Genomic DNA, 55,277 nt, shown 5'->3' on the forward strand with positions numbered 1-55,277 from the left:
TTCAGGTTGCGGGTGCTGCCCGTGTAACGCTTGTCGGCGTACACGGCGCGGCTTTCCTTTTCGGGCAGGGCAATCTGCGAGACCAGGGTCACGTTCCTGTCCACGTTGCCTTTCACGGCGGCGGCCAGGCTGGGGTAAATCTCGAAGTGAATGTGAGGCCAGCGCCCGGCGTAACAACCGGGGTAAATGGTCTTGAACGTGACCTTGCCATTGGCGTCGGTGACCTGCACGCCGCGCAGGTAATCCTCGGCAGTGATGCCCTGGCTGTAAAGGCTGTACTCGCCCGCAGCGGTGCAGTGCCAGATGTAAATGACGTGCCCGGCCAGCGGGGCGCAGTTGCCGTTCACGTTCACCAGTTGCAGCGTCAGGGTCAGGGGCACGCCTGCGGTGGAGTGGCCCGTTCCGGTGCTGCGTTTCACGTCACTGCGAACAATGCCGGAGTTCTCCAGGATGTTCTTCGTCTGCCCGGACGCGCTGCTGCCGTCGGCGGGGTAAGGCCCCTGCGTTTCGGTAGGAAGGGTGCTGCACTGCCCGTCTGCGCTCTTGATGGTGGCCGCGTCCCCCTGACCGCCAGGGCCACCACCGGGGCCGCCAGGGCCGCCTGGTGGCATTCCGCCGGGAGGCATGGGCGGGCGACCACCGCCACCCAGGATGCTGGCCGAGGCGGTTGCGCCGAGCAGTGTGCCGACACCAATGGCCCCGAGGCTCAGCAGACGGCGGCGATCCAGGACGCTGCGGCTCATCATGTTCGTGTCGGCAGCCAGGCCCAGGTGCGTGAAGTCATCGTCGGCGTGGTCATGATCACCAGGTTGTTCGGGCGTGACGAGAAGGATCTTGCTGTCCGGCTCATTCATGAAGGGCCTCCTGGTACGGGCGACCTGCCTTGCAGGTGCTCGTTCACCCAGCGTATCGCCGGGGTGAAGGGCAGCATCGACACAATCGGTTAAAGGAGAGTAAAAGAACGGCAGGTTGAGCATCAGCCAGTCGTAAGCTGCGCTTTACACTGGGGCATGCCTCTTGCTGGTGAATTTTCCTGATGCGCTGGTGGCCTGCCTTGCAGGTGCTGGCGCTGCACTTCGTGCTCCTGATGGGCCTGGAGCGCAAGGTGGCGCTGCCTGAGCGGGTGGCCTCGTATCCGGCGCAACTGCTGGGGCTGCTGCGGCCCGAGGTATTCACGCAGGTGGGGCCGCAGGCTTTGCTGACGGGCGCGTACCTGCTGGGCGGGCTGGGGCTGGCGTGGCTGCTGGTGACCCTCCTGTCGCGCTGGGCGCGTCCGTTGCTGTGGTTCATGGAGGGGATTCCGCCTTTTTTGCTGCTGGCACTGGGCGTGTGGGCAGGCGTGACATTCACGGTGGCCCGCGGCCTGGATTTCCCGCTGACCCCCTGGTCACCCGTGATGCTGGGCCTGTACACGGCTTCTCTGGCGCTGCCGGTGGCCGCGCGGGTGGCCCTGGCGACCGGGCAGGTGCGGCGCGAGGCGCTGGGTGCCGATTACACCCGCACGGCCCGCGCCATGGGGCTGCCGGAAGCGCGGATACAGGCCCAGGCGCGGCGGGTGGCCCTGCCGGAACGGGCCGCCGGACTGGGGGGGGACGCGCTGGGCCTGGCGCTGGCGCTGGTGATCATGGAGGGCCTCCTACAATTTCCCGGCCTGGGCAACAGCGTGTCCCTGGCCTTGCAAGGTGCCCTGAGCGGCGCCGGGGACACCGTGTCCAGCGCCGCTGACCCGCTGGCGCAGCAGACCCTCGCGGCGGCGCTGCTGCTGTGGCTGCTGCTGGGCGTCCTGGCCACGCTGTTTTATCAGGGGCTGGCGGCCCGCCTCGACCCGCGCCCGCGCAGTGGCGAGGAGGCCCACTAGTGCGCTGGCTACTGCTGCCCCTGTTGCTGTTCGCGCTGCTGGCCCCGCGCCAGGATTGCCCGCAGCGGGCCATGGTGCCCCGGAGCCCGGCGGTGCAGAACCCGGCCGTGCAGGTAGACGCCGTTTCTCTGGGCGGCGCAGACCTGCTGACGCCGCCGCTCCGTGCCGGGCAGCGGGCCGCCCCCCTGGGCACCGACCGCTTCGGGCGCGACGCGCTGTGCCTGAATCAGCGCGGCCTCTGGCGCTCCTTGCAGATCGCCCTGAGTGTGCTGGCTTTCGGGTGGCTGCCCGGCGTGCTGCTGGGCTTGTGGCTGGCCTGGCAGCGCCGCTTGCCGCCGCTGTCCAGCGAGATCATCGTGCTGCTGGCGCTGGTGCTGCTGCTGGGCAAGTCGGCTTTCCGGCTGGTGCTGGTGCTGGGCGCAGCGCTGCTCACGGCGCGGCTCGTGGCGGTGCGGGCCGCCACCATCCTGCGCCAGCCCTTCGTGGAGGGCGCCCTGGCCCTGGGCGGCGGCTCCTGGCAAATTCTGCGCCGCCACCTGCTGCCGCACCTGTGGCCCAGCTTTCCCGTCATCATCGCCACCGTGCTCAGCGCCCTGTTCCTGTGGCTGATGGAACTTGGTGCCCTGGGTTTCCACGACCAGCCTACCCTCACGGTGGCCTTTACCGACGGCCTCGACCTGGTGCAGGACATCCAGGCCCTGCCGCTGAACGCCGACCTGGGGCAACTGGTCAGTTTCTTCCGCTGGAGCTGGCTGGACACCCCCGAACAGCTGGTGTGGCCGGCGCTGTTCCTGACCCTGCTGACGCTGGCCCTGAAAGACTTCGCCCGCTGGGCTCTGCAAAAAGTAGAAAGGTCACGTTGACTTCAGCGCGGCCTGCTGAGGCGCCGCCTGCGCCGACCTGGCTTAAAGCCACTCTGCCGGAAAGCGGGCGGCGGGGAAGATGTCCTGCGCGGCCCGCAACATCCCGGCCCATTTGGCGGCGTCGTACCTGCGCGACAGGTGCAGCAGCACCAGGGCTTCGACGCCCGCCTGTTCGGCCAGCAGGGCACCTTGCTGCACGGTGGTGTGATGGTTTTTCAGGGCCAGTTCCTCGTCCTCCGGGGCATACTGCCCTTCCATGAACAGCGTCTTTACCCCAGACAGGATCAGGGCCAGCCGCTCCCGCTGCGCGCCGCTCAGCAGGAAATCCGTGAAGTAGGCGGCGCTGTCACCCGGCTCGACCTCCAGCAGATGCCGAAGGGTCTGTGCGCTGCACTGCACTCCGTTCACGTCCAGGTCACCCGCCACGCCGCTTTTCAATTGCGCCAGCCACGGCCCGCCCCGCAACCCCAGTTCCACCAGGCGCGCCGTATTCACGTTGACCCGCGGCGGCTCGCGCAGCACGTACCCCAGGCTCACGCCCTGGTGCAGCAGCGGCACGGCCTGCACGCTCACCTGTGGAGTGTCCAGCACGGTTCCCGCGTGGGGGCGCGTTCCCGCGCTGTGCATCACCTCGAAGGCCTCGTGCGCCTCGAAGCGCCAGGACTGCACCTGTTCCCCGTGAATCTCATGAACCCACCACGTCCCCCGGATGTCCGGCGCGTGATTCCACCAGTACCCCCGGAAGCGGTGGCCCATGATCCGCGCGGTGCCCGGCGGCCCCCACACGTGGTTCTCTCTGGCCGTGCGCTCGAAGTTCACGCGGAAAAAATCATCGAAGCCCGCCACGTGATCCATGTGCAGGTGGCTGAACAGCAGGTGATCCACCTGAGCGATTTCACTGACCGGCACGCCTTCCAGCGTCCGGCCGCCGCAATCCAGCAGCAGGCGCGTCAGGCCCTGCCCGCTGTCGGCCGTGACCCACAGGGCATTGTCCTGTCCCGGTTTTCCCAGCACCCGCGCCCGCAACATGCCCCCAGCCTAATACCCTGACGCGCCTGCCCCGCCTCTTCTGGCTCAACGCCTATACTCGCTGGCGTGTTCGGCCCGCTGCTTGCCGCCTTGACCTTCACATTCACTGACCCCATCGGGGACGCGCACGGGGACGGCAGTTACGTTCTGCCCACCCGCCCCGCCGTGTCCGCCGACGCCCTTGACCTGCGTGAATTCACGGCCCAGCGGCAGGGAAAAACCATGACCTTCCGCATCAGTTTCGGCTCGATGCAAAACCCCTGGAACCTGCCGGGCGGCTCCTCCGCCGGCGTCACGGACCTTTTCGTAAAAGCCGGCCTGGGCGGCGCGAACGACCTGCCGGATCTCAACCTCAGCGTGAACGAAGGCTGGCACTACCACATCCGCGTGGCCGGTGGGCACGCCAGCATGGAAAGTGCGGGGGCCGACGGCAAGGCCCTGACCCCGCAAGACCCGCCGCAGGTGTCGGTGGAAGGCACCACCCTGGTCATCAGCACCAGTATTCCTGCCGGAAAGTACGGCTACTGGCTGACCAGCAGCTTCTACACGCCCTTCAGCAAAACAGGTTTGCTGCTGCCCAGCGCGCAGGCCAGCCCCAGCGCCCTGAGCACCGCCCGCGCCAACCCGCCTGTTCCTGTGGACGTTCTGGCCCCGGAAGGCGACTACACTGTCTACACCACCCGCATTCTGGCGCCGGTGGGCCGCGCCCGCGACATCCGGCCCCTGCTGCTGTTCGGACTGGGTGGGCTGGGCGTCCTGTTGACCGTTGTGGCGACCTTGCGCCTGTGGCGCACTCCGCGCCCATGAGCCAGACCCCGCGCAATCAGACTACACGTGACCAGACCGCGCGCCCGCTGCTGCCCGCTCCCATTTACATCCTTATAGCCGCCGTGCTGTGGGGCCTGCTGGGCATCCTCGGCAAGAACGCCCAGACCGCCGGCGTCACGCCCCTGGAAGTCGCGTTCTGGCGCGCGGCCCTGGCTGGCCTGCTGTTCGGCCTGCACGCCGGCGTCACCCGCGCCCCCCTGCCCCGCGGCAAAGACCTATGGGTTACCGCCGGGTTCGGCCTGCTGGGTGTCAGCGTCTTTTACGGCGCTTACCAGCTTGCCGTGCGCTCCGGCGGGGCCAGCCTCGCCAGCGTCCTGCTGTACACTGCCCCCGCCTTTGTGGCCCTGCTGGGCTGGGCCTTCCTGCGCGAAAAACTGGGCCGCCGCGAAATGGTGGCCGTCGTGGGCACCCTCGGCGGCATCGCCCTGATCAGTCTCGGCGGCGGGCAGGGCGTCACCGTCAGCGCCCCTGCCCTCGCCTACGGCCTCACCGCCGGGTTCACGTACAGCCTGTATTACCTGTACGGCAAAACGTTCTTTGGCCGCTACACCCCCGCCGCCCTCTACGCCGTGGCCCTCTCCATCGGTGCCGTCGGCCTGCTGCCCTTCGTGCATTTCACGGCCAAAACCTCCGCCGCCTGGCTCAGCCTCGCGGGGCTGGCGCTGCTCTGCACCTATTTCGCTTACCTCGCGTACAGCGCCGGCCTGAAGCACCTGCCTGCCACCCGCGCCAGCGTCATCGCCAGTCTGGAACCCGTCGTCGCGGCCAGCCTCGCCGCCCTGCTGTTCGGAGAGCGCCTGGCGGCCCTGGCCCTGGTGGGCGCGGCCCTGGTCATCGGCGCCGCCCTCCTCCTGAGCACCGAAAAGCCCAGCGAAACTCATCCACCGATAGAATGAGAAGGACAACCTGCGCGCCGGCAGGCTGAGGCGCGGCCTTGCCGCCCTTACTTGCTCTCCAGATCGAAGTCCCACTCGAATGATCGGCCCCAAGGCAGGCTGGCGTCGGCAATGGTGTACGTGTCGCCCAGGCGCAGGGGAAAGTGGTCGCGGGCCAGGGACAGCAGTTTTGCCTGGGCGGCGGGCGTGTTCAGGTCTTTTTCGGGAATGGCTTTTCGCAGGGCGGCCCGCAGCTCGGCGCTGTAGATCACGTCGTTGGCGTACTCGCGGGCCAGCAGGGCGTCCTGGCGGATGGGGTTCGCGCCGTCCAGGGCAACTTTAGCGTGCGCCAGGGCGGTGCCCAGGTTGTTGCCGGGCGTGCCCCAGGCGGCCAACGCAAGCAGGTTGGCACTCTGGCGTAGGGTCGACAGGTCTTTCCACAAGCGGGTGTTGCCCAGGTTCACCTGCGCCACGTCGGCCACCGCCACGGGCCCCTGGCGTTGCAGGCCGCTGATCTGGATGGCGGCGCGGCGCGGGTCACCACCATTGAACACGAAGAGGGTCAGGTCAGGCGTCTCGCTGGCCTGCGCCACAGTAAAACCGCTGCCCAGCGCGTGGTTCTCGGCGCTGCGGGTCAGGGAAATGCCCTCGTATTTCATGACGGCCGTGGCGGCCTGCGGGTCGCTGTAGACCAGCTTCACTTTCTTTTCGCCTGGCGCGGTGGCGCGGGCGGTGAGCATGCTCAGCACCTCGTCCGCGCCGGGGTAGACGTGGACATTGGCGGGCGCGTCCTTTGCCAGCGCCGCGCCTTCCTGCGGGGCGGGACTGCCGGGCAGGGCGTCGTCCCAGGTGACGTGCAATTCCCTGAACACGCCTTCTCTGGCCCAGGTCATCATCTGGCGTATCACTTCCAGGTTGCGGGCGCGGTCGGTGGCTTCGGGTTCACGCGGCAGGGTAATGAACGCGAACACAGGCTGCCCGGTACGCTGCTGCCAGTCGCGTAGGGGTTGCAGGCGTGTTACGGCCTCGGCGGCGCTCAGGGGGCTGGTGCGCGACTGAACCAGGCCGCCGTAAGCGAGGGCGTCCAGCGCCACGATCAGGGGTTCGTTCGCGGGCTGCTGCGCCAACCAGGCCGTTAAAGCCGCCGGGTCAGCGCCCCTTTCCGCGTTTCCCAGCACTTTCGCCGCCGGAACCTGAACCGTGTCGCCCTTCAGGCCAGCTATCAGCGCCGGCAAGACCCGGGTGGCCGGGCGGGAATCCAGTGGCACAAGTGTCTGGGCCGAGGCCGCGCCGAGCGAAAAGAAAGTAAGAAGAGAAACCGCACGCATGTGCCGAGCCTACGGGCCGCACATGAGCGCACCCAGATAAAAACCTGACCGTGGGCCACGGGACGGTTTCAGCTTTATAAGGCTTCCGTTTGTTTCGTTCACCCACTGGAACGTCACCAGTTCGTTCACTCCACGTCTGGAACCTGTTTGCTCCTTCTCGCTTCGCCCGGATTGAACCGTTTTATCAACGCTTCCATCGGAGTTGGGCTTACCTGTCCAGCCGGAAAATGGCCATGTCCGGGTCGGTGTGGCCCTGAATGTGGGCCGTGAGCATCCGGGCCGCCTGCACGCTGTAGGTGATGCCGTTTCCGCCGTACCCCAGGGCAAAGAGGAGGTGGGCATTCTGATGTTTTGGCCCAATGAAGGCCAGGCCGTCCTTCGTTTCCCCGAAGGTGCCGGCCCAGGCGAAGGCTGTTTCCAGATGCAGGTGCGGCAGCAACTTCTCCAGTTTCCGTTCCAGTTTCCGGGCCTTGCCCGCCAGTGCCCGCTCGCGGCGGGCGGGGCTGTGGAAGTCGTCGTCCTCGCCGCCCACGATCACGCGCCCGTCGGCGGTGGTGCGGGCGTACAGGTACGGGCGGGCCGTTTCCCAGATCAGGCAGCCGCTGGGCCACAATTCGTCTTCGAGGGGTTCGCTGGCCAGCGCGTAACTGTTCTTCAGCTGCGCCAGGCGCTTGTCCAGGAACTGCTCAGCCTCGTAGCCGGTGGCGACCAGCACCCAGCGGGCACGCACCTTGAACCCGCGCTCGGTGTGGGCGCTCAGGCCGTGCCTGTCCTCGTCCAGCCGCATGACACGCGTGCGGTCATGCACCCTTGCGCCGCGCCTCTGCACGCGCCACAGCAGGTGCTGTGCCAGGCGGTACGGGTCGATCTCGGCCCCGGCCTCACTGAACAGCGCCGCCGGGGCCGCGAGACCAAACTGCTTTTTCACGTCCGCGCCCTCCAGCAGGTGCACCTCCAGCCCCGCCCGGCGGCGGGCTTCGCACTCGGCCTGCAACAGGCGGACGTCGCGGCGGTGGCTGGCGTAGTACAGGCTGCCGCGCTGCCGGAACCCGCAGTCGTCCGGCAATTCCGTGACCATGTGCCGAACGGTGTCGATGGACTTGCGGCAGAGCTGGTAGGCCCGCTCCGCCTGCGCCTGCCCGATCATGGGAATCAAGTCCACCAGGTTGGTGTCGATCTCGTACTGCAACAGGGCTGTGCTGGCACTGGTGCTGCCGAACGCGGCGTCGCGCGTGTCCAGCATCACCACGTCCAGGCCCGCTTTCGTCAGTTCGTCGGCGCACAGCGCCCCGGTAATGCCCGCGCCGATCACCAGCACGTCTGCCCGCTCGTCTTTTTGCAGGGGCGGGTAAGTGTGCATCAGTCCGTTGTGAATGGGCCAGTAAGCGCGACCGGTACGCAGATCCATCCCCTGAATTTATGGGGTGGGCCGGGCGCACAGGCGGAGTCTCAGGGAAGGGCCAAGGGGCATGGGGCCATGAGAGTTTTTCCGCGTGGCTCAGGGCGGGGGACGCCTGGCTGTTCGAGGCGTAAAAAAGCCCCGGCGCGCGGCCAGGGCAGCAGATTCAAAGCCGTATGACCCGTTTCAGAACCAGCGGCGTTTGGCGGGTTTTTTCTTGCCCATCAGGCGGTTGGCCTGATCCAGCGCAAAATCGAACGCCTTGTCGCGTTTGCGGGCCTTTGCATACTTGCCCTGCTTTGCCTTCTGGGTCTGGCGCATCAGGTTGGCGACTTCCAGCGCGATGGGGGCCATGACCAGGAGTTTGCCCAGTTTGCCTTTCTTGGCCAGTTGACGGAACAGAACGTTTCTCATGCCCCCATTACGACACATGAAGAAGAAAAGTTGCTGAAGCGTCACTCAAGGCCGTTCATCTGCGGCGTGGTTGTTTTTCGGCAGTCGTCGGCTGCGTGCCTCATAGCAAGGTCGTTCATAACCCGCTGGGCAGGCACCATGTGCCCTCGCGTGACAGGCAGGTGCGCGGCCTGGCGTGGAATTTCTGCGTCCCGCAAGCGCCTGGCGGCGGTACGAAGGTGTGCGGCGGCTCCCTCTCGTTCGCGGCCTGTTCACTCTTCAGCGCGGCCTGTTTTCTGGCACTCGTCGGCGGCACTGTGGCACGTTTCCCTGCCTATAAACCGTGGCGGCGCGAGCAGACCTGGCGAACCGAAAGGCGCTAACTTAGGGCATGACTGCAACTCAGGAAAGGGTCACGGCCCTGCGCGAACAACTGGTCGCCTGGCGACGTCACCTGCACATGCACCCCGAAGTGGGCTTCGCGGAAGTTCAGACGAGTCAGTACATCTTCGACGAACTGAACAAGATGCCGGGCCTGACGGTCACGCGCCCCACCAAAACGAGCGTTCTGGCCGTCTTGAAAGGTGGCAAGCCAGGGCGCACGGTGCTGCTGCGGGCCGATATCGACGCGCTGCCCATCACCGAGGAAAACGACTTCGAGTTCAAGTCGCAGAACGAGGGCGTCATGCACGCCTGCGGTCACGATGGGCACACCGCCATTCTGCTGGGCACCGCCAGAATGCTGAGTGAACAGGCGCAGGACGTTCCCGGCGAAATTCGCATGATCTTTCAGCACGCCGAGGAATTCGGCCCCGGCGGCGCCGAGGAACTCGTCATGGACACGCCCCTGATGGACGGTGTGGACGTGGTGACCGGCTTGCACCTGAACAGCCAGTTGCCTGCGGGGATGGTGGCTGTAAAACCCGGCGCGTTCATGGCCTCCCCGGACATGATCGAACTCACCATTCAGGGCAAAGGCGGCCACGGTGCCCACCCCGAGGAGACCGTCGACCCCATCGCCGTGGGGGCACAGGTCGTCACCAACCTTCAGCACATCGTCAGCCGCAACATCTCTGCGCTGGACTCGCTGGTCGTCACCATCGCCAAGTTCCAGGCCGGCACCACCCACAACGTCATCCCCGACAGCGCCGAACTGATGGGCACGGTGCGCACCTTCAGCCCGGAACTGCGCCAGCAGGCTCCTAAACTCATTGAGCGGGTCATCAAGGGCGTGTGCGACGCGCACGGGGCCAGCTACCACCTGCGTTACGAATTCGGCTACCGGCCCCTGATCAACACCGACTGGGTGGCCGATATCCTGCGCGATGTGGCCCTGGCCGAGGTGGGCCCCGAGCACTTCCAGGTGTCCAAACCTACCATGGGGGGCGAGGACTTCAGCGCCTACCTGGAAAAAGCCCCCGGCGCTTACTTCAACGTCGGCTCGGGCAGCGACACCTCCGACAGCCGCTGGCCGCATCACCACCCGCGTTTCACCATTGACGAGCAGAGCCTGGAAACGGGGGTACATATGATGCACGCCGCCGCCCTCAAACTCGCCGACCCGGCCACCGCAGTGCCCCAGCCGGGGTAAAGGGTTGGCTGGGTTCGGGTAACGGGAAAAACGACGTCCCGATCTTGTTTTTCCCATTACCCCTCACGACTGCCCCTGGCTTTCGCGCACACCCGGCAATCTTGCTACCTTGAGGGGCGTGCCTGACGCTTCCCTTCCCGATTACGACTGGTTGTTCTCGCGTACCCGCGCGGGCCGTGGGCGTGGCCCACAGGGAGCGCGGGCCCTGCTGGACAGTTTGGGCACACCGGACGGGAAGTTCCAGTCCATTCGCGTAATCGGCACGAACGGCAAGGGCAGCACCTGCGCCATGCTGGAGGCGGGTCTGCTGGCGACCGGCGTGCGCGTGGGGCGGTTCACCAGCCCGCACCTGCACGAGTACGAGGAGCGCATCCGCGTGAACGGCGTGAACCTCGACCCTTCCCGCACAGCGCACTTCATCGGGTGGGCCAAAGAGCATGCGCCGGACGCGGCTTTCTTCGACCTGACGCTGGCCCTCGCCAGCCAGGTGTTCGCGGAAGAAGGTGTGGACATAGCTGTCATGGAAGCCGGGGTGGGCGGCGTGTCGGACGCCACGCAGGCCCTCCGGAACGTGGTTGCAGTGAGCCTCACCAACGTCGACCTGGATCATATGGGCGTGCTGGGGCACACCGTCCAGGACATTGCCACCGACAAAGCCGGGGCTGCGTTACCCGGTGTGCCGTTCTTGACCACGGCCACGGGGGAGGGCCTGAGCGCCGTGCAGCGTGAAGCGCAGAGACGCGGCGTGACCGTGCTGACCCCCGCCACGCATCCGACGCTTTTTCAACTTCCTTACCTGCCCAGCCTGACCGGGCCGCACCAGCAGTCCAACGCCGCGCTGGCCGCCGCCACCCTCCGCACCCTGGGCTACGCCAGTGGAATCGAAGCGGCCCTGGGCGCCACGCACCCCGCCCGCCTTGAACGCTTTGAAATCGGTGGAAAAACTGTCCTGATCGACGGTGCCCATAACCCCCACGCGGCCCGCGCTCTGGCCGCAGCGGTGCCTCAGGCCGACGTACTGCTGTTCGGCAACCTGGCCCGCAAGGACACCGCTGCCACCCTGGCCCCCCTGCTGGCCCTGGCGGGTCAGTATGTGTTCACGGCCCCAGGTGACCTGGCCACACCTCCTGCCGACCTGGCCACCACGCATGGCGGACTGTGCGTTCCCCGGCCCGACGACGCCCTGAAGACCGCCCTGATGCTCACCCCGGCAGGCGGCACCCTGCTGGTGACCGGCAGCCTGTACCTGGCCGGAACCGTGCGGGCCGCCCTTCAGCACGGTTTGACAACGCCCCCCGCATAGCTTATTTTTATCCCTGCGCTTCCTGCTCACGCGAAAGTGCCGCCTGCAAAGGCCGATGTAGCTCAGTGGTAGAGCAACTGATTCGTAATCAGTAGGTCGTCAGTTCGACTCTGACCCTCGGCTCCAATAAAAACCCCCGCCCAGCGCGGGGGTTCTGTTTTGCCTCTCGACCATCTGACCCCAGCGCGGGGCGGGATTTGCAAACACTTTGCAAACCGCCCCCGCCCCGCCTCACTTTGCCCGCCTGGGTTTGCTAGGCAGCGCTGGGGGGGCAGCCTGGGCCGGTCGAGCGGTCGCCCGCCGCGCCTTGACCGTGACCCGCTTTACCTCGCGGGGGGCCTGGGGCACCGGGTCAAACGTCAGGCCCTCGCGCTCAACGTCGTACACGTGCCGGTAAACGTCACGGGTCACGCTCGCGTTACTGTGCCCTAACTGAGCGCTGAGCACCTCGACCGGCACACCCCGCGCTGCCATGAGTGAAGCGTAGGAGTGCCTGAGCTTATGCGGTGAGAGTTTAGTCACCCCCACCGCCTCGCACAGCCGCCCCATAGGTCGCCTGAGATTGTCAGGCCGCCAGCCCGTACCTGCCCGCGAGGTGAACACATAGTCAGTGACCGTGTACGCTCGCCCGTTGTGCCTGAGCCGCGCCTGACTCTCGCGCTCTTGCTGGGCCCTCGAATCCCTGAGCACCTGGGCAGCGCTGCCCGTCACCGTGACGGTGCGCTCACCGCTCGCGGTCTTAGGGGTGTCCTCGTAGACCGTGCCGCCCATCACGCCCCGCGTGCTCTCGATCTTCACCACCGCTGAGCCGTCAGGCTTAAAGGTCACACTCGACCATTTCAGGCCCAGGGCCTCACCGGGCCGCGTACCGGTCGCCAGCATGAACGCCAGAGGCCACCCCCAGCGGTCGAGCCGTGCCGCCTCATAAAACTTCACCGCCTCATCTGGGGTGAACGCCTTAGGTCGAGCGGGGCCCCGCGTGGTCAGGCGTTCCGGGCGACCGCTCAGCGTAGGGTCATACTCGACCCGGTTCTGTCTGAGCCCCCAGCGGTACGCGGCCCGCAGCAGGGCGTACACCTTGCCCCGCGTGCGCTCGCCGGTCGCGCCCTCGCCCAGCCCGTCGAAATACTCCCGCAGTCTCGCGGGGGTGACTTTCTGGGCCCTCAGGGGCCCCAGACTGGGCGCTATGTAATGCCCCAGCGAGTAGCGGTAATCAAACGCGGTGCGCTGCTTGATGCCGTTTGACCGCTCGCGGGCCTCGATGTACTCCGTAATGAGCTGCTCGACCGTCAGGGCCTCTTTAGGGGGCAGGTCGCCCCGCAGCGCGTACCGCCTCGCCTCAGTCACCGCAGCGCGGGCGGCGGTCATGTTCTGGGCGGTGCCGCTAAATGACCTGGGCTCACCCGCCTCTGACGTGACATGAACGCGCCACCTCACGCGACCGTCAGGCAGCCGCGTATAACTGCCCTCGCCCTGCCCCCTCTTTGCCCGTTTGCCCTGCCCAGTTGCCGCCATGCCCCCCAGCGTACCGCCTGAACTGGGCAGCGCTGGGGGTGAGGTGCTGGGTAGGTTGCTGAGTAGCGAGTAGGTTTCAGGGGGTTTTAGGGGGGTGTTTTCTATAAGGCATTTTTTAGATATATATATATATTTATATATGTAGTCCTAGACGGCGTTTTGACCATTTTACCCGCGAGGGTAAAAAGCACACACACACTAGGGCGAAATAAAACCCCTGAAACCTAACGGCTACTCAATCACCCCTCTGGGACGGCAAAAAACAGTAGAAGTTATGGGTAAAAACCGACTCGACCGCTACCCCCTAAAACCTAACGGCTACTCCTACTCACTCAGCGGGTCGAGGCACCCCCCAGCGCTGCCCCAGCATGAGCAGATCAGGGGGGCGGCGGCAGCAGGCAGAACGAAATTATTTCGTTGGTTTTCCCCCGTCAGCCCCGTGCGCACACGGGCGCAGTGTGCCCTCTGCAAATTTGCAGACCCCTCCTGTAGTCAGCCCCACGCGCACACGGGCGCAACCTGGGTTGACGTGCGGAAATTATTTCCGTACGTGGCAGCCCCACGCGCACACGGGCGCGACACGTTGGCGAAATTATTTCGCCAACGTTATGCCCCCAGCCCCACGCGCACGCGGGCGTGACCGGAATCAAACGGAAATTATTTCCACTTGTTCCGTCAGCCCCACGCGCACACGGGCGGCAGGCAAAACGAAATTATTTCGTTTAACCTCCCAGCGCTGCCCCAGCCTGAGCAGGTCAGGGGGGCGGGCCATGCCAGAAAATGCCAGAACAAAACGCCCAGCCCGCCCCGCACGGCGCGGGGTTCAGACTTCAAATCCAACCCCCGCCCCTGGGCACCTTTACCCCTGGGGGGCGTGTTCCTGTACCTGTAGCCTCTCGATTTTTCACCGCCCAGCCTGGGGCCGCGTGAGGGCCTGAAAGTTTCAGATTCTGAAACTCGCCCAGCTTTTCACCACTGCCGGTAGGAAGTCCCTTACACCTGGGCACGTCAGTCAGTGACGCGGCGGGGCGGGGCCCTGGGCGTCAGGCGGTGACGGGGGGGGCTAAGTCAGGCTTACCCCGTCACCGCCCAGGCGCTCGACGAAAACCCCTATAGAGCGGGGGGGGGTGTAAGCGTGCTGAGCCGCTTAGAGCCTCGCCCATACGCTAAAAACCTGGGCCAAACCTGACAACTTAGACACCTAAAAAAGAGGGGAAAACCTAACGAATCCTAACGCCCAGGTGCTCGCGGTCATTTTCGTAAGGTCACGAAAAACGCCCCCAGCCGGTCGAGGTGCTGGGGGTTCAGGTTTGCCGTTCACTTATAACGGCTTTAAGTGAAGTGCTGAGGGTTCAGGGCGTCAGGGGGCCGCGTTTAGAAGTCCACCCAGGCCCGCACAAACAGCACCGCCGCACTACCCGCGAGGCTCCACGCGGGCCAGCCTACCCAGTCGAGCAGCAGCACCGCCGCGAGCGCGAGCAGCACCGCCGCCCAGAATGAACGGGGCCGCCTCACCCCTGCCCCCCAGCGCTGCCCCCGTCACCCTGGGGCGTGGCCCCGCTGCCCGCCTGGGTGCTCAGGGCCTCGCGTACCGCCGCGCTCACCCGCTGGGTTATCTCGCGCTCTAACGCGCTGGGGTCACTGGGCAGCGTCACCGGCCCGCCCGTGACTGACTCGACCGGCACCGCGACCAACGCGAGGCCCAGCGCGTCGAGCATGGCGGCCCATGCTGGGGGAATAGTACCGCCGCCCTCAGCACCGTTTAGGGCCCGCGTGACCGCCTGGGGCCTTAAACCGGTCGCCCTCGCCAGATCAGCGCGGCTCATGTGTTTTTCGTGTAGTCGAGCGTTCACAGCCGCTCTCACCGCGTCATTCATAGCCATAACCTTAACACTTTTTGGGTTCTGAACTCTATTCATGTTGACAGTATACCCATAATCTGTTACTATTCAAACAGCAGAAAACGCGGCCCCCCTGAGAAAGTGACCGCGCTCTGACTCCCCCAGCTAGGAGAATCACCGTGCAAGATACCGCCCCCAGCAGCACCACCCCCCGCGCTCTGTTCCGTGCATGGCAGGCCCGCGTGACTTACCGCGAGTGCGGCACCGTCACCGACGTTCAGACCTACACCGTCACCATGAGCCGCACCGCCCAGGGGTTTACCGCGACTCTGAACGGTCGCCCCGCTGACGTGCTCGCCGCCGCCCGCATCCTCAGCAGCGCCCAGAGTGAAAACGCCCTGACCGTCACCGCTGAGATTCTCGACGACACCACCCCCGCCGCCCGCGTTATCGGTAAAGCTGCCGCCCATGACCTTCACCGCGAGCTGGGCCGCCTGGGGTACCGCGACCACTACACCACCGCCGCTGAGGTGCTGGGCGTGCCGGTCGCCAGCCTCGCCGCCCTCACCGCTGAGCAGGCTCAGACGGTGCGCTCCTACGCTTACGGCAACTGGGGCCTGAGCGCTTAAAGGTGCTGGGCGGGGCGTTTTCTGTGACAGAAACACCCCGCCGCACTTCTCACAATCTGAGAACCTGACCATGACCACACCCAGCGCTGCCCCGTACCGCCTGACGCACGGCTCACCCCTCAGTGACGCCCAGGCCGCCCAGCTCATCACCCGCACCGCCCAGGGCGAGGCCCTGAACTTTGCCCCGGTCAAGCACGGGCACCGCTGGGTGCTCGCGCACCTCGCGACCCTCACCGCCGCCCAGCGTGCCGACTTTGCCCGCCGCGTGCTGCTCGCCGGTCAGTTGCTCGACCTGGGCCGCGTGCCCGCCCAGATAAGTGCCTGACCCGCTGGGGGTCGCGTTTTAAACGGCACCCCCAGCACCGGAGAAAACACCATGAAACACACCGCCGCATTTACCGCCGCCCGTGACGCGCTCGCGCAAATCCTCGCCCGCCCTGAGGTGCTGAATAACCCTCAAGACCTTCAGACGGTCGAGCAGACTCTAGACGCCCTCGACCGGGCGGGGTGCCACGTTATCCAGGGCGAGCATACCGACCTGCCCGCCCCGCCTGACCCTGACCTGTTTCACATCCTGCCCGCCGCCCGTGACGTGCTGGGCACCTACGCACACCGCGAGCTGCCCGCCTGGGGCAGCGCTGAGTGTGCCCAGTTGCTCGCCCCGCTCTGCTACGCAACCCAGGCCCTAGAGCTGCTCGTTACCCTTCACGCCCTGGGTGCTGAGGGTGAGGGCCACCCGGCCCCGCTGGGCACCCTCGACCACACCCCCAGCAACTAACCCCGCTCGACCTGGGGGCACCGTTAGCAACACTAACAGCGCTGCCCCCCTCGACCACCGCCCAGAGGTCACACCATGAAATACACCCGCAAAGAGGCCCAGGACACCGCGACCGGGCTAGAAGGCATAAAGAAACTTCTCGACCTCAATGACCCGCACCTGAACGCCGCCATTCAGGAAGCTCAGCAGGCCGCGAAAACCCCCAGTAGCACCCTCAGGGATACCCACATGGCCCGCGTGGTCGAGCACGTGAGCGCCTGGGCAGACCGGCAGGGGGGCACCCCATGACCACGCAAGAAACGCCCGCCCTGACTGACCGCACCTTGCCCGCCCCCTGGGTCGCGTGCGAGGTGTGCAGCTCGACCGTGCCCGCCCTGCCTGACCTCGACGGCTCGCCCCGCTGCCCCAAATGCGCCCAGACTGAACGCCTGACCACCGCCGCTTATGACCACCTCGCCCAGTTGCTCGCCCCCGCGCTGGGGGCCTGGGGCAACCACTACGCGGCCCAGGGCATGACCCGCGCCCAGCTTTTCACCGCGCTCGACATCTGGGCAGGTCTGGGCCTGAGTGACCGCGCCCAGGGCGATCAGCTCGCCGCCCTACTTACTGACGCTATGCAGGAACACACCCCGCCCGTGTTCACCCCCGCCCCGCCTGACCGCGTGCAGCTCGACGCCCGCACCGTGCCCCAGGTGCTCAGTTTCACCCTCGACCACGCCCAGCCCCAGGCAGACGGGGCGGGCCGCATTGACCGCCGCTTATCCTTCACCGTGCGAGGCTCAGACGGCTCAGTGAGTAACTGGGGCGGCCTGTACCCAGGGTGTGACGTGCTGCTCATGCTGAACGCTGACCCCGCGACCGCTGACGCGCTGCTCATTTACACCGGTATCCACGGGCAGACTGACCCCGTAGGGCATGAGGCCCTGAGGGTGCCCGCTGAGCTCTTGCCCCAGGTGCGGGCCGCGCTGGGTTACACCTTCACCGCTGGGGGTGCCCAGTGAGCCGCAAACATCACGGCACACCGGGCCGCCGCTCGCCCCGCGCCCTCATTCCTGGGGCGGTCAGCCTCGCGGCGGTGCACGTCATCCCCGGCGACCTGACCGCGACCGGTCGCCCCGCCCTCACTCTGGCCTGCTACACCACCCGGCACACCGTCACCCTCGCTCATATCCCCAGCGGGGCGACCTGGGGCCTCACCTACCCCCCAGCGCTGCCCAATACCCAGGATGAGCGCGAGGGCCTCACGCTCGCCCGCCTGGGCGGTGCCCGCCTCACCATCGAGCATGACGGTAAACGCCAGGTGCTCGACGTGCCCGCCGTGCGAATCCTGAGAGAATTAGTCGAGGCCCTGGGCACGTATGACGGGCACCCCGTCGAGCTGGGGCGGCCCGCATGACCACCGCCTCACCCGTTCTTATCGCGGTCACGGTCGAGTCTGACCATGTGACCTTCACCCCCAGCAGCGGCCCAGAATTGAAATTACCTAAACCGGTGCGGTTCAGTCTCGACGCTGACACCCCCGCCCCCGCCGCCCTCACTCAGCCCATCACGCTCTCAATCTGGGCAGGTAAACCCCGCGAGTCTGCGCGACTCGCTTATATCGCGGTCGAGCCTTACACCCCAGAGGGTCAGGCCGCACTTATGGCCCTGGGATACGCGGGGCCGTTCCCGGTGCCTGACGGGGCAAACCTGGGCGGTTACAGTCACGGCACCGCCCTGACTGAGCATGAGGCCCTCACCCTCGCGGGGTTGCCTGACTTCCCTGAACACTGGGTTATCTGCCCGTGCGAGTCAGGCGGGGCACCGTTCACGCTGCTCTGGGGCAACGCTGCCAGTGATGAGCAACTAGAGCGGTCGAGCACCTGGGCGACCACCACCGCCGCGAGCCTCAGGGCCTCAGACACCCCCAGGGGGTCAGCGTGAAAGGCCCCAGCCGCCCCCGCCCGATCACTCGACCCTCACCGGCCCCCAGGCCAGCACCCCGCCCGCTCAAACTCTTGCCCTTCACCACCCGCAGAGGTTCACGCCATGACTGACCAACTCGACGCCCTGAAACAAATGACTGACGCCCAGGCCGCCCAGGTGCGAGCCGTCATGCTCGAATCTGGGCAACTGCCCCCGCCCGCTCACTTGCCCACCCTGAGCGCTGCCCAGATGCCCGCGAGCCTCGACGCCCTGAGGGACGCCCTGAGCGGTAACGCTATGGCCTGGGGGCAGCGTGCCCCGGACGGCTCAGCCCTCGCGCATTTCGCTCATGGCCTGCTCTACGCGGGGGTCATGCTGAACAGTTGCCGCACCCTCGACCCCGCACCACATAACGCCCTCGCGGTGTTCACCACCTGGGCCGCCGGGTTTGCCCGTGACGTGCTCGACCAGGCAGGGGTGAGTGAGGGCGTGATAGATGAGGCCCTAGAGTCGCCCGTACTCTCGCCCCAGTTGCTCGCGGCCCTGCCTGACAACATGGCACGCGGGGCGGCGGGGGCAGCGCTGGGTGTGTTCTGTGCCGCTGCTCACTCCTACACTTACCTTGACCCTGACCACGTGATGACCCTCTTGGCCCTCGCAGGGCGTGAGGTCGCGGGGCCTGACTTCATGCCCAGCAAGGGCGAGGGCCTGAGGGCCTGACCCCTCGACGAAAGGAGAAAATGCCATGACTGACCCGGAAAACACACCCTTCACCCAGAACACCGCCCAGCGGGTCGAGGCCGCCGCCATAAAGGGCGGTGTACTGAGCGTGAACCTGGGCACGCTCGACCACCCCCAGATGGTCGCGGTCATTATCCGACCGGACAAAATGCGCGAGGTGCTGGGCGTGCTGGGCATCGAGTCACCCGCGCACCTGACCGCCCAGGACGGTGAGCATGAAGTGATTCAGTTTCCCCGCATCCCAGACTTTGACCCGGCCCGCCGCCGCTGACCACACCCAGCGCTGCCAAACACTCGACGAAAACACCCCGCCTCGACCTGGGCGGGGTTTGTCATATCTGACATTTTTAGAGCCTCGACGTATTCCAGGCCCGCATAAGCCACCCCTCAGACAATCCCAGGGCCTCGCCCAGCGTGACCGGCTCAGGGGGCGTGAGCGCGTCCCGCTTGACCTTCCAGGGCGGTGTGAGCAGCCCAGCGACCTCAGGCAGACACCACACCCGCGAGCCGTAAGAATCGAACCCCAGGCAGAACACGCGGCCCTGGGCGTGTAACCGCCTGAGGGCCCGCCGCGTGCTGACCTCATCTGAGTGTGTCCAGTTGTGCGGCCCGTACACTTCCGCCGCGAGTTCTCGCGTGTTCAGCCTGACCCGCTGCCCCAGGGCCGCGAGCACCCCGCGCATAACTCGACCATCCCCCCTCGACATGCCTTTAAGTGTTTCACAAACTGGAAAACACGCCCAGCGGTGAAACACTTAAGGGCCCTGGGGGTAGGGGGCGGCCCCACCCCTTAAACGCCGTTTAACTGTCGCCGTGTACATTTCCCCGGCCTATGGCTCATTCACCGCTGCCCCCCGCTGGGCGGGCCGCTCGCTGCTCAGCACTCAGGGGGTAACGCGAGCTATTGAACAGCCGCACCATGCAGGCCAGCCGCCCGTGCCCGTACTGCTCGACGAACCACGCCGCGCCCTCACCGGTCGCCCAGGGTGCCGCGTACCGGTCGCGCTCAGCCGCGAGACACCACACCCGCTCATTCCCCAGCGTGAACCCCAGGCAGGCGACCACGCCCCGCCGCGTCAGCGCCCGGAGTGCTCGCCGGGTCGAGCCTAACGCCGCCTCACTGCTGCCCAGCACCGCCGCGCTGAGTTCTGGGGTGCTCGCCCGCCCATACCGCCCCAGTACCTCGATACATTCCCGCATGACCCGCCCCGGCCCCCGGCTCATACCCTGGGCCGCCTGAGACAGTCACCGCACCAAACCACCCGCAGCGCTGCCCAGGTGACAGAACACTTAACCGCGCTCAGCATGGCTTATTCCTCACTTCCCGGCATGGGTAAACCCAGGCCCTTAAATATGCGCGTGTAAGCGTTTATCAGCACCCGGTTAGCTTTGTGCCGCGTCAGCCATGACCGCGACCGGTAAAACCCTGAGGGGTTGCCCCTGAACCTACGCTCACCGGTTACAGCGGTCGCCCAGTCAGGCGTGCCCCGCCGCTGCCTGCTTTCATCGGTCAGGCCCAGGCAGTCACGGCACCCCATCACATACTGACCCCTGGGCAGAACGCCCCCCCTGCCATAAGGGGCCGCGTACAGCACCCCGCACCGCCGCGAGCACCTGGGGCACGTCAGCCACACCCGCACCCCGCGAGCGTCAGGGGCACCGGTCGCGCTCAGTTGCAGGCCAAACACCGCCCCCCGCCCCGGTGACGGCTCGACCGGTTCACGTTTGCTGAACAGGTTGACGGCACCGCTGGGGGCGTCCCAGTGAACACCACCCAGGGCCTTCACCACCTGGGGCACCGTGACCGGCTCAGGTTGCCCCGCGCTGAGGTGCTGGGCGTATTCCCTGAGGGCCTGGGCGACCTTCACCGCGTCGAGCCTCAGGCACTCGTGCACGCATACCCGCGTGAAGTAAGTCCGGCCCGTGTTCCGCTTCGTGTACTGATGCACGCAGGGCGGCCCCTCGCCCCTGAGTACCTTCAGGGTGAACGGGTCGCCTTTGCGCTCATATCCTCGACCGGTCGCCATATGCTCAGGATAAGGCCCCGCGCAACATTCCCCCAGGATGGCCAGACAGCCGCGCAACTTAAAACACTTTGGATCCAAGTCTGACCCTGCTACAGTTGCTCGAACAACGGCAGCGCTGCCCAGGCTCAGGCGACCATGACCGGGCCAATTACTCGCCCGTTTGCCGTCACTTTGGGGAAAAATGCGGAAAGTTCAGGGGAGAAAACAGGGGAAAACACACCCAGCGCTGCCCAGAATGTCACCAAACCGGCACCAAACCGGGCAAACTTTCAGGCAGGGCATAAAAAATGCACTCCCCTCTATCACCACCCTTAGAGCCGCACCCAGACAGCAGAAACACCCCGCGAGGGTGAGGCAGGGTATTTATATAGGCGGAATCTCCCAGCCTCTCGGCATTGTCTCAGGCCGCTCAGCGTTCAGTTATTACCATTCCCAGGGCGGGGCCTGAGTTTTTTCACCGCCCCGTGCTCGCGTGGTCGAGGTGCTGGGCAAGAGAAAACCCCAGGCGGTGAGGGCCTGGGGCAGCGCTGGGTGTACCAACTGACAGTTAAAGCGGCGTTTGGTTACTCGCTGGGCCCGTCGAGCACCACCCGCACCGGCCCCGGTGACTCTTTACCCTCACGCCCCAGGCGGGCCGCTTCCAGGTCATGCAGGGCCCGGTAAAGTACCCGTTCCAAATGGGCCTCGTAACGGGTAATTTTTTCGAGCTGCTCAGCAGGGGGCAGCGCTGCCAGCGCGAGCGCGTCACGTTCCGCCGCCTGAGCCTCGCGGTATGCCTCGCGCATCTGGGCCGCTTTCCTGCTTTCTTTCTCAGCGAGTAGTTCAAGCCGCACCCCTGCCCGGTCGCCCCAGAGGGCTCGCGCATAGTCGAGCATCCCCGGCAGGTCGCTGGGGGTAAATTCCCAGTCTGACTCTTGTAACTGCTCGACCTCTGAGCGTTTGGGCGTGCGGCCCAGCATGGCCCGCGCTAAGTTGCGCTCCGAATAGGCACGGTGCGTCTTATCGCCCAGGGCCGCAAAGAGAATCCACCCCAGGCCCGCCGCGTCGTTTTCGTCGAGCCCCCCAGCGCTGCCCCCCTGAGCCCAGCGGGTCAGGTGTGCCGCGTTCCGGTCGCGTTCCTGGGCCTCATCCTCGACTTGCTGGGCGTCCCTGAGCTGCTCAGGGGTCATGTACCCGATCAGGTCAGACAGGCGAGCATACGCGGCGGTGACGTACTGGGCGGGGCCATAGGTTGCCCCCTCGCTGATTTTCTCCAGGGCGGCCCGCCTGAGGTTGCCCGCCTGGGCCTGCTCATACCGCGCCACCCGGTCGAGTCGCCAGAGGGCGAGCGCGGCCCGGTCTGCTAGTCGCTGCTCTAGGTAATTCTGGGCACCGGTCGCGGCCCGTACTTGCTGGGCGTGCTGGGCGTACCCCTCGCGCTCACCCGGCGGGATATGTTCAGCAGTCAGGCCATGCGTCACCCCGTTCAGCGCTCGCCGGTCAGGCTCAGGGGGTAACACCTCGACCACCTGGGCCGCGTCAGTTTGCTTTGTAATTTCAGTATTCATACGCTGAGCCTCTCTTTTCCTGGGTGACTCGCTCTAGTTTCTTCACTGCCCGGTCGAGTTGCTGGGCGGTGTGTTGCATGGCGGCCCGCCTGAGTTGCTCGCGCCGCTCAGGGGTGCGGGCGTGTAAGGCCATGACTTCCAGGCGGCCCGCGTGCCCCAGCACCGCCCAGAGCACGGGGTCAAACTGGGCAGGGCGTTTAGTTTTCATGCTGGGCACCGTCGAGCACCTGGGCGAGCACCGCCCGCCCCGCGTCAGTCAGGCGGCCCGCTGGGGTGACGTACCCGGCAAGAATCAGCGCGTCAGTCTGGGGAGCGCTGGGGGGGCGGTTCTCCAGCCTGAGGGCCTGGGCGAGCAGGCCGCCCGCTGCCACCCCGTACCCCTGGGCCGCGAGCGCGAGCGCATACACCCGCAGCAGCGCCGCCGCGAGGTCATGGCCCCTCATGCCTGACCCCCAGCGCTGCCCAGGTGACGGGCGACCGCTGCCCGCGCCGCCTGCCAGCCGGTCGCGGTGAGCCTGCCCTGAGCGTCGAGACACCCCAGGCCCTCAGCGGTAATCCGGGCGGTGTTTTTCATGCGGCCCCTGGGGGCGTGCTCGCGTACAAATGCGTTCAGGTGCTCGACGGTCTGACCCTCGACCGTGCCCGCGTACACATCGAGCACCGCCCAGGTGACGGGGTTAATTCTGTTCATCAGTCCACCTCAGTACGTCATACGCCTGCCCCAGCCGGTCGAGAATGTGGGCAGGGTCGCGGGGCCAGCACTCGCCCCAGGCGAGCACATACCCGTTTAAGTCCATGACCAACCCGCCCGCCAGCAGGTGAACGCCGCCCGGTAGCTCGCCCCGCTGGGCGTGCTCGACCATGCGGGCGAGGTGCTGGGGCAACCCCGCGAGCGTCAGGGGCCTGGGGGCCTCGACCTCAGGCGGTGCGCTGGGTGTGGCCTGGGGTCTGGGCGGGGTGCTGGGCCTGGGTTTGGGGGGCACCCTCACGGGCCGCTCAGCAGGCGGTGAGCTGGGGGGCGGTACAGGTCGCGGCGGTCGAGGTGCGGGCAGCGGTGCCGGTGTGACCTCGACCACCTGGGCGACCTGGGCAGCGCTGGGTGTGGATGAATCTACCCCAGCCTGGGCACGGGCGGCCCTGAGGCGGTCGAGTGCCGGTGAGCTAAACGTCATGCGCTCACCTCATCCTCTGCCCCGTCGAGGGCCGTTAAAGCGTCAGGGTGTACCCGTAGGGTTTTGACCGGTCGCCCGCCTGACTTGCCGCCGCTGGGTGTGCTGACCTCGACCCGTACCGCGCCGCAGTCAGTGAGCACCTTTAGAGCCGCGTCGAGCCTGGGGCCGTTCATGCCCTCGCGCAGCTCAGCGAGCACGCGGCGGGCATCTGCGATTTTCTGACCGTCGAGCACGCGGCCCCGCTCAATGGCCCTGAGCACGGTGCGGGCGTCGAGCACGTCACGGCGGCGGCCCTCGCGCCAGAGTTTTTTAGCGTGCGTGGTCAGGTAATCACACCACGCCCAGGCGAGCGCGGCGGATTCCTCACCCACCTGGGCGGGGTGAGGGTGCGCCGCGACCCCCAGCGCTGCCACGTCGAGCGCGTGAAAGATCAGGGCGAGCCGCGCAAACGTGCCCGGTTGTTTGCCCAGGTGAGCGCGGTAAGCCTCGCCTTTACTGAGGTCGCGCACCTGGGCCGCGTGCTCGACTTCCCAGGCGTCGTACACCGCCTGGGCCTCTGGGGTGTACCTGAGCGGGGCGGGCGACCCGCTGGGGTACGTGCTGCCCAGCCCCTCAGGGGTCAGGGTGCCCAGGTCGCTCAGCAGGGCCGCCGCCGCCTCGCGTAAGTCTGGGCTGACCTGCTCGCGCTGGGCCGCCTGATTGAACGCGGGCAGGGTATCAGGCCAGATAAGCACCTGAAAGCGTTGTAAGAGCCCGTCACCGGCCCCGTGCTGGGCGTCGAGCACCTCAGCGAGCGGGCCCGGTTGGATGCTGCCCAGCACCCCGGCACACATCAGGGGAATGTGTACGGTGCCGCGTGTGAGCCGGTCAAACGTATATGACCCGGTGCCGTTTGCCGCTTCCAGGTAAAACGCCCGCTCCTGCTCGCGGCCCGCCTTCTCAAACCCGGCGAGCCACCCGCTCAGCTCATCACGTACCACCGTGACGCCCTGGGGGTTATCCCGCATGATCTCGCCCAGTTTCTCTACGGTTGGGTCATTCACCACATACCGCAGCGGTTTAAGGGCCTGCTCAGCCGCGCTCAGGGCCTCGCGTGCCTGGGTCAGTTCATCATCTGAGGGCATCTCAGGCGGTTTAGGGCCGCCCTTCAGGGCCCGTTTAAGTTGATTTTCCAGGGCGTCGAGCTGGGCCGCTGCTTTCACCCGGTCGGTTTCCAGGCCCGCCCGCTCAGCGTCGAGCCGTTCAAACTCGACCCGCTGGGCGTGGTTCAGGGGGGCGGCCCCGACTGTGACCGCGTGCGTTTTTCGGATGCTGGGCGGGCCGCACACCGCGCCCCAGAGGTTAGCGGGCAGCGCTGGGGCGTTCAGGGTGTTCCTGAGGTTGACGGTCGCGCTGAGCATCCCACCGGCCCCCACCAACACGGGGCCCGCGAGCATCTCTAAGGGCAACCCAGCGGCCCGCGCCTCTGCCTGTATCCACTCACTCAGCGGTGCCGGTAAGAGCTCGACGGGCAGCGGCGGCACCGGTTCAGTCAGGGCGGGCAGGGGCGTGACCTCGCCCCAGTTCACCGGGGGCAGGTCAGCAGCGGGGCGGGGCGTGCTGGGGGCCTGGGTGCCCTCAGCGCTGCCCCGCTGAGGTTCAGGCAACCCCAGCCGCCGCGCTGCTTTCTTCACCACCTCGCGGCGCTGCTCAGGGGTCGCGGTGTACAGGTCTACCTCGTGCTCTAGGAGTGCCCAGACCGCGAAAGCGTCACGGGGTAAACGGTCGCCCAGCGGGTCGGCGGTGTGCCAGCTCATGACCACCTCAGCCCCCCTGGGGGTACGCTCGCGCCTGAGTCTCACCCCCGCCTGCCCGCTGCTCGACCCTGGGTAAAGCCAGGGGCCGCGCTGGGGGCCCTTATACCCCGCCTCGCCCAGCACCTCAGCGAGTGAATAGGCCCCGTTGAACTGATCTATGACTGAGCCGCCCTCAGCGCTGCCACCGCCCAGCCGTTTCAGGTCGCGCTCGCTGGGGGCGGTCACTTCGTCGAGGTCTAAGGGTGCCCAGGGGCACGCGGCCCGCATAACCGGCTCTAGGGCCTGCCAGTGTTCCCAGAGTCTCAGCAGCTCAGGGGGCGGTTCTGGTAGGTCAGCGAGCGAGTCAGGCACCGGGCCTACCCAGGTGTAAGGCTTGCCGGTGTCTGGGTGGATGCTGGGCGGCATCACATCCTGAACGGGGCCGCCGCGCAGCTCGAAAATAGTCACGCCCTTGACTCGACCGCCTGGGCCTTTCTTGCCGCTGGGGTCAGGCCACGCAAGAGAGACGTTTTTCAGGCTCAGGCCATGCGGCACCCGGTAGAGCGGTTTTTCACCCCGCCGCCCCCTGACCTTGTAAGGGTTACTCGCCATGAGCTCGCCCAGGTCAATGCCCACCGCCTTAAACGCGAGCGCGGCCCCGTCATGGTCGAGGTCGAGCGCGGCGGTCTGACTTTCACTGTGCAGCAACCCCACACCGGCCCCAGGGTGAGCGGTCAGGTATTCACGGGCAGCGCTGGGTGAGGTTATCCACTGGGCGGGGTCAGAGTTCCAGCCGGTCGCCCTGGGGCCTTTGGTGCCTTTGGGTACACCTACCAGGGTTGCCCAGCTTGCGAGCTGCTCAGCCTGGGCGATACGGTCAAGGGTCGCGGCGGTCATGATTGACCCCCAGCGGTGCCGGTCAAGTGTGCGCCCTGGGCGTGTAGCTCGCTGATACGGTCGAGCATGGCGCTCAGCAGGCGGCCCAGTTCGTCGAGGGCCCGCCCTTCACCGGTCGCCCGCAGCGCTGCCCGCTCGCGCTCTAGGTACGCTTCCAGGCTCGCCGCGTACTCGCACAGCCCCGCGTACTCGCGCCCAGGGTCAGGCGTGAACGGGATAACGGGCAGCGGCCCGCCCTGACTGACCGAGCGGTCAATAGAAACCGTCCCTCCTAAAACCTCTGGGCTACTCGCCTCTACTCGCTGGGGCAGCGTGAGCGGTTTATGCCCGCTGGGTGCAGTTTTTCCCAGTTCAGGGGGTAGGGTGCTCGACTGAGTAGCGAGTAGAACTGAGGTTATAGGGGGGTTTTGGGGGGGTGCCGATTCTACTAAAACCTCCCCATTTTTTTCTACTGTTTTTGCCGTGCTAGACGGCGTTTTAGTAGAACCGGGTGAGTAGGAAATAGGTTTTAGGGGTTTTAGGGGACGTTTTAGGAATACGAAAATGCACGCGGCCCCGTTCGCGGTCACTTCGTTTAGACTCTGGGTAAGCCCGTCAGCCTGCCCCAGCCCCGCCGCCCAGCGGGGCCCTTTCATTTGCCCTCGCTGCTCTGGGCGGTGCGGGCCGCCGCTCGCCATGCGTCGAGGTTTGCGCGGGGGATACGGTACAGGGGCCGCGCTGGGGTGCCGTAATTCTCAGCGACCAACCGCCCCGCGTGAATCTCTGCCCTGATTTTTGCAGGGCTCACGCGCATATGTGCCGCCGCTTCTACCACGTCGTACACGGTGAGCGCGTCGAGTTGCTGGGGGGTGAGGTCTGTACGCTGACGTTTACCGACCCGCTGGGGGGGTGCGGTCAGGGGGTTAATGTTGCTCGCGGTCATGGGTTTACCTGCCTGTAAGTGCCGCCCAGGGTGCCCCGCGTGAAGTCAGCAGGGCAGCGCTAGGGGTAAGTGCCTGGGGGGTGCGCTCAAGCCAGAAGCGAGCGCTGCCAGCACTTACAGGGCAGGGGGGGCGAGGGGTGCCGCTGGGGGTATGGCTCGACTGTAGAGCGGCCTGGGGGCACGGCGGGGGGGCCGCTGACAGGTCGCCGAGCGCGATTCTTCGCGAGATAGCGAGGTCAGCAGAGGTAATGAGAGTTCTAGTGAACGCAGTTGTGAGCGTCTCGATAGTCTTCGAGGGTGCGAGTCACCACCTATAGAGCGCAAAAAACGCCTATATCTCAGCGCTATGAACTCGCGGTAACGGGCCGCCAAGTGTACCCCACTCCCTCGATAGGTACGCTTTTGACCGTTAACGTTATTCACCCCCAGCGCTGCCCCCTCGACCGCCTGGGCGGGGTCAGTCTGGGCACGTTTGCCCGCGAGCATGGCCCAGAGGCCAGCCTGATACACCCCGGCCCCGCGCATGACCGCCTGAGCGTAGTACACCGCTCGCTGACGCTGCCCCGCAAGTGTTAGGCCCTGCCCTGGGGCAACCCTGCCCACATCTACATGGGGCAGCTCAGGGGCCAGCACGTCAGGCCCTCGCACAATGACCCGGTGCGGCTGAACGTGCTCACCACTGGGCACACTGAACGGCAGCGGGGCCCCGGTTGCTCGACGGGCACCCAGGAACGCCCAGAGGCCCCAGCGGTACACCCCGGCCCCGCGCATCACAGCGCGGCGGTAATGCCTCAGTTCATAAGCGCGGGGGGTAATGCTCAGCGACCCGTCAGCGCTCACGGTGCCCTCTGCCACCTTGCACGGTCCCGCCCAGGGCGTGAGCCGCTCGACCCGTTTGCCGTTTGCATCTACCCCTATGTACTTAATTTGCCGCCGCTCATAGATGCTCACCGCCGCGCCATAACCCCCGGTATTTAACCGTGAGGTGACAGCAGGGGGGCGGGGGGTGCTCATGTGTGCAGTGTACTCGCCCAGACATTTTTAGTGAAGGGCGTATCATTCCGTTACAAACCGGTTGCAAACGCACCGCCTTAAATTACCGTCACCGCTTAGAACTGGGCGTAACGTAGAAAACGGAATCATGCCCGCTAGAGCGGTAAAACTGCGCTAAGTGAGTGCCCAGCGTTTACCCCGTGAAACTTCCGCGCATTGTGTTCGTAATCAGTAGGTCGTCAGTTCGACTCTGACCCTCGGCTCCAATAAAAAGCCCCGCCTGGTGCGGGGTTTTCGCCTTTCCGGAGTAACTGCCTGATTCATCAAGTCGTGAATCCACAGATGGCACATTCACCCCACCTCGTAAGTGTCTTAAATAGAACGGACAAGCGTTGGCTGTGGCAATGACGCGCGGCGTCAGGGACGGTCGGTGATCTGCTGGACAGACCAGCTGTTTCCATCAGGGTCTTTCAGGTGCATGAAGCCCACATTGTTCAGGTCGTCGTCCGCCTGCGCGGGGCGCTGCGCCCCTGAACGGTCGAACACCTGAATGTCCGAAACGGGAACCTGGCCCCCGGTCAGCTCAGCATGGGCCGCCCGCAGATCACGGACGACCAGCTGTAGTCCCCGCAGCGAGCCAGCAGGCATGGAGGTCAAACCCTGGCCAAGCTGAATGGAACAGCCAGAACCGAGTGGGGTCAACTGCACCACCCGGAAGGTTTCTCCCCAGCGGTGGTCGAAGTCAAGGTGAAAGCCCAGGCCCTGCTCATAGAACACTTTGGCCTGATCGATATCAGAGACCGGAACGACGACCACTTCAAGCGTCCAGTTCATTGGTAGACACCTCCAGTTCGATTTTGACAGCCCTGCCTGATGGTCGGCGGCAACTCCGGCCCCCAGGTTTCGCCGTATTTCGCTCGGGTGACCTGGGAGAGATAGTCGAGTGGCTGCCTCGACCGCCGGAGCGATGTTTAGGCCCGTCCGATTGAAAGCGATGGCCGGAGGTTGAATATGCACTTTACCGGCCTCTGCACTGTCCGGCCAGCCGAAGCTGATACGGGTTTCGCGGTGGAACTTTGGCGAAACCCCTACTTTATTCCTTGTGGTGATTGAAGTCTCTTTTCAATAGGCTTCAATCGGGCTGTTTATTACTTTTACTTGGTGGCGTTCAGGGTGTAGCTGCCGCTGCCGCTGTAGCTCTTGACGGCCCAGCGGTAGATGCCGGCGGTCTGGCTGGTTTCGATGTATTCGCTGGCGCTGGGGCTGTCGCGCTTGGCCATGGTGTACCAGTTGCCGTCGGAGTACTTCTGCATGAGGTACAGGTCGAAATCGGCGCCACTGGGGCCGGTCAGCGTGGCCTTCAGGGTGCCGCCGTACCAGTTGAAGCCGCCGGAGGGATGCACGGCGGAGCCGCCGCTGGCGAGCGTGCCGGTGTACGTGACGGCCCCGGTGGGGGGCGGGGGATCGGTCGGGTCGGTGGTGCCGCTGTTGGGGTAGATGGCACGCAGGGCGGACATGTCGCCGGTGCTCAGCTTGCTGCCCCTACCGAGGTTCGCGGGGTTGCCCTGGTAGGGGCCGGCGGGGGTCTTGGCGTAGGCGTAGGGGGCGCCGTAGTTCATGATCGAGTCGTAGTCGTAGTTGCCGTACTGGTAGCGGGTGCACAGGCGGCCAAAGTTGGTGGTATCGGTGCCGCCGACTGTGACGTAGCTGTCGCGGTCGCAGCGCTGGTGTTCATGGTGCAGACCGGCGGCGTGGCCCATCTCGTGGATGACGGTGCCGGTGTTGAAGCACCCGATAGTGAGGGGTTGGGTGCCGCCGATCATGCCGACGTAGGAGGAGCCGCAGGCGCCAGAGCCGCCGTTGACGAACTGCACCTTGTTGTAGGGCGTGGTATTCCATTGCCATTTCACGGCGTCGCCAATCTGCTGGTTCCAGAGGCTGATGGCGCTGTTCAGGACGCTGACCTGGCTGCTGGTGAAGGTGGTGTTGTTCCAGAAATAAGGAATGGTCTTGCCCCAGTTGGCACGGCCGGCAGCAAATTCCGATAAGCCCTGGCCGTTGATGGTACCGCCACTGCGGGCCAGCCCGTCGATGATTTTGACCGCGCTGTCGGAGTGGCCCAGGATCATGTCGCCGTCGAGCACGACGTGACCGTCGGTGTTGGCGTAAGTGACGGCCTTGCCGTTGGGCAGAATGACGCGCACGATCTTCTCGGTGCTCAGGCGCGCGCGCAGGTCGGCGCTCAGGGAGGCCAGCGGCGTTTTGCGCAGGTCGACGCTCAGGTCGGGGGTCTGACGCTCCAGGTTGGCCGGGCTGTGAATCGGGGTGAACACATCGCCGGAATCCGCGTGATGATCGGGCTGCTGGCTGCAACTGGCGAGGGCAAGGGTTACGGCAACGAGGGCAAGGACTTGTTTTTTCATGAGGTCTCCTGGTAGAGGCAGGTTTCCTGGACTTCTTCACATGAGCTTTTATGTGAAGAAGCACCTGCTTTTCTTAACACTGTGACAGGTAAGGTTCTTGTAAGATAAACGATTAAACCTCCAATTTTATTTAGGTCAGGACATTTGTCCAGGGTAAGGGGACACGGTGGTCAACATCAGTGCTGCACCGACACCAACGCGGCCAGGAAAGTCAAATCCAGTGCCTATGGTCTGTCCGCTCTTTTCGGTCTCCTCAAGCGTCCTCACTTCATGAGGGCCACCCGGCTGAAACCCTTTTTGGTGAACTGAACCGCCTTTGGAACCTGTGCTCTGGAGCACACTGCCGTTATGGCTCTGCCTCTTTCCGTCCTTGACCTGCTGCCCATTCCTTCCGGCTCGGACGCGCCGGGCGCCCTGCAAGACGCCCTGAGTCTGGTGCGGCACGCCGAACACCTGGGCTACTCGCGTTACTGGGTGGCCGAGCACCACAACATGCTGGGGCTGGCGTCCAGCGTGCCACTCGCGGTGCTGGCAGCGGCGTCTCAGGTCACCAGCACCATTCGGCTGGGTTCCGGCGGCGTGATGCTGCCGAACCACGCACCCCTCAGTGTGGCCGAGGGGTACAAACTGCTCTCGGCCCTCGCGCCGGGCCGCGTCGATCTGGGCCTGGGCCGCGCGCCGGGCACGGACGGACGCACCGCGCACGCCCTGCGGGGCAACGCGGGTCTGATGGAAGAACCCTTCGAGCGGCAGGTCGCGGAACTGGTGGCCTTTGGCACCGGGCACTATCCTGCCGGACATCCCTTTGCCGGGATCATTGCCGCGCCGGAAGGGCCGGGCCTCTTTCCGCCGCTGTGGATGCTGAGCAGCAGCGGATACGGGTCGCACGTCGCCGCGCAGCTGGGGGCGGGGCTGGCGTTCGCGTGGCATATCAACCCCGACACCACCCAGGCCCGCATGGCCGCCGAGACGTATCGCCGCAACTTCCAGCCCTCGGCGGACTTTCCGCAGCCCAAAGTAATGGTGGCGGCGAACGTCCTGTGCGCCGATACCCCGGAGGAGGCCGACGAACTGACCCGGCCTTTCGGCCTGATGTTTTTGCGGCTGCGGCTGGGAACCGTCGGCCAGTACCCCAGCGTACAGGAAGCCAGAGATTACCCGTACACTCCGCAGGAACAGGCGGTGGCCGACGCGGCCCGCGCGCGGGTTATCGCGGGAACGCCCGAGGTGGTCACGGAACGCCTGCGCACACTGGCCCGTGACGTGAACGCCGACGAACTCATTCTCTCCACCATGACGCACGACCAGCAGGCCCGCAAACGCAGTTACGAACTCATCAAGGGAGCCTGGGACGAGCCGCGCCAGTAAAACCCTTCACTGGTGTGTTTTGGCCCAACGCTAACTTTCCGGCGTCCTGCTTCCTGGCCGTTTTACCCTGGGGGCATGGCGGATGTGGTGGTGATAGGAGCGGGGCTGGCAGGCCTGACGGCGGCGCGAGTGCTGGCGCGGGCGGGGCAGCGGGTGCGGGTGCTGGAAGCGGCAACGGAAATAGGCGGGCGCGTCCGGACGCACGAGATAGAGGGGTTCACGCTGGACGCCGGGTATCAGGTGCTGTTCCCGGCTTACCCGGCGGTGCGGCGCCAGCTGAACGTTTCCGAGCTGGATCTGGTGCCTTTGCCCTCGGCAGCGGTGGTGCGGCGCGGCGCCCAGGCGGACGTGATCGGTGACCCGATCCGTGATCCGGGCGGTCTGCTCAGCACCCTCAGAACGAACCTGTTGCCGGCGCTGGATAAGGGGCGCGTGGCGAAACTGGCCCTGCAACTGCGCGGCCCGGAGCCGTGGCAACTGCTGCGTGGCCCGGACGAGAGCACCGAGCAGTACCTGAAACGCCAGGGCTTCAGTGACGCCGCCCTCGACCACTTCTTCCGTCCTTTCTTCGGGGGCATTTTTCTGAAGCGTGATCTGAGCACGTCGGCGCGGCTGTTCCGCTATTACTTCCGCATGCTGATGGACGGCGGCGTGGCCCTGCCCCGGCGCGGCATGGGGGCCATTCCTGCGCAACTCGCTACGGGGCTCGACGTCAGCACCGGCGTGCGCGTCACCCGCCTGCTGCCCCACGGGCGCCACGTCACGGTGGTCACGTCAGCGGGGGAACTGGACGCCGACCACGTGATCGTCGCCACCGACGCCGACACCGCCGCGCACCTCACCCAGGCGGACACGGCGCGTGGCCAGGTGAGCAGCACCTACCTGTACTACGCCAGCCCCTCGCGGCTGGACGACCAGGAACGCCTGATCCTGAATCTGGACGGTGGCCTGATTCACAACGCCCACTGGCTCAGCAACGCCGTGCCGGAACGCGCCCCGGCCGGGCAGCACCTGCTGGTCGTCGCGGTGCTGGGCCTCCCCGAACTGGATAACCAGGCGTTAGACGCCCGCATCCGCGCTGAACTCTCGCGCTGGTACGGCTCACTGGACGTGCAGCGCCTGCGCACCCTTAAGGTGGAACGCCTTCCCTTCGCGCAATACCCGCAACCGCCCGAGTACGCCAGCACCCTGCCCGGTCACGCCACTGACCTGCCCGGCGTCGTTCTGGCGAGTGAGGTGACCAGCATGAGCGGCATTCAGGGGGCCATGGAAAGCGGCGAGAAGGCCGCCGCGATTGTCCTTGATGACCTGCAGGTGCTCAGCCGCCCACGCGGGGCGTGAGGGTGAGGGCCGCGCGGATTTTCGTGTCAGGGGCATTCTGGTCTGGTCGCCTCTACGCCGCCCAGGGGTGCTGTTCCTGTCCCACTTCTGTCAGAAGGGAATGCCTAGCATGGACGGGATGACGGCCTCCTCCCTCACGACCCTGCCAGTCACGACCCCGTCTGTCGAGCGGCTCCAGCACGCGGCGGCGCAACTGGACGACGTGATTCTGGGCAAAGGCCACCAGATCAGGCTGGCGCTGGCGTGCATTCTGGCGCGCGGGCACCTGCTGATCGAGGATCAACCGGGGGTAGGGAAGACCACGCTGGCGCACGCCCTGTCGCGTACGCTGGGGCTCGGGTTTCGCCGGGTGCAGTTCACGTCCGACCTGCTGCCGGGCGACCTGCTGGGCGTCAGCATCTGGGACGCGAACACACGCGAATTTCACTTTCAACCCGGCCCCATTTTCTCCGAGGTGCTGCTGGCCGACGAGATCAACCGCGCCACGCCGCGCACACAGGGCGCCCTGCTGGAAGCCATGGAGGAAGGCCAGGTCAGTGAAGGCGGCGTCACCCGGCCCCTGCCCAGCCCGTTTTTCGTGATCGCCACGCAGAACCCGGCGGCCTTCGTGGGCACGTCCCCTTTGCCCGAAGCGCAGCTCGACCGTTTTTTGATGACCATTACGCTGGGTTACCCGGACGTGCGCGCCGAGCGCACCCTGCTGGAAACCGGCGGGCGTGGTCAGCGCGTGCGTGACCTGCCCGCCGTGCTCAGCGGCCCCATGCTGCTCGCCGCGCAGGCCGAGGTCGACCGGGTGCACGCCGCCCCGGCGCTGCTGGATTACCTGCAACTGCTGGCCCGCGCCACCCGTGAGCACCCGGCGCTGGTCACTGGCCTGAGTCCCCGCGCCCTGCTGGCCCTGCTGGCGGCGGCGCGGGCCTGGGCCTTCCTGGCTGGGCGGCAGATGGTGCTGCCGGAGGATGTGCAGGCGGTCTTCGGTTCGCTGGCCGCCCACCGCCTGCCCCTGCGTGATCCCGGCGCGGATATCCGCAGCGTCATGGCGGCCCTGCTGCGCGACACGCCCATTCCGTGACCCGCCCGGCTGGCGTCCGGCTCCGCCCCACCCGGCTGGGCACGGCGTTCTTTGGGCTGGTATTGCTCACGCTGATCGGGTGCATCAATTACAGCCTGAGCCTGGGCTACGGCCTGACCTTCCTGCTGGGCGGCGTGTGGATCATCACGGCGGCGCAGGCTTTACGGGCCGTGCGCCTGCTGGGCGTGACTGTCCTGCCGCCCGCGCAGGCGGCAGTGGGAGAAAAGCTGGCGTTCACGGTACAGGTGCAGCAACTCGGCCCCGCCGGCAATGTCAGAGTTCTGGCCCGGCCGACACAGGGCGGCGTGGCGGGCAAACCCTTGCAGGGCAGCGGCGTGGCCCGTCCAGACGAGTTGCTGCACCTGTCCCTGCCGGTTCCCGCGCCGGTGCGTGGCCCGCTTCACCTGACAGGGGTGCAGGTGGCCGCGGTGGATACCCTGGGCCTGTGGCACGCCAGCCTGCCCGCCCCGGACTCGGAGGCCGTGCTGGTCACGCCCAGAGCGGAAGCGAACGCGCCCACGCCCCGAACCCTGAAGGTCACGGGAACGGGCGACGCGGTTCAGCGCACCAGGGGACACGACGAGTTCGCTGGCGTGCGGGCCTACCAGCCGGGCGACTCGCCGCGCCTGATCTCGTGGAAGCACGTGGCCCGCACCGGAACACTCCTGACCCGTGAATTCGACGCGCCCGCCGGAGAGGGTCTGAACCTCGACTGGAACGAGACGGCCGGCGCTGGCACGGTCGAGTCCCGTGTGTCCCGTCTGGCCGCGTGGGTGGCGCACGCGCAGCAACAAAAGTTGCCCTTCTCCATGAATCTGCCGGCTTTCACCCTCAACACGGGGCAGGGAGAGGGCCAGGTGCGCGCCGCCCTGAACGCTCTGGCGCAGGTCAGGCCCTTGCCTCAACCGTCGCGAGATCAAGAAGAAGAAGCCCGGAGGCCCTTCGCCCCACGTCAACCGGATGTGTTGCCAGCGGGGGCGCTGCGGTTCTCGTTCCTGGCCCTGGCGTTCTCGCTACTGCCCGGCCTGCCGCAGTGGCCCGCGTGGGTGTGGGCGCTGCTGGCGGGGGTGCTGGGGTACGCCGCCCTGCAGGTCGACCCGCGCCGCCGCCTGCCACACGTTCCCCCGCTGGCCCTGCTGCTGAGTGCGTTGCTGGCGGGCGCGGGCCTGAACGCCAGTTTCGGCACGCTGCTGGGCCAGCAGGCCGGAACCGCCTTGCTGGCCGTGCTGCTGGCCCTGAAGGCCGCCGAGACGCGCACCTACCGCGACGCGAAACTGCTGTCCCTGCTGGGGCTGTTCCTCCTCATCACGCATTTCTTTCACTCGCAGGGGCCCGTGACCGCCGTGCAGGTCGTGGTCGCCAGTGCGCTGCTGCTGAGCGCCGCGGCCCGCTGGGTCAACCCGGCCACCTGGGCCGGCCCAGTCTGGCAGGGGCAAGCGTGGCGTCAGGTGGGTCGCCTGATGTTGCTCGCCACGCCCGTGGCCGCGCTGCTGTTCTCGTTTTTTCCCCGTCCGGACGGCCCGCTGTGGCGCCTGCCCCTTCAGCAGAACAGGACGGGCCTGTCCGACGAGATCAACGCCGGGGAATACAGCAACCTCGCCAAGGACAATTCCGTGGCTTTCCGCGCCGATTTCGGGGGGGGCGCGGTTCCGCCGTCCGCCGAGCGGTACTGGCGCGGCCCGGTGTACGAGGAGTACGACGGCGTGAAATGGACGCAGGCCCTGCGGGCCAGTTTTACTTTTGCGCCGCCCTCCATCGAGACCACCCGCAACGCCGCCTACCGTTACGCCCTGACCCTGGAACCCAGCGGCAAACCCTGGCTGCTGGCCCTGGAAAGCGTGACGCAGGTGCCGCCGAACTCCCTGATCACCACCGGGTTTCAGGCCGCCACCTTCCGCCCCGCTGCCCAGCGCACCCGGTACGAACTGCAGAGTCAGGTGGCCCGAACCGGACGCCGCGAGGATCCCCGCCGCCTGGAATTGAACCTGTTCCTGCCGGCTGGCCAGAACCCCCGCGCCACCGCCCTGGCGGCGCCGTGGCGCTCGCTGCCGCCCGCCGAGCGCGTGCGCAGGGCCAGCGAGTACCTGGCCCGTGGGGGCTTCACGTACACCCTCGACCCGCCCACCCTGCCGCAGGACAACCGTATCGACGCTTTTCTGTTCGGCTCCAGAACCGGCTTCTGCGAGCATTACGCCAGCGCCTTCGCGTTCCTGATGCGCTCGGCTGGCGTGCCCGCTCGCGTGGTCGGCGGGTATCAGGGCGGTGAGCTGAACCCGGCCGGCGATTACCTGATCGTGCGGCAGCAGGACGCGCACGCCTGGACCGAAGTGTGGCTGGCCGGCCAGGGCTGGGTGCGCGTCGACCCGACCGCCCTGATCGCGCCCGCCCGCGTGAACACGAACCTGGGCACGGCCCTGAGCCAGCCGAACGCCACCACTGCCCGGCCCCGCAGCACCTGGCAGCAACTGGCCCTGCGCTTCGACGCCTTTCAGAACAACTGGAACAACTGGGTCGCCGGGTACGACGGCGAACAGCAACGCACCCTGCTCTCGCGCCTGGGGGTCAGCGGCGTGGGTTCCGCGCCTTACATGCTGGCGCTGCTGGTGGGCGTCCTGCTTGTCCTGCTGCCCATTTTTGCCCTGGTGCGCCGCAGTGCCCGCCCCGGCGATCCCGCCCAGGCAGCCCTCTTCGACCTGAGCGAGAAACTGAAACTGCCGCGCCAGCCCGGTGAAACGGCGAGTGCCTACGCCCAGCGCGCGGCCCAGCAGTATCCGGCGCTGGAAAAGACCCTGCGGGAGATCGCCGAGCGCTTCAACCTGCTGCGCTATGGCCCGGCGGCCCCCCCGGAGCGGCTGAAGGAACTGCGGCACCTGATCCGGCAGCTCAGACGCTGAACGCCACGCCGGTCACTTCCGGCAGGTCAGGTTCACCCGGAAACTGGGGTCCGGAACCGTGTAGCGGGCCTTGGTGCTGCCGGACTTGTTCTTGACTTCCACCAGGAATTTCTGCGGCGCCGGGACGGGCTGCCCGGTCTGGTACTGTTCCTCGGAATAGATGCGGAAATTCATCACGGTGCCGCCGCCCTGCTGAATCTTGGCATAGGTCTTGTCCTGCCAGCCGCCCGCCCGGCTGTCGCTCCAGGAATTGCCGTCGGCGAAGGTGACAGTCTTGGCGTTGTTGTAGACCAGCCCCACATCGTCCAGGGTGATGGTTTCGTTCACGCCGTTCTTGAATTCGGCGGTGATGGCGTACCCGGGGTAGGCGTCCCCCTTGTCCTGGTGGGTCACTTCGACCTTGGTGACACGCATGCGCACGATGCCATTGAACAGCCACTCGCCCACGCAGCCCTCCACGCTGGCCTTCTGGTTGGCGCCGCCCGCGCCGGTCAGGGCCTTTTTCAGGTCATCGAGCAGAATGTAGGTTTTCCCGCCCAGCACGGTGGTGTTCAGGGTGGTGGGTTGCCCGTTGAGCGTCAGGGTCACGGGCGCGGCCAGTGCGGCAGGTAGCGCGGCGGGCAGGATGAAGAGGGCAGCGAGCAAAGCAGCTTTTTTCATAGATCCTCCTGGGGAAACCGCTGTGGGTTACGCGGGCATCATCCGCCGCCAGGCGTTACATAGGCGTTTCAACTTCGGCGCTATCCTGCACGTCATGACCATGATGAAAACGAAACTTCCTGCTGCCGGGGAGACCCTGGGCCGCTACACCGTCGAGCGCGTGGAGGCCCTGCCGGAAATGAGCGGCAAGCTGCTGCTGCTGCGCCACGAGAACGGCGCACGTCACGCCCACGTGGCCCGTGACGACGACAACCTGGCGTTCGGCGTGACCTTTCCTACCGTGCCGAAAGACAGCACCGGCGTGGCGCACATTCTGGAACACACGGTGCTGATGGGGTCGCAGAAGTATCCGGTGGCAGACCCCTTCTTCGCCATGATTCCGCGTTCGTTGAACACATTCATGAACGCCATGACGGCGAGCGACTGGACGACCTATCCCTTCAGCACGCGCAACGAACAGGATTACTTCAACCTGCTGTCGGTGTACCTCGACGCGACGTTTTTTCCCCTGATGCGCTACGAGAGTTTCCGCCAGGACGGCCACCGCTTCGAGTTCGAGACGCCCGACGACCCTGGCACCCCCCTGAAATTGCAGGGCGTGGTGTACAACGAGATGAAAGGCGCCATGGCCTCGCCCGGCAGCGTGATGTGGCGGGCCTTCGGCAAGGCGCTGTACCCGGACCTGACGTACGCGCAGAACAGCGGCGGCGCCCCCGAGCACATCCCCAACCTGACCTACGAGGGCCTGCGGGCTTTCCACGCGGCGCACTACCACCCCAGTAACGCGTTCTTCTACAGTTACGGCAACCAGGACTTGAGGCGCGTGCTGAACGCCATCGAGGAACACGTCATGAGCCAGTTTCAGCCGCAGGAACTTGACGTCAGCATCCCGGATCAGGCCAGCTTCGGTGCGCCGCGCCGCGAGGAGATCACCTACCCCGGCAGCGACACCGAGCGCGGCGGTCAGGTGCTGCTGGCGTGGAAGCTGGGGTACTCCAGCAACCCGGATGTGAACCTGCGCTGGAGCGTGCTGAGTGACGTGCTGCTCGGCAACCCCGCTGCGCCGCTGACCCGCCCGCTGATCGAGTCCGGCGTGGGGTCGGCGCTGGCTGACCTGAGCGGCTACCGCGACAGCTTCCGCGAAGGCGCCTTCGCCGTGGGGTTGAAAGGCCTCAGCAGCGGCAAGGCCGAAGAAGTCGAGAACCTCGTCCTGAACACCCTGAAGGGCATCGCCACACAGGGCATCGACCCGGCCCTCATCGAAGCCAGCCTGCACCAGTTCGAAATTCAGCAGAAGGAAGTCAGCAACGCCGGGTATCCGTATGCCCTGCAAGTGATGTTCCGCCTGCTGGGGCCGTGGCTGTACGGCGGCGACCCGGTCACGGGCCTGCGCCTCGACGCCGAACTCACGAAACTTCGCGCCGACCTGAAAGGCGGCAAGGTCTTTGAACCCATGATCCAGCATGAGTTGCTGGACAACCCCCACCGCGTCACCCTGGTCGTCACGCCCGACCCCGAGCTGGCCGCCCGCACCGAGCAGGCCGAAGCGGAACTCGTCAGGCAACTCAGCAAGGACTTCACCGACGAAGACCGCGCCCGCATCGTCCGCGAGAGCCTGAACCTCAAGGAGCTCCAGGGCCAGGAAAGCAGCCCGGACGTGCTGCCCACCCTCTCGCTGGCAGATGTTCCCGCGAAAGTCGCCCGGCCCGAATACACGACATCACACGAAGGACGCGCCCTTGTTGGACGGGTGCCGCAACCCACCGGGGGCCTCAGTTACCTCGACGTGCAGGTGAAACTCCCTGACCTGCCCGCCGACCTGCTGGACATCCTGCCCCTGTACGCCTTCGCCGTCACCCGCAGCGGAGCCGCCGGACAGGACTACGTGCAACTCGCCCGCCGCATCGAGGCCAGCACCGGCGGCATCAGCGCCAGCGTCAGCGTCGGCACGGCCCCCGACGACCTGAACCGCAACCGCCTGGCCCTGACCTTCAGCGGCAAGGCCCTGGCCCGCAACGCCGGCGAACTCGTGAACATCCTGCACGACGTCATTGCCAAACCAGAATTTGACCAGGAACGCCTGCGGCAACTCCTCGAACAACGCCTCGCCGGAATGAAAGCCAGCGTCGTGCAGAGCGGCAACGCCTACGCCGACCGCCTCGCCAGCGCTCAGGTCAGCCCCAGCGCCGCCCTCGACGAACGCCTCGGCGGCCTCACCGCCCTGGCCACCCTGAAAGGCATCGTGGAAGGGGCCGAAGGGCAGGCGGGTGACCTGAACGCCCGTCTGAACGATCTGCTCGGCAAATTCGGGCGCGTTACCGAGCTGCTTCTGCGTGGCCAGCCGCTGCTGTGTCTCACTGCCCTGCCCGAAGACATTGGGCTCGACCTCACGTCTATTACGCAGGAATTCCACGGCGACGCCCCGGTCGGCCGGCCGCAGCCTGGCCTCGCTGGCCGCACCCCGCAGGCCCGCACCACCGACAGCCCCGTGGCCTTCAACGCCGCCGCCTACCTGACCGTGCCGTACACCCACCCCGACAGTCCCGCCCTGCTCGTTCTCTCGCGCCTCCTGAGAAGCAACTACCTTCTCAAAGAGATCCGCGAGAAAGGTGGGGCCTATGGCGCCGCCGCCAGCTTCGATACCAGGAGCGGCAATTTCAGCTACTCCAGCTACCGCGACCCTAACATTGCCCGCACCTACCAGACATACCGCGACGCCCGGCAGTACCTGAACACCGAACTCACCGAGCGCGCCCTTACCGAAGCCATTCTGGGGGCCAGCAAGACCCTCGATCCCCTCACCAGCCCCGACACCATAGGCCGCATGCGTTTCTACGGCGATCAGGCCGGGTACACGCCCGAGGTTCAGGAAGCGTACAAAGCCAGGCTCCTGAAAGTGACCCTCGACGACCTGAAGCGCGTCATGGACACCTACCTCACGCCCGAGAAGGCCGCCTACGCCCTCGTGGCCGGGAAAGACCCCAACGAGGACACCAAGGATCTGGGCCTGAACTGGGACGTTCGGGAAATCTGAATTGGTAGAACTGAGCGGTTGAGCTGCCCGTGAACCCACCCCCCTCCCCGCAAGGCAGGGGGGCTTGCGTTGCCACGGGGCATTGGTGAGGCGCGGTCGTTGATTGGCTCTGGGCAGAAGCACCAGCGTTCTGCGCGGTTTCCGCCGGGCGAATGGCCACCACGTCGCCGGAGAGACGACCAGCTTCAGCATGCTCTCGCCGCGCACGTGCAGTGTTCTGGTCAGGACATAGATGCCAGATGCTGGGCCAGGTCGTGCGCGACGGCCAGGCCCAGGGTGTCGGCGTGCGGGCCGCCCAGCAGCAGGTGATGGCCGGGCGCGGGGGTTTCCCACACAGGCGGGGCCTGCGGGTCGCCGCGCACCAGCGTGACCCACGCGCCAGGCAGGTCGCTGAGGCTGCGGCCCACCTGAAGGTGCGGGCCGGCCAGGGCGGGCAGGGCGTCCATCAGGTTCACCAGGTCTTCGAGCACCTCGCGGCGCAGGCCGGTGGGCACGCCCGTCAGGTGCCCACCAGTGGGCTGGTAGCCGTGCGGGTCGCGGTGGTGCAGCCGCGGAATCAGCGTGAAGGCGCCGTGCTGGGGGCGTAAGGTCAGGCCGCTCACGCGCACGGCGGGCGTGCCGGGCGGGCTGGGCAGGTTCAGGCGCGGGTACTGCTGGTAGGCGCGGCCATGCTGTGTATGAACACCCAGGCCATGTTCCAGCAGCGGCGGCCCGCCTGCGCCCGCCGCCACGACGATGTGCCTGGCCCGCACCACCTTGACCTCGTGCGTCACGATCTGGTGGGTATTCGTGACGGTCAGGCGCTCCAGCATGACCTGCGGGCCTGGCGCGTGTTTCAGGCGGGCGCGGGTGTTCAGCAGCAGGTTCGCGCCCAGCCGCACGGCCTGCTGCGCGGCGTTCAGCGCCACACTGGCAGGGCGGTAGAGCGCGGCCTGCCGGTCGACGCGCGCCAGCGGCAAAGCCTCCAGGTTCGCCAGTTCCCTGAGCACCGGGAATTCACGCGCCAGTTCGGCGGTGCTTTCATAGGGGACAGCTGCCGAGGGCTGGCCTCCTTGTGGGCTGTGGTCATGACCGGGCAGGGGAGAGGCGCACAGTTCGATCAGGGGGCAGGGCTCGAAAGGCATGTCCCCGAACGCCGAGGCTAGCTGCTCGCGCGTCCACTGCGCTTGCTCCAACCACTGTGCCTGCTCCAACCACTGGTCTTGCTGTGACCACTGGGCCCGCTGGGGCAGATCCAGCGTCGTCCACAGGCCGGGGGCCAGGATGGTCGCACCTTCCTCGTTCGGCAGGCCGCCTTCCTCGACCATGAGAAGCGAGAGGTGCGGCGCGAGCCGGCGCAGGAACAGCGCCAGCGCCGCGCCCATGCGGCCCGCCCCGACCACCACTACGTCGAATTCTGCGGCCTGGAAGGGCTGGCCCACATGCGCCCACACTTGCCCGGGAGAAGTCATGCCTTTCATCATGCCGGATGGGGCCGCCGCCTCTCTCACGTGGCTGTCAGACGATCTACAGAGTGAATTCGTATACTCGGCGCATTCATGCGTGTCTCACGGCCCCTTCGTTTCCTCTGCTGCGGCGCGGGCCTCGCCGCGTGTCTCCCCGCCGCCCAGGCCCTCAACGTGCGCGTCCTGATCGCTCAGGCCCCCCAGGTCACCATCCGCGTGAACCCTGGCAGCGCCTCCAGCACGGCCCCGGCCGCGCCGGCCAATCCGGTATCGACTAGCAGTGTCCCGGCCAGCAGCGCGGCCTCCAGCTGGACGGTGGGCGTCAGCGGCGCGGGGCAGGTCACGGGCTTGACCCTCAACGGTCAGCCGGCCGGCAACGCCACGCTGTACCTGCCGCCTGCGCCGGGCAGCCGCGTGGACATCGCCGGAAAAAGCTACCGCGGCGGCGTGCTGCTGCGGGCCCAGGCCGGCGCGGTGCAGGCCATCAACGTGGTGGAGGTCGACGATTACGTGCGCGGTGTGGTGGCCTCGGAGATGCCGGCCAGCTGGCCCGCCGGGGCGCTGGCCGCGCAGGCCATCATCGCCCGGACGTACGTGGCGGCCCGCATCAACCCGGCGCAGCCCTACGACACCTGCGCCACCGAAAGCTGTCAGGTGTACGGGGGCGTGGCCGCCGAGAAGCCCAGCACCGACGCCGCTGTGCGCTCGACCGCCGGGCAGGTGGTGGCGTTCGGCGGCAAGGCCGCCACCACCTACTTCAGCAGCGACTCCGGGGGCTATACCGCCTCGGCCGCCGAGGTGTGGAACATGAAAGGCCTGCCGTACCTGCCCGCGCAGGCCGACCCTTTCTCGCTGGGCGGGCCACGCGGGCAATGGGACTTGTCGGTGCCGCAGGCCCAGGTGCAGGTGATCGCCTCGCGCTACGGCGCCAGGGTCGGCCCGCTCGCCAGCGTGGTGGTCAGCAAGATGTCGGAGTCCGGCCGGCCCCAGGAAATCACCTTTACCGGCACGGGCGGCACCTTCAAACTGCAGGGCGCGGAAGCCGGCGGATTCATTCGTGCCCTGGGGGCCGGCAGCAGCCGCGCCACCCTCAGGGGCATCAACCCGCTGGTGGTGTCCGGCACCGGGCAGGGTCACGGCGTGGGTCTCTCGCAGTACGGGGCGCTGGGCATGGCCAAAAAAGGCTACGATCACCTGCATATCCTGGGCTTTTACTACCCCGGCACGGTGCTCAGCGCCCTGGCCGCTGCGCCGCAGAAACCGGGGCCGCGCCTGGCCGGGGGAGAACGTCTACCCACTTGGCACCAGGCCGCGCCACTGCTTACGCCCCTGGTGTCCAATTCAATGGTCTCCACTTCACTGGTGTGCCCCTCTGCGCCGTCTGAGACCGACCTGCTGGCGGATCGGCATGCCCCGCTGGCCGGAGTAGTTCAGTGAAGCAGTTAATGAAGCAGCGGTCAGGGAAACCGCGTGCTGGCCGCCCGGCCCGCTCCACCCGTCGGGGCCGCCGCGCCCTGCTGGCCGCGCTGCTGGGGCTGACGCTGCTGGGCGGCGCGCAGGCCCGCACCGTCAAGATCATCACTGCCCAGACCCTGGAACTGCGCAACCAGGACGGCCAGGAGATCGTGATCATCGCCGGCGAGAACGTCGAGATTCGCCTGGACGACGACATCATCAAGGCCAAGCGCGTGGAGTTCAACCGCACCCGCCGCACCCTGACGCTGGTGGGGTACGCCACCTACCACACCGCCAAGGACGGCCAGGACCTCAAAGGCAACGACCTGGTGGTCGATCTGGGCAGCGAGGCCCTGACCGGCCAGGACGTGCTGATCAGCGACGCCGACCTGGAAATTCGCGGCGCGGCCGTCGAGCGCGTGCCGGGCCAGCTGCGTGCCCAGGGCGGGTACTTCACGCCGTGCGCCAAGTGTGGCCGCACGCCCAACGATTACGCTTTCAGGGCGCAGCAACTGGTGGTGTACCCCGGTGACCGCCTGATCGCCTACCGCGCGCAACTGCTGATCGCCGAGCGGCCGGTGCTGTACCTGCCGGTGGTGGTGCTGCCCCTCAACGACCAGGCCCGTCAGCCGCGCCTGGCGGTGGGGCGGGGTGACCCGGACGGCCTGACGGTCGAGGCCGATCTGCCCTTCTCGGTGGGCAGCAGTGTCCTGGGCACCACGCTGCTGCGCTATTACCAGTACCGCAGCCCCAGCTTCGGCGGTGGGGTCGACCTTCACGCCTACGCGCCTAATCGCCTGATCGACCGCGCCGATCTGTACTTCCTGGCGCTGCCCAAACCCTTTCTGGTGGGCAGCGACGGCGAACCCGAGCGCCAGAGCGGGTACGACCTCGACCTCAACTTCAGCGTGAAGGGCCGCGTGCCGCTCATGCTGGCTGAAAAGGACATGGAGTACGCCCTGAATGTGGTGCGGCGCGACATCGGTCTGCCGCCCGAGGATAAGAGCCGGGGCGTGACCCTGGTGGACTTCTCGGCGCAGGCCGACTACCCGCGCTTCAGTGCCCGCCTGAACTACAACGACCGTTTCGGCCCGCCGCCCGAGCAGGCGCTGTCCAGGGAACTGCGGCACCCCGAGGTGATCGTGGACGTCAAGCCCTTCACGGTCTCGCTGGGCGGCCTGGGCGACGTCAGCGCCGACTTCAAGTTCAGCGCCGGGCAGTACACGGCGGCCAGCAACCCGCTATCGCGCAGCGCCAGCCTCCAGGGCCTGAACTACACCACCTCGCGCCTGGAGGAAGTGCACGCCCTGAGTTACACGCGCCCTCTCTGGCGCGGCGCGGAAATTGCCGCCAGCAACACCTTTACCGGGCGTTATTACGGCAACGGTTCGCGCACCGTGCAACTGGAGTTCGGTGTGAAATTCACGCAGCGCTGGGCGGGCAGCAACACCTTCACGGTCGAGCAGCGTTACCTGCGGTACGAGGGCACCAGCCCCTTCGCGTTCGATGTGGTGTCCCGGCGCCTGAGTGCGCCGCTGGACATCCGGGTGGACACCGTGCCGGTGCGCGACACCACCTTCAGCGTCACGTACACCCGCGACGGGTTCCGGCAACCCGGTCAGAAGGAACGCACCCAGGTGTTCGGCGTGAGCGGCAGCGTGAACCGCAAGCCCGTCAGCGCCTATTACAACCTGAGCTACGATTTTGCGACCGACAACCTGTCCTCCGGGAGTTTCAGCGTCACCGTGGGCGACCCGGACTCGGGCAAGCTGACCCTGGTACCCGCCACGCCGGCCCTGCTGGCCACCCCCACCGCGCCCGCCGTACCCGCCCGCGCGGCGTATTACAGGCGCAGCAGCGCCTGGCCGTTCCCCAACTTGAGCTTCACAGTCAGCGGCGGGTACGCCCTTCAAACGCGCATTCAACCCGTGACCGTCAAGGCCACCGTGACCGACGGCGGCGCGCGCACCAACTATTTCAGCGTGTCGGGCACCTACGACCTGCAGGGCCAGGCCGAGACGCTGCGCCTGAACGGCGGCACCCTGCAAGGTGAGGAGCGCAACCTCACCAACCTGGACGTGAATTACAGTGCCTCGGCCACCTTCGACACGGTCTTGAACCCACTGAGCGTGAGCGGCAGCGAGAGTCTGAACCTGCGTGACCCGTACCTCAGCGGCAACCACAACGTGAACTGGCGCGGCTTCACCTTCAACACCAACCACAGCCTGGATCTGGAGACCGACCCCGCGACCAAGGAAAGTGGCACCGTGAATTTCAGCGTGGGGAACCCCGCCGGGTCGGCCACCAACTGGAACCTCAATTACGGCGGCCCCTACGACCTGCGCCGGGTCGGCTTCACCCGGCCGCAACTGACCGCCGCCTTCAAGACCACCGTGCCGGGGCAGCGCCTGGCCGCCAGCGCCAGCGTCAACCTGAGGGGCCTGGATCAGCCGCGCACCGAACTTGCGCGGGCCAGCCTGGACGCCGCCTGGCAAAAAGGCCGCTTCGCCGTGTCCGGGCAGGCCACCTACAGCCGCGTTCGCAGCGGCGAGTACCCCAACGACCAGGCCAGCGACACCCTGGTGGTCGACCCGCTGCGCGTGGGTGTGGGCCTGGGCAAAGGGCCGCGCCCGGACGTGTACCTGACCGCCAGCCTGCGCCAGACCTTCCGGTACGTTGGCGGCGTGCGGCAGGACGACAAACCCATTTCGCCGGTTTTCGGCCTGACCTGGGACCGCTGCTGCTGGGCCCTGCAGGGCGAGTACGACGTGGGCCTCAAGCGCCTGCGCATCGCCATCGGCCTGCCCGGCCAGACCTACTCCATTTTCGACCGGCTGGACGGCAGCAACAGTTACCCCTTCAAGCCCTACGCCCCCACCTACTGAAATCCGCCCGGCGGCAACTCGCTGCCTCCACCAATTCCCAGAGGTGAACCATGAAGCTCTTTTCGACCCTGAGCGCCGCCCTGCTCGGCACGGCCCTCCTGAGCGCCTGCACCGGCACTGAGGAAACGCCCCCCAACCTGCGCCTGCTGGTGCTGACCGACGGCGGCAAGACCCTGGGGTACGCCAACAGCAGCGAAACCGGCCAGACCGGCCTTCAGGGCCTGGTCGCCCTGGAGAACGGCGTGGACATCGAGTCCCTGAACAGCGGGCGCAATTTCGCACTGGTGCAGCGCACGGGCGTGCAAAACCGCGACGTGAACCTGCAGGTCGCCACGTCCTTCACGGCCCCGCCCTTCACGCCGGTGTGCTTTACGCGGGCGGCCATGAATGCCCTGCGTGACCGCCTGCTGGCGCTGCAGGAGTGCCCCAACGGCCCGCAGCAACTGGCGCTGTACCGCGTCGACGGCACGCTGGTCTGGACGGCGCTGCTGCCCACCAACCTGGTGACCGCGCCCGGCCCGGACACCCCGCCCACCCGCCTGGCTGCCGGGCCGGGCGACACCGCGGTCGTGGCACGCGCGGCCTTGGGCGGCGGCAGCGAAGTCATTCTGGTGGCCCCCCGAATCGTCGGCGACACCACCCAGGCGATCGTGGGTACCCCTCAGCCCACCGACAGCATCCGCGACCTGGCCGCGTATGGCAGCGCTATCTACGCCGCCACCGACAAGGGCGTGCGTCCCCTGCTGCCCACCGGCGTGCCGAGCAGTGACGCCACCCCGGTTCAGACGGCTTTCGGCACCACGCGTTACGACCGCCTGTGGGCCGGCAGCGGCAGCAACGCCAACCTGCTGGCCGCCTGGCGCGATTACGGCCAGGGCAGTGGGGATTACCTGAAGCTCTGGGATGGCCGGCGCAGCGCCGCCGTGAACGTGTCTTACCTCACCGAGTTGCGCGATGTGAGCTTCGCGCTCGACGGGCGGATGTACGCCCTGACCCGCACCACCCTGGGCAGTTACGACGTGGTGTTGGGCCTGACCAACCAGGCGAGCTGGTCACCCCAGACGCACGTGAGCGGCCTGAACGACGCCCGCGCCGTAACCTGGGTGGTGCCCGGCAGCTCTGATTGAAGCCTTTGCCCGGAAGTGTTGTAAGACGCTGGGCTTTGTGACCAAGCAGAGCTGGCACGGATAGCGGTGCTTTCCCGACACCGGTATGGTTCAGAGAACTGCGCCAGGAGCGGTTAAGACAAGACCGGCGGGTGCCCTAACCTAGGTCACGCCTGGGCGGCCTGGCCCTCTGTCGGCGCCCGCACATTGATCACGCGCATTGATGAAGAAACGGCCTGGATCGGCGCTGAAACGGGCCTGATCGGCTGCCTGGGCAGTCACTACAATCAGGCGTCCACCGGAGGACGACATGACGCCCGTGACCATTCTGCTGATTCTTTTTGTGCTGGCCCTCGTCCTCTTCGCTACCGAGTGGTTGCCCGTGGATGTCACGGCGCTGCTGCTGCTGGGCGCCCTGCTGCTGTTCGGGCTGCTGAAGCCCAAAGAGGCTTTCGCGGGGTTCGGCAGCGACACGGTGCTGACGCTGGCCAGCCTGTTCGTGCTGACGCGCGTGCTGCTCCGGGCGGGCGTGATCGAGTGGATCGGTTCCACCCTGGCCCGCCGCGCCAGGAACGCCACCGCCATGCTGCGCGGCATGCTGGGCGCGGTGGCGGGCGTCAGCGCCTTTACCAGCAACACCGCCACCACCGCCGTGTTCCTGCCGGTTATGGCCGGCCTGTCGCGCAAAGCGGGCCTGCCAGCCAGCCGCGTGCTGATGCCACTGGCGTTTTCCAGCATCCTGGGGGGCACCATGACACTGGTGGGCACGACCACCAACCTGGTGGTGTCCGGCGCCCTGCCCGCCACCGGCCTGAAGCCCCTGGGCTTCTTCGAACTGGCGTGGGTGGGGCTGCCCACCGCCTTGATCGGGCTGCTGTACCTGTTTTTCATTGCGCCCAGGTTGCTGCCGGCGCGGGACGCACACCTGGAGGAAACCCTGCGGGCGTACCTGGCTGACCTGACGGTGGCGCCCGGTAGCCCACTGGTGGGGCAGACCCTGCGCGAAACGAATCTGGGACGCGACCACGGCCTGACCGTGATCGCCGTGCGGCGCGGCGATGGCACCACCTACGGCCCGCCCGCCGACTTCCGGCTTCAGGAAGGAGACACGCTGGCGGTGGAAGGTCCCACCGAACGCATCCTGGCCGGCACCGGGCAACTGGGCGTGTTCAGCCGCAGCGAACAGAAGTTGCAGGAGGAAGGAACCGCCCGCCCCGGCGATGTCCGTCTGGTCGAGGTGGTCGTGATGCCCGGCTCCGAGCTGCTGGGCCACACCCTGAAAGAAGCGCGCTTCCGTGAACGTTACGGCTGCAGTGTGTTGGCGCTGCACCGCCGCTCGCGCACGCTGGAACGCCTGGCCAGACTGCGCATTCAGGTGGGAGACGTGCTGCTGGTGCAGGGTTCCACCGAACGCACCCAGAACCTGGGCGAGCACCTGGCGGTGCTGGGCGACCTGACCGAGCGCCGCACCGACCTGAAAAAGGCCCCCCTGGCGCTGCTGTTTTTCCTGGGTGCCCTCGCCCTGGGGGCGCTGGGGGTGGTGCCGCTGGCGGTGGCAGCGGTGGTGGCTGTGGCGCTGAGTCTGGCCACGCGCATGATTACGCCGGAGGAAGCCTACGGCAGCATCGAGTGGCCCGTGATCGTGCTGGTCGCCTGCATGTTGGCCTTCGGCACGGCCTTCGAGGACACCGGCGCGGCCAGAGTCCTGACCGGCAGCATCAGCCACCTGCTCGCGCCGCTGGGGCCGCTGGGCCTGCTGGCGGCCCTCTTCGTGGTCACCGTCGCCCTGACGCAGCCCATGAGCAACCAGGCCGCTGCGCTGGTGATGCTGCCGCTGGCCATCGGCACCGCCAAGACCCTGGGGTACGACCCGCGCCCCTTCGTGATCGGCATTACCATGGCGGCCAGCAACTCTTTTATTACGCCGCTGGAACCGTCGTGCATGCTGGTGTACGGCCCCGGTCGTTACTCGTTCCTTGATTTCGTGAAGGTCGGCACCGGCCTGACCGTCGTGACCTTCCTGGTGTCTATGCTGATCATTCCCGTGATTTGGCCCTTCCACTCGTGAGGCGCAGGTGCTGAAAAGGGGGCTGAACTGGCTGCGCCCACTGCTGCCGCGCGCCTGCCCCGGCTGCGGCCAGCAACTGGGCCGCGAAACCGGCCTGTGCGTCCGCTGCTGCGCCGGCCTGCGCCCACACCTGGAACGGCACTCGGTGCTGACTCCCGACATTACCCCGCACCTGGTCACACTGGGGCGCTACGACGCGGTGCTGCGCCGCTCGGTGCGCGCCCTGAAGTTCTCGGGCGTGCGCGACCTGGCCGGGCCGCTCGGGCTGGCCCTGGCCCAGGGCGTTCCCGCCGGGTGGCAGGTGCGGGCCGTTGTTCCAGTGCCGCTGCACCCGCGCCGGGAGCGTGAACGCGGTTACAACCAGGCCGAACTGCTGGCCCGCAGCATTGCCGCAGAACTTCAGGTGCCCTGCCTGCCGCTGCTGTCACGGACGCGCTACACCGCTGCCCAGTCCAGACGGCACGCCGCCCAGCGCCAGCACCTCACCGGGGCGTTTCAGGTGACGCGGGTCGTGCCGCCCGGTACCCTGCTGCTGGTCGACGACGTGCTGACCACCGGGTACACCCTGCAAGCCTGCCGGGATGCGCTGCTGGATGCAGGCGTGTCCCCGGCGAACCTCAAATACGCCGTGGTGGCACGTTAGAGCAGTTCTGCGAATGACGCGCTCTGGGGAAAGGCACCCCAGATAGCTCCATCCCTCAAAAGGGCAACCGCTCACCGGCGCGCACCGCTACCGGCAGGCGGTTGTGCAGTGGCGGCAGTGGGCACGTCCAGCCGTCCCCATAAGCGCAGTAAGGGTGGTACGCCAGGTTGAAATCCAGCATGACTTTCGCCTGGCCGGTCGTCTCGTCACGCCGCAGGGGCGCGTCCACGTACCGGCCCGCGCCGTAGGTCTCCGGGCCGCTGGTCAGGTCACGAAAGGGCAGAAACACGCTGCGGCGGGAATCGTCTCCCAGAGGCCCGAACACCTGAAGGGCATGCGTCCCGCCGCCGGGCAGGGGAAGGCCGACGGTGCCGATCAACTCCATGAAACGCGTCTCGCCACTGTTCGTTTCCAACGTGAACTCCGCCACGCCCCCTGTGGGCTGCACAGCGGGATGCAGTTCCAGGCTCAAACGCCATTCCGGTGCTTCGGGGTAGTAGGCCAGGCCCGTGAAGTGCGCCAGCGCCGCGCCGCGCAGCGGGCCACGCCCGGAGCGGAAGTACTCGTCCTTGCGCCGGCGGTGTTCCAGCAGGGCCGCGCTGCCCGTCATAGCTGCGCTCCCTTCATGGCTGCGATATGAGTCATAACTACACCCCTTTTATAACTGCACTGGGAGGCGTTCGCCCAGGTATTCCACGACGTCCCCGCTGCGCAGTTTCTTGCGCCGGCGCGTCTCGACCACGCCGTTAAGCTTCACCTCGCCGCCCTGAATACGGAATTTCGCCTCGCCGCCCGTCTCGACCAGCCCGCTGAGTTTCAGGAAGTCCTGAAGGTCGATGGTCGGCTCGTCCGGGTGCGGCAGGGGGGGGCGTGTCATGCCGCACAGCGTAGCAGGGGCCGGCCCGGTCAAGGCGGGGGAACCAAAAGGAAAGCGGCGCCCAGCCATCCAGGCGGGCGCAGCACGAAGAAGCAGGCATTCAGGGATTGCTGGGGGGCGGTGCGGGTGGTGTGGGTAAAGGAGCAACAGGAGCAGCCGGTGAGGTCGGAGCAGCCGGCGGCTTGGTGCCGTCCGTGCTCGTCCCCTCCGTGCCGGGGGTCGCCGGAGTGCCCGCGGCCGGGGTTGTCGTGGCCGGCGTCGTGGTGGCTGGCGTCGCGGTGGCCGGAGCCGGGGTAGAACCGCCACTGGCCGGGCTGGTGGCTGGGGGAGCGGCCGGGGCGGGCGCCGGTTGGGGTTGGGCGATGGCCTTGCTGTACAGCGCACTGAACAGCCGCAGGTCGGCGTCGTCCACTTTGCGGTCCTGGTTGAGGTCGCCGGCGGCGCCGGTGGTGGTGCCGAAGTTCGCCATCAGGATGGCCAGGTCGCTCAGGTCGGTCACGCCGTCGCCGTTCAGGTCAGCGCCGCCGAAGCGCTGCTGGGCCGCTGCCGGCGTCCACTCCTTCAACTTCAGTTCGGCCATCAAGACCTGCTTCACGGCCTCCGCCAGTGGCAGCGGCCCCTGCGGATTGATCTCGATGCGGCGCTCGGCACCGACCAGCACCACCCGCGCGATCTCGTCGGGGTTGAAGGGCGCGGCACTGACACCCACCCCCCCCACGGTGATGGTGGGGCCAGAGGACGCGTCCAGGGTCATCGGCACGTCCTTCGTAGCGAGCTGCGCGATGGCAGTCTGCACGGCCTTCACCAGCGCGTCCCCCTGCGGGCGCACCTTGATGCCCGCCGCCTGACCCCAGCCCAGTTGCGCCGAGGCCAGCAGCGCCAGCCCCAGCAGGGCGGCCCGGCGCCGTCCGCCGCGCTTCATTTGTTCCCCCGCGCGGCGCGAATGGCCTCGGTCAGTTTGGCCGGTTCGGTAATGGTCGCGGTGTCGGCCTTCAGGGCGTCCACCTTCACCTCGACCTTGCCGTTTTGCACTCCGTAGGCGCCCTGATTCACGCCCACCACCGGGCTGTCGAGCCTCGCGGTGTACAGCAGCAGGAACATTTCCTGGCCCAGCGTGATTTTCGGTGCGTCTTCCAGGCCGTCTAGCAGCAACAGGGCTGGTTTGCCGTCCTGCTGGGGCAGGCTTTTGACGTCACCAGCAATCGTCTCCTTGACTTCCAGCGGGTAGGCCAGGTAATTCACGTCTCCGGCCTTGACGCTCTTGGGCTGGCCCGGCACCGCCCGCACGATCACCTCGGCCTTCTGGGCCTGTTGTGCCAGCGTCAGCGGCACGCTCAGCGCCAGCGGGGCAGCCGCGCCCAGCGCCAGGACGCCCGGAACCAGGAGACTCAGTAAAGGAAAGGTGGCCCGCTTCACGGTTGCCCCTGCGGCGGGGTCGGAGCGGGGCTGGCCGGCGGAGTCGGCGTGGGCGAAGTGACCGGAGCAGGCGTCTTCTCGCTGCCGGTCGAGGTATCTGTAGAAGTACCACTGGCCGGCGGCGTGCCAGGCAGGGTGGTTTTGTCGGTGGTGGGTGTCCCGCTTGCGGGAGTCGTCCCCGCGGGCGCCGCAGCTGGCAGGGCAGCGGGCGCGGCGGGTGGGCGTTTCTTCTCGCCCAGCACCTTGCCCGCGCCGTCACGCGACTCGTACCAGAAATTGGAGGCCGAGATGGTGCCCGGCTTCAGCGGTTTCACCGTGACCAGCGCCACCCGCGTCCCCGAGCGCGGCACCGCCTTGAAACCCAGGTCGACGTTCAGGACGCTGCCTTCCTGGCGCCAGAACACCGGGCTGCTGGTGTCGGCCGCCTGCACGCGCGTGACCTGCACGTCCTTGCCCAGATCCCAGGTGAACCGCGCGGCCCGCACCGCGCGCGGGGCCTTCACCACGACCGGAATGCGCGTCTCGCCGCGAATCTCGCCGGGCGGCAGCATGGGCTCCAGCGACAGCGGCGGCAACTCGTTCACGTTCAGGGTGTAACGGGCGACCTTGTTGCTGAGGTTGGCGTCACTGGCTTCCAGCGTGAAGGCGTAGGTTCCCGCTTGCGTGGGCTTGCCCGACAGCACCCCGCCCGAGAAGGTCACGCCCGGCGGCAGACTGCCCGAAGCCACCCGGTACGCGTAAGGCCCCACGCCGCCGGACACCAGCATGTTCGCCTTGAAGTCCTCACCCACGTAAGCCACCGGCACGCTGGTGTTCTCGAAGGTCAGGGCGTCGGTGCGCACACTGCCGGTGCCGTCGGTCGTGCCCGAACCGCAGGCGCTCAGGCCCAGAACCCCCAGCAAGACCAGCGCCGGCGCTCCCGCTCGCCCCCGCGGCCTGCGGCCAGAAATGCTTCTTTGACTCATGTCCGGCATTCTAGGCGATGCAAATGAGTGAAAAAGCCCCCCAGGCTCATCTGAAGGTCATGCTTGCGCGCGCTTCGCTGTCGACGGCGCCTCTACTGAAGCTCGGCATACAGGTCGACGCGGCTGGCCGGTTTCACGTCGTCGCGCGCGGCCACCTTCAGCGTGACCTTGCCGCTGCGGCCACTGAGCTGCGACAGCAGGCTGGCGAACTGCGCCACGTCCAGGCCCTGGTTGTTGATGTAATCGCTGGGCACGCCCCTGGCCGTCAGCTCCAGCACGGCGTCCTGCACGATGTCGGTGATCTGCGCCTGGGTGGTCTTGCCGTCGACCGTGACCGCTCCCGAGCGGATGGCCTGCCCGGCGCGGTACAGGACGTTGTTGGCGCGGGCGTCGCAGGTGAGGTCCACCGGAAAGCCCACGGCGCTGTTCTGGGTGGCGCGGCACAGCACGAAACTGCTGGTGTTCAGGCCGCGCAGTTTCGTTTCCAGGGCCGTGCGGCTGGCGCTGTTCAGGCGCGCCGCGCCGCCCTGATCGTTGCCGCGTGAGCCGTGCGCCCTGGCAGCCTGATCCGCGAAATCCAGAAAGGTGCCCAGATTGCGGACACTGGGCACCAGCGCGGCGTACACGAGGTCGTTTTTCTGGTAAGCCAGCTCGGCGTTGCGGGTGACGTTCAGTTCGGCGCGGGCGGTGGTGTAGTCGTCACGCAGCTGCGCCAGTGTTGTGCGGGCGCTGTCCAGCTGGCGGGCGATCTCGGCGTTGCGGGCCTGGAGCTGCACCTGCTGTTTTTTCAGATTCGCCAGGCTGCCCTGTACCTGGTCGCGTTCGCGCATGGCCGCGTCGCGCTGCTTGACCAGCTGGTCGCGCTGCCCGATCAACCGGTCACGCTCCTGCTGCGCCGCCGTCTGCTGAGCCAGCGCCTGCTGCCGGGCGTTCACGGCCGCGTCCCGGGCGGCGCTCGCGGCGTCACGCGCGGCCAGCGCCTGATCCCGCGCCGCCTGCGCGTTCTGCGAAGCCTGGCGCAGTTGCCCCAGCTGGCTGTTCAGTTGCGCGATCTGGCTCTGCGCGATCTGGCGGGCCGAGCGGGCCTGAGCCTGGGCACGTTCCGCGTCGGCTCTGGCCTGCGCGGCCTGCGCCTGTGCTTGCTTCACGGTGGCCTGCGCCTCACGCGAGGCCCGTTCGGCCCGGGCCTGCGCCTCCTCGCTGCGGCGCTGGGCGGCCTCACTGCGCTGCTGTGCTTCTGCGCTGCGCTGCTGGGCACGCTGCCCTTCCAGAATGGCCTGCGCACTGCTGGTCTGCAAGGTCAGCAACTGATCTTTGAGGGTCTGCGCCCGCTCCTGGCTGGCGCGCAGTGCCGCTTCCGCCGCTCTGACCTGCTGCTGGGCGGCCTGCGCTTTTTTCTCCAGGGTTTTTTGCAGG

Annotated in this window: 54 protein-coding genes and 1 tRNA gene (2 of these 55 only partly in view); 27 read left to right on the forward strand and 28 right to left on the reverse strand. The window is 66.9% G+C overall.

What is annotated here, in order from left to right; all coding sequences use genetic code 11:
* Nucleotides 1-854: the 5' portion of a dioxygenase family protein gene (locus E5Z01_RS01880; protein ID WP_240738131.1), read on the reverse strand. It extends 121 nt beyond the left edge of the window; only the first 854 of its 975 coding nucleotides appear in the window; its start codon is at nucleotides 852-854; its stop codon lies off the left edge, out of view.
* A gap of 182 nt (nucleotides 855-1,036) precedes the next feature.
* On the opposite strand from E5Z01_RS01880, the gene E5Z01_RS01885 reads away from it, so the two are divergent.
* Together E5Z01_RS01885 and E5Z01_RS01890 are read left to right on the forward strand one after the other, a co-directional pair.
* Entirely contained in the window at nucleotides 1,037-1,858 is an 822-nt protein-coding gene (locus tag E5Z01_RS01885; protein ID WP_135227817.1) for an ABC transporter permease subunit, read from the forward strand.
* Complete coding sequence (locus E5Z01_RS01890) at nucleotides 1,858-2,721, forward strand: hypothetical protein (protein ID WP_135227818.1); 864 nt, start codon at nucleotides 1,858-1,860, stop codon at nucleotides 2,719-2,721. Before E5Z01_RS01885 ends, E5Z01_RS01890 begins: the two co-directional genes overlap by 1 nt.
* 42 nt (nucleotides 2,722-2,763) lie before the next feature.
* On the opposite strand, the gene E5Z01_RS01895 is transcribed toward E5Z01_RS01890, so the two are convergent.
* Complete coding sequence (locus E5Z01_RS01895; RefSeq protein ID WP_135227819.1) at nucleotides 2,764-3,750, reverse strand: MBL fold metallo-hydrolase; 987 nt, start codon at nucleotides 3,748-3,750, stop codon at nucleotides 2,764-2,766.
* 66 nt (nucleotides 3,751-3,816) lie between these two features.
* Between E5Z01_RS01895 and E5Z01_RS01900 the strand changes: the two genes are divergently transcribed.
* Nucleotides 3,817-4,557: a glucodextranase DOMON-like domain-containing protein gene (locus E5Z01_RS01900; protein ID WP_240738132.1), complete on the forward strand. Its 741-nt coding sequence runs from the start codon at nucleotides 3,817-3,819 to the stop codon at nucleotides 4,555-4,557.
* A complete protein-coding gene (locus tag E5Z01_RS01905) occupies nucleotides 4,554-5,474 on the forward strand; it encodes a DMT family transporter (RefSeq protein WP_135227821.1) in 921 nt (306 codons plus the stop codon). Before E5Z01_RS01900 ends, E5Z01_RS01905 begins: the two co-directional genes overlap by 4 nt.
* Nucleotides 5,475-5,521: 47 nt before the next feature.
* On the opposite strand, the gene E5Z01_RS01910 is transcribed toward E5Z01_RS01905, so the two are convergent.
* The 3 genes from E5Z01_RS01910 to E5Z01_RS01920 all read right to left on the reverse strand — a co-directional run bounded on the left by E5Z01_RS01910 (nucleotide 5,522) and on the right by E5Z01_RS01920 (nucleotide 8,594).
* A complete protein-coding gene (locus E5Z01_RS01910; protein WP_135227822.1) occupies nucleotides 5,522-6,781 on the reverse strand; it encodes a DUF4127 family protein in 1,260 nt (419 codons plus the stop codon).
* Nucleotides 6,782-6,989: 208 nt separating this feature from the next.
* Entirely contained in the window at nucleotides 6,990-8,189 is a 1,200-nt protein-coding gene (locus E5Z01_RS01915) for an NAD(P)/FAD-dependent oxidoreductase (RefSeq protein WP_135227823.1), read from the reverse strand.
* Between the two features lie 177 nt (nucleotides 8,190-8,366).
* On the reverse strand, nucleotides 8,367-8,594 hold the full coding sequence (locus tag E5Z01_RS01920; RefSeq protein ID WP_135227824.1) for a hypothetical protein: 228 nt from the start codon (nucleotides 8,592-8,594) through the stop codon (nucleotides 8,367-8,369).
* A 370-nt stretch (nucleotides 8,595-8,964) separates the two neighbouring features.
* On the opposite strand from E5Z01_RS01920, the gene E5Z01_RS01925 reads away from it, so the two are divergent.
* The 3 genes from E5Z01_RS01925 to E5Z01_RS01935 all read left to right on the forward strand — a co-directional run bounded on the left by E5Z01_RS01925 (nucleotide 8,965) and on the right by E5Z01_RS01935 (nucleotide 11,593).
* A complete protein-coding gene (locus E5Z01_RS01925; protein WP_135227825.1) occupies nucleotides 8,965-10,164 on the forward strand; it encodes a M20 family metallopeptidase in 1,200 nt (399 codons plus the stop codon).
* 109 nt (nucleotides 10,165-10,273) lie between these two features.
* Complete coding sequence (locus E5Z01_RS01930) at nucleotides 10,274-11,467, forward strand: glutamate ligase domain-containing protein (RefSeq protein WP_420810824.1); 1,194 nt, start codon at nucleotides 10,274-10,276, stop codon at nucleotides 11,465-11,467.
* Between the two features lie 51 nt (nucleotides 11,468-11,518).
* Nucleotides 11,519-11,593, forward strand: a tRNA-Thr gene (locus E5Z01_RS01935).
* Between the two features lie 105 nt (nucleotides 11,594-11,698).
* On the opposite strand, the gene E5Z01_RS01940 is transcribed toward E5Z01_RS01935, so the two are convergent.
* The 3 genes from E5Z01_RS01940 to E5Z01_RS01945 form a co-directional block, all read right to left on the reverse strand.
* Nucleotides 11,699-12,982, reverse strand: a complete 1,284-nt coding sequence (locus E5Z01_RS01940; RefSeq protein ID WP_135227827.1) for a tyrosine-type recombinase/integrase — start codon at nucleotides 12,980-12,982, stop codon at nucleotides 11,699-11,701.
* Between the two features lie 1,374 nt (nucleotides 12,983-14,356).
* Complete coding sequence (locus E5Z01_RS19360; RefSeq protein WP_167757717.1) at nucleotides 14,357-14,497, reverse strand: hypothetical protein; 141 nt, start codon at nucleotides 14,495-14,497, stop codon at nucleotides 14,357-14,359.
* Nucleotides 14,494-14,808: a helix-turn-helix domain-containing protein gene (locus tag E5Z01_RS01945; RefSeq protein WP_167757718.1), complete on the reverse strand. Its 315-nt coding sequence runs from the start codon at nucleotides 14,806-14,808 to the stop codon at nucleotides 14,494-14,496. Before E5Z01_RS01945 ends, E5Z01_RS19360 begins: the two co-directional genes overlap by 4 nt.
* Nucleotides 14,809-15,002: 194 nt before the next feature.
* Here E5Z01_RS01945 and E5Z01_RS01950 point away from each other — a divergent pair, with 194 nt between their 5' ends.
* From E5Z01_RS01950 to E5Z01_RS01990, 9 genes are all read left to right on the forward strand, one after another.
* Nucleotides 15,003-15,452, forward strand: a complete 450-nt coding sequence (locus tag E5Z01_RS01950; protein WP_240738133.1) for a hypothetical protein — start codon at nucleotides 15,003-15,005, stop codon at nucleotides 15,450-15,452.
* A gap of 70 nt (nucleotides 15,453-15,522) precedes the next feature.
* The gene (locus E5Z01_RS01955; protein ID WP_135227828.1) at nucleotides 15,523-15,777 is read left to right on the forward strand and encodes a hypothetical protein; all 255 of its coding nucleotides are present in this window, start codon (nucleotides 15,523-15,525) and stop codon (nucleotides 15,775-15,777) included.
* A gap of 51 nt (nucleotides 15,778-15,828) precedes the next feature.
* Nucleotides 15,829-16,230: a hypothetical protein gene (locus tag E5Z01_RS01960; RefSeq protein ID WP_135227829.1), complete on the forward strand. Its 402-nt coding sequence runs from the start codon at nucleotides 15,829-15,831 to the stop codon at nucleotides 16,228-16,230.
* Between the two features lie 75 nt (nucleotides 16,231-16,305).
* Nucleotides 16,306-16,518 (forward strand): hypothetical protein, encoded by a 213-nt coding sequence (locus E5Z01_RS01965; RefSeq protein ID WP_135227830.1) that lies wholly within the window; start codon nucleotides 16,306-16,308, stop codon nucleotides 16,516-16,518.
* Entirely contained in the window at nucleotides 16,515-17,231 is a 717-nt protein-coding gene (locus E5Z01_RS01970) for a hypothetical protein (RefSeq protein WP_135227831.1), read from the forward strand. Before E5Z01_RS01965 ends, E5Z01_RS01970 begins: the two co-directional genes overlap by 4 nt.
* Nucleotides 17,228-17,626: a hypothetical protein gene (locus tag E5Z01_RS01975; RefSeq protein ID WP_135227832.1), complete on the forward strand. Its 399-nt coding sequence runs from the start codon at nucleotides 17,228-17,230 to the stop codon at nucleotides 17,624-17,626. Before E5Z01_RS01970 ends, E5Z01_RS01975 begins: the two co-directional genes overlap by 4 nt.
* Nucleotides 17,623-18,153 (forward strand): hypothetical protein, encoded by a 531-nt coding sequence (locus E5Z01_RS01980; RefSeq protein WP_135227833.1) that lies wholly within the window; start codon nucleotides 17,623-17,625, stop codon nucleotides 18,151-18,153. The genes E5Z01_RS01975 and E5Z01_RS01980 overlap by 4 nt, the downstream gene beginning before the upstream one ends.
* A gap of 105 nt (nucleotides 18,154-18,258) precedes the next feature.
* Nucleotides 18,259-18,855, forward strand: a complete 597-nt coding sequence (locus E5Z01_RS01985; RefSeq protein ID WP_135227834.1) for a hypothetical protein — start codon at nucleotides 18,259-18,261, stop codon at nucleotides 18,853-18,855.
* Between the two features lie 25 nt (nucleotides 18,856-18,880).
* Nucleotides 18,881-19,147: a hypothetical protein gene (locus tag E5Z01_RS01990; RefSeq protein WP_135227835.1), complete on the forward strand. Its 267-nt coding sequence runs from the start codon at nucleotides 18,881-18,883 to the stop codon at nucleotides 19,145-19,147.
* A gap of 76 nt (nucleotides 19,148-19,223) precedes the next feature.
* Here E5Z01_RS01990 and E5Z01_RS01995 read toward each other — a convergent pair whose 3' ends face one another.
* The 10 genes from E5Z01_RS01995 to E5Z01_RS02045 form a co-directional block, all read right to left on the reverse strand.
* Complete coding sequence (locus E5Z01_RS01995; RefSeq protein WP_167757719.1) at nucleotides 19,224-19,583, reverse strand: hypothetical protein; 360 nt, start codon at nucleotides 19,581-19,583, stop codon at nucleotides 19,224-19,226.
* A gap of 130 nt (nucleotides 19,584-19,713) precedes the next feature.
* Nucleotides 19,714-20,100 (reverse strand): hypothetical protein, encoded by a 387-nt coding sequence (locus E5Z01_RS02000; protein WP_135227836.1) that lies wholly within the window; start codon nucleotides 20,098-20,100, stop codon nucleotides 19,714-19,716.
* A gap of 86 nt (nucleotides 20,101-20,186) precedes the next feature.
* Nucleotides 20,187-20,903, reverse strand: coding sequence for a hypothetical protein (locus E5Z01_RS02005; protein WP_135227837.1), 717 nt, complete (start codon nucleotides 20,901-20,903; stop codon nucleotides 20,187-20,189).
* A 563-nt stretch (nucleotides 20,904-21,466) separates the two neighbouring features.
* Nucleotides 21,467-22,450: a hypothetical protein gene (locus tag E5Z01_RS02010; RefSeq protein ID WP_135227838.1), complete on the reverse strand. Its 984-nt coding sequence runs from the start codon at nucleotides 22,448-22,450 to the stop codon at nucleotides 21,467-21,469.
* Nucleotides 22,440-22,658: a hypothetical protein gene (locus E5Z01_RS02015; RefSeq protein WP_135227839.1), complete on the reverse strand. Its 219-nt coding sequence runs from the start codon at nucleotides 22,656-22,658 to the stop codon at nucleotides 22,440-22,442. The genes E5Z01_RS02010 and E5Z01_RS02015 overlap by 11 nt, the downstream gene beginning before the upstream one ends.
* Nucleotides 22,648-22,893, reverse strand: coding sequence for a hypothetical protein (locus E5Z01_RS02020; RefSeq protein ID WP_135227840.1), 246 nt, complete (start codon nucleotides 22,891-22,893; stop codon nucleotides 22,648-22,650). Before E5Z01_RS02020 ends, E5Z01_RS02015 begins: the two co-directional genes overlap by 11 nt.
* On the reverse strand, nucleotides 22,890-23,141 hold the full coding sequence (locus tag E5Z01_RS02025) for a hypothetical protein (protein ID WP_135227841.1): 252 nt from the start codon (nucleotides 23,139-23,141) through the stop codon (nucleotides 22,890-22,892). The genes E5Z01_RS02020 and E5Z01_RS02025 overlap by 4 nt, the downstream gene beginning before the upstream one ends.
* Nucleotides 23,128-23,622 (reverse strand): hypothetical protein, encoded by a 495-nt coding sequence (locus tag E5Z01_RS02030; protein ID WP_135227842.1) that lies wholly within the window; start codon nucleotides 23,620-23,622, stop codon nucleotides 23,128-23,130. The genes E5Z01_RS02025 and E5Z01_RS02030 overlap by 14 nt, the downstream gene beginning before the upstream one ends.
* A complete protein-coding gene (locus E5Z01_RS02035) occupies nucleotides 23,619-26,294 on the reverse strand; it encodes a DUF3987 domain-containing protein (protein WP_135227843.1) in 2,676 nt (891 codons plus the stop codon). Before E5Z01_RS02035 ends, E5Z01_RS02030 begins: the two co-directional genes overlap by 4 nt.
* Nucleotides 26,295-26,925: 631 nt before the next feature.
* Entirely contained in the window at nucleotides 26,926-27,216 is a 291-nt protein-coding gene (locus E5Z01_RS02045; RefSeq protein ID WP_135227845.1) for a helix-turn-helix domain-containing protein, read from the reverse strand.
* Nucleotides 27,217-27,618: 402 nt separating this feature from the next.
* On the opposite strand from E5Z01_RS02045, the gene E5Z01_RS19365 reads away from it, so the two are divergent.
* On the forward strand, nucleotides 27,619-27,792 hold the full coding sequence (locus E5Z01_RS19365; protein WP_167757720.1) for a hypothetical protein: 174 nt from the start codon (nucleotides 27,619-27,621) through the stop codon (nucleotides 27,790-27,792).
* Between the two features lie 834 nt (nucleotides 27,793-28,626).
* On the opposite strand, the gene E5Z01_RS02050 is transcribed toward E5Z01_RS19365, so the two are convergent.
* Together E5Z01_RS02050 and E5Z01_RS02055 are read right to left on the reverse strand one after the other, a co-directional pair.
* Nucleotides 28,627-29,043 (reverse strand): VOC family protein, encoded by a 417-nt coding sequence (locus E5Z01_RS02050; protein WP_135227846.1) that lies wholly within the window; start codon nucleotides 29,041-29,043, stop codon nucleotides 28,627-28,629.
* A gap of 320 nt (nucleotides 29,044-29,363) precedes the next feature.
* Complete coding sequence (locus E5Z01_RS02055; protein ID WP_135227847.1) at nucleotides 29,364-30,632, reverse strand: M12 family metallopeptidase; 1,269 nt, start codon at nucleotides 30,630-30,632, stop codon at nucleotides 29,364-29,366.
* Between the two features lie 348 nt (nucleotides 30,633-30,980).
* Here E5Z01_RS02055 and E5Z01_RS02060 point away from each other — a divergent pair, with 348 nt between their 5' ends.
* The 4 genes from E5Z01_RS02060 to E5Z01_RS02075 all read left to right on the forward strand — a co-directional run bounded on the left by E5Z01_RS02060 (nucleotide 30,981) and on the right by E5Z01_RS02075 (nucleotide 37,307).
* Complete coding sequence (locus E5Z01_RS02060) at nucleotides 30,981-32,000, forward strand: LLM class flavin-dependent oxidoreductase (RefSeq protein WP_135227848.1); 1,020 nt, start codon at nucleotides 30,981-30,983, stop codon at nucleotides 31,998-32,000.
* A 75-nt stretch (nucleotides 32,001-32,075) separates the two neighbouring features.
* Entirely contained in the window at nucleotides 32,076-33,341 is a 1,266-nt protein-coding gene (locus E5Z01_RS02065) for an NAD(P)/FAD-dependent oxidoreductase (RefSeq protein WP_135227849.1), read from the forward strand.
* 118 nt (nucleotides 33,342-33,459) lie between these two features.
* Complete coding sequence (locus E5Z01_RS02070; RefSeq protein WP_135227850.1) at nucleotides 33,460-34,413, forward strand: AAA family ATPase; 954 nt, start codon at nucleotides 33,460-33,462, stop codon at nucleotides 34,411-34,413.
* Complete coding sequence (locus E5Z01_RS02075) at nucleotides 34,410-37,307, forward strand: transglutaminaseTgpA domain-containing protein (RefSeq protein WP_135227851.1); 2,898 nt, start codon at nucleotides 34,410-34,412, stop codon at nucleotides 37,305-37,307. Before E5Z01_RS02070 ends, E5Z01_RS02075 begins: the two co-directional genes overlap by 4 nt.
* Before the next feature lie 12 nt (nucleotides 37,308-37,319).
* On the opposite strand, the gene E5Z01_RS02080 is transcribed toward E5Z01_RS02075, so the two are convergent.
* Complete coding sequence (locus E5Z01_RS02080; protein ID WP_135227852.1) at nucleotides 37,320-37,967, reverse strand: hypothetical protein; 648 nt, start codon at nucleotides 37,965-37,967, stop codon at nucleotides 37,320-37,322.
* A gap of 94 nt (nucleotides 37,968-38,061) precedes the next feature.
* On the opposite strand from E5Z01_RS02080, the gene E5Z01_RS02085 reads away from it, so the two are divergent.
* Complete coding sequence (locus E5Z01_RS02085) at nucleotides 38,062-41,001, forward strand: insulinase family protein (protein ID WP_135227853.1); 2,940 nt, start codon at nucleotides 38,062-38,064, stop codon at nucleotides 40,999-41,001.
* A gap of 221 nt (nucleotides 41,002-41,222) precedes the next feature.
* On the opposite strand, the gene E5Z01_RS02090 is transcribed toward E5Z01_RS02085, so the two are convergent.
* Nucleotides 41,223-42,452: an FAD-dependent oxidoreductase gene (locus tag E5Z01_RS02090; RefSeq protein WP_338069124.1), complete on the reverse strand. Its 1,230-nt coding sequence runs from the start codon at nucleotides 42,450-42,452 to the stop codon at nucleotides 41,223-41,225.
* 87 nt (nucleotides 42,453-42,539) lie between these two features.
* Here E5Z01_RS02090 and E5Z01_RS02095 point away from each other — a divergent pair, with 87 nt between their 5' ends.
* The 5 genes from E5Z01_RS02095 to E5Z01_RS02115 all read left to right on the forward strand — a co-directional run bounded on the left by E5Z01_RS02095 (nucleotide 42,540) and on the right by E5Z01_RS02115 (nucleotide 50,603).
* Nucleotides 42,540-43,883: a SpoIID/LytB domain-containing protein gene (locus E5Z01_RS02095; RefSeq protein ID WP_135227854.1), complete on the forward strand. Its 1,344-nt coding sequence runs from the start codon at nucleotides 42,540-42,542 to the stop codon at nucleotides 43,881-43,883.
* Nucleotides 43,880-46,786 (forward strand): LPS-assembly protein LptD, encoded by a 2,907-nt coding sequence (locus E5Z01_RS02100; RefSeq protein WP_338069125.1) that lies wholly within the window; start codon nucleotides 43,880-43,882, stop codon nucleotides 46,784-46,786. Before E5Z01_RS02095 ends, E5Z01_RS02100 begins: the two co-directional genes overlap by 4 nt.
* A 50-nt stretch (nucleotides 46,787-46,836) precedes the next feature.
* Complete coding sequence (locus tag E5Z01_RS02105; protein ID WP_135227855.1) at nucleotides 46,837-47,913, forward strand: hypothetical protein; 1,077 nt, start codon at nucleotides 46,837-46,839, stop codon at nucleotides 47,911-47,913.
* Nucleotides 47,914-48,202: 289 nt separating this feature from the next.
* Nucleotides 48,203-49,960 carry an SLC13 family permease gene (locus E5Z01_RS02110; protein WP_135227856.1) on the forward strand — a complete coding sequence of 586 codons (1,758 nt, stop codon included), beginning with the start codon at nucleotides 48,203-48,205 and terminating at the stop codon, nucleotides 49,958-49,960.
* Between the two features lie 7 nt (nucleotides 49,961-49,967).
* Nucleotides 49,968-50,603, forward strand: a complete 636-nt coding sequence (locus E5Z01_RS02115) for a ComF family protein (protein ID WP_240738134.1) — start codon at nucleotides 49,968-49,970, stop codon at nucleotides 50,601-50,603.
* A gap of 55 nt (nucleotides 50,604-50,658) precedes the next feature.
* Here E5Z01_RS02115 and E5Z01_RS02120 read toward each other — a convergent pair whose 3' ends face one another.
* The 6 genes from E5Z01_RS02120 to E5Z01_RS02155 all read right to left on the reverse strand — a co-directional run.
* Nucleotides 50,659-51,213: a DUF1684 domain-containing protein gene (locus E5Z01_RS02120; protein ID WP_135227857.1), complete on the reverse strand. Its 555-nt coding sequence runs from the start codon at nucleotides 51,211-51,213 to the stop codon at nucleotides 50,659-50,661.
* Nucleotides 51,214-51,261: 48 nt separating this feature from the next.
* Nucleotides 51,262-51,480, reverse strand: a complete 219-nt coding sequence (locus E5Z01_RS02125) for an RNA-binding S4 domain-containing protein (RefSeq protein WP_167757721.1) — start codon at nucleotides 51,478-51,480, stop codon at nucleotides 51,262-51,264.
* A gap of 100 nt (nucleotides 51,481-51,580) precedes the next feature.
* Nucleotides 51,581-52,402, reverse strand: a complete 822-nt coding sequence (locus E5Z01_RS19370) for a hypothetical protein (RefSeq protein ID WP_240738135.1) — start codon at nucleotides 52,400-52,402, stop codon at nucleotides 51,581-51,583.
* Entirely contained in the window at nucleotides 52,399-52,896 is a 498-nt protein-coding gene (locus tag E5Z01_RS02145) for a hypothetical protein (RefSeq protein ID WP_240738136.1), read from the reverse strand. Before E5Z01_RS02145 ends, E5Z01_RS19370 begins: the two co-directional genes overlap by 4 nt.
* Nucleotides 52,893-53,861 (reverse strand): Ig domain-containing protein, encoded by a 969-nt coding sequence (locus E5Z01_RS02150; RefSeq protein WP_135227858.1) that lies wholly within the window; start codon nucleotides 53,859-53,861, stop codon nucleotides 52,893-52,895. The genes E5Z01_RS02145 and E5Z01_RS02150 overlap by 4 nt, the downstream gene beginning before the upstream one ends.
* A gap of 92 nt (nucleotides 53,862-53,953) precedes the next feature.
* Nucleotides 53,954-55,277: the 3' portion of a DUF3084 domain-containing protein gene (locus tag E5Z01_RS02155; RefSeq protein WP_135227859.1), read on the reverse strand. The gene runs 494 nt beyond the window's last position; 1,324 of the gene's 1,818 nt are visible here — the last part of the coding sequence; its start codon lies beyond the right edge, outside the window; its stop codon occupies nucleotides 53,954-53,956.

Origin of the sequence: Deinococcus fonticola, from assembly GCF_004634215.1 — a bacterium.
GTDB classification, from domain to species: Bacteria; Deinococcota; Deinococci; order Deinococcales; family Deinococcaceae; genus Deinococcus; species Deinococcus fonticola.

Excerpts from the sequence above, each read along its gene's own strand:
- E5Z01_RS01885 (WP_135227817.1), top strand. The coding sequence starts at position 1,037 with ATGCGCTGGTGGCCTGCCTTGCAGGTGCTGGCGCTGCACTTCGTGCTC.
- E5Z01_RS01895 (WP_135227819.1), bottom strand. The coding sequence starts at position 3,750 with ATGTTGCGGGCGCGGGTGCTGGGAAAACCGGGACAGGACAATGCCCTG.
- E5Z01_RS01905 (WP_135227821.1), top strand. The coding sequence starts at position 4,554 with ATGAGCCAGACCCCGCGCAATCAGACTACACGTGACCAGACCGCGCGC.
- E5Z01_RS01910 (WP_135227822.1), bottom strand. The coding sequence starts at position 6,781 with ATGCGTGCGGTTTCTCTTCTTACTTTCTTTTCGCTCGGCGCGGCCTCG.
- E5Z01_RS01915 (WP_135227823.1), bottom strand. The coding sequence starts at position 8,189 with ATGGATCTGCGTACCGGTCGCGCTTACTGGCCCATTCACAACGGACTG.
- E5Z01_RS01920 (WP_135227824.1), bottom strand. The coding sequence starts at position 8,594 with ATGAGAAACGTTCTGTTCCGTCAACTGGCCAAGAAAGGCAAACTGGGC.
- E5Z01_RS01925 (WP_135227825.1), top strand. The coding sequence starts at position 8,965 with ATGACTGCAACTCAGGAAAGGGTCACGGCCCTGCGCGAACAACTGGTC.
- E5Z01_RS01940 (WP_135227827.1), bottom strand. The coding sequence starts at position 12,982 with ATGGCGGCAACTGGGCAGGGCAAACGGGCAAAGAGGGGGCAGGGCGAG.
- E5Z01_RS01945 (WP_167757718.1), bottom strand. The coding sequence starts at position 14,808 with ATGAGCCGCGCTGATCTGGCGAGGGCGACCGGTTTAAGGCCCCAGGCG.
- E5Z01_RS01955 (WP_135227828.1), top strand. The coding sequence starts at position 15,523 with ATGACCACACCCAGCGCTGCCCCGTACCGCCTGACGCACGGCTCACCC.
- E5Z01_RS01960 (WP_135227829.1), top strand. The coding sequence starts at position 15,829 with ATGAAACACACCGCCGCATTTACCGCCGCCCGTGACGCGCTCGCGCAA.
- E5Z01_RS01965 (WP_135227830.1), top strand. The coding sequence starts at position 16,306 with ATGAAATACACCCGCAAAGAGGCCCAGGACACCGCGACCGGGCTAGAA.
- E5Z01_RS01970 (WP_135227831.1), top strand. The coding sequence starts at position 16,515 with ATGACCACGCAAGAAACGCCCGCCCTGACTGACCGCACCTTGCCCGCC.
- E5Z01_RS01980 (WP_135227833.1), top strand. The coding sequence starts at position 17,623 with ATGACCACCGCCTCACCCGTTCTTATCGCGGTCACGGTCGAGTCTGAC.
- E5Z01_RS01985 (WP_135227834.1), top strand. The coding sequence starts at position 18,259 with ATGACTGACCAACTCGACGCCCTGAAACAAATGACTGACGCCCAGGCC.
- E5Z01_RS01990 (WP_135227835.1), top strand. The coding sequence starts at position 18,881 with ATGACTGACCCGGAAAACACACCCTTCACCCAGAACACCGCCCAGCGG.
- E5Z01_RS01995 (WP_167757719.1), bottom strand. The coding sequence starts at position 19,583 with ATGTCGAGGGGGGATGGTCGAGTTATGCGCGGGGTGCTCGCGGCCCTG.
- E5Z01_RS02000 (WP_135227836.1), bottom strand. The coding sequence starts at position 20,100 with ATGAGCCGGGGGCCGGGGCGGGTCATGCGGGAATGTATCGAGGTACTG.
- E5Z01_RS02005 (WP_135227837.1), bottom strand. The coding sequence starts at position 20,903 with ATGGCGACCGGTCGAGGATATGAGCGCAAAGGCGACCCGTTCACCCTG.
- E5Z01_RS02010 (WP_135227838.1), bottom strand. The coding sequence starts at position 22,450 with ATGAATACTGAAATTACAAAGCAAACTGACGCGGCCCAGGTGGTCGAG.
- E5Z01_RS02015 (WP_135227839.1), bottom strand. The coding sequence starts at position 22,658 with ATGAAAACTAAACGCCCTGCCCAGTTTGACCCCGTGCTCTGGGCGGTG.
- E5Z01_RS02020 (WP_135227840.1), bottom strand. The coding sequence starts at position 22,893 with ATGAGGGGCCATGACCTCGCGGCGGCGCTGCTGCGGGTGTATGCGCTC.
- E5Z01_RS02025 (WP_135227841.1), bottom strand. The coding sequence starts at position 23,141 with ATGAACAGAATTAACCCCGTCACCTGGGCGGTGCTCGATGTGTACGCG.
- E5Z01_RS02030 (WP_135227842.1), bottom strand. The coding sequence starts at position 23,622 with ATGACGTTTAGCTCACCGGCACTCGACCGCCTCAGGGCCGCCCGTGCC.
- E5Z01_RS02035 (WP_135227843.1), bottom strand. The coding sequence starts at position 26,294 with ATGACCGCCGCGACCCTTGACCGTATCGCCCAGGCTGAGCAGCTCGCA.
- E5Z01_RS02045 (WP_135227845.1), bottom strand. The coding sequence starts at position 27,216 with ATGACCGCGAGCAACATTAACCCCCTGACCGCACCCCCCCAGCGGGTC.
- E5Z01_RS02050 (WP_135227846.1), bottom strand. The coding sequence starts at position 29,043 with ATGAACTGGACGCTTGAAGTGGTCGTCGTTCCGGTCTCTGATATCGAT.
- E5Z01_RS02055 (WP_135227847.1), bottom strand. The coding sequence starts at position 30,632 with ATGAAAAAACAAGTCCTTGCCCTCGTTGCCGTAACCCTTGCCCTCGCC.
- E5Z01_RS02060 (WP_135227848.1), top strand. The coding sequence starts at position 30,981 with ATGGCTCTGCCTCTTTCCGTCCTTGACCTGCTGCCCATTCCTTCCGGC.
- E5Z01_RS02065 (WP_135227849.1), top strand. The coding sequence starts at position 32,076 with ATGGCGGATGTGGTGGTGATAGGAGCGGGGCTGGCAGGCCTGACGGCG.
- E5Z01_RS02070 (WP_135227850.1), top strand. The coding sequence starts at position 33,460 with ATGACGGCCTCCTCCCTCACGACCCTGCCAGTCACGACCCCGTCTGTC.
- E5Z01_RS02080 (WP_135227852.1), bottom strand. The coding sequence starts at position 37,967 with ATGAAAAAAGCTGCTTTGCTCGCTGCCCTCTTCATCCTGCCCGCCGCG.
- E5Z01_RS02085 (WP_135227853.1), top strand. The coding sequence starts at position 38,062 with ATGACCATGATGAAAACGAAACTTCCTGCTGCCGGGGAGACCCTGGGC.
- E5Z01_RS02090 (WP_338069124.1), bottom strand. The coding sequence starts at position 42,452 with ATGACTTCTCCCGGGCAAGTGTGGGCGCATGTGGGCCAGCCCTTCCAG.
- E5Z01_RS02095 (WP_135227854.1), top strand. The coding sequence starts at position 42,540 with ATGCGTGTCTCACGGCCCCTTCGTTTCCTCTGCTGCGGCGCGGGCCTC.
- E5Z01_RS02105 (WP_135227855.1), top strand. The coding sequence starts at position 46,837 with ATGAAGCTCTTTTCGACCCTGAGCGCCGCCCTGCTCGGCACGGCCCTC.
- E5Z01_RS02110 (WP_135227856.1), top strand. The coding sequence starts at position 48,203 with ATGACGCCCGTGACCATTCTGCTGATTCTTTTTGTGCTGGCCCTCGTC.
- E5Z01_RS02120 (WP_135227857.1), bottom strand. The coding sequence starts at position 51,213 with ATGACGGGCAGCGCGGCCCTGCTGGAACACCGCCGGCGCAAGGACGAG.
- E5Z01_RS02125 (WP_167757721.1), bottom strand. The coding sequence starts at position 51,480 with ATGACACGCCCCCCCCTGCCGCACCCGGACGAGCCGACCATCGACCTT.
- E5Z01_RS19370 (WP_240738135.1), bottom strand. The coding sequence starts at position 52,402 with ATGAAGCGCGGCGGACGGCGCCGGGCCGCCCTGCTGGGGCTGGCGCTG.
- E5Z01_RS02150 (WP_135227858.1), bottom strand. The coding sequence starts at position 53,861 with ATGAGTCAAAGAAGCATTTCTGGCCGCAGGCCGCGGGGGCGAGCGGGA.